The sequence below is a fragment of the Neisseria sp. HMSC065C04 genome, from assembly GCF_001815375.1.
GTDB classification, from domain to species: Bacteria; Pseudomonadota; Gammaproteobacteria; order Burkholderiales; family Neisseriaceae; genus Neisseria; species Neisseria flavescens_D.
Window position 1 is genome coordinate 269,719 of sequence record NZ_KV820422.1, and the last position, 55,863, is coordinate 325,581.

Consider the following 55,863-nt stretch of genomic DNA (forward strand, 5'->3'; position numbering starts at 1 on the left):
AAGGCCGTCTGAAACATCTTTTCAGACGGCCTTTGTGTTGGAAGCCGATTAGAACGGACGTACTTCCAAACCGAACATACGGCGCGCGGTGTTCAGCATTTGGCAGCTGAAGCCCCACTCGTTGTCGTACCATGCGAACACTTTAACCATTTTGCCTGCGGTTACTTTGGTCAGCGTAGAGTCAAATGTGCTGGCTTGGGTAGTGTGGTTGAAGTCCATAGAAACCAGTGGCAGGGTATTGTAGGCCAATACGCCTTTCAGACGGCCTTCTTCGGAAGCGGCTTTCATCAGCGCGTTGATTTCTTCGGCAGAAGTGTCGCGGCCTGCTTGGAAGCTCAGGTCAACCAGGGAAACGTTGACGGTCGGTACGCGGATGGCGAGGCCGTCGAGTTTGCCTTTCAGGTCCGGCAATACCAAACCGACGGCTTTTGCAGCACCGGTTTTGGTCGGAATCATGTTTTCCACGCCGCTACGCGCACGGCGCAGGTCTTTGTGGCGTACGTCGGTTACGGTTTGGTCGTTGGTCAGCGCGTGGATGGTGGTCATCACGCCGTTTACGATGCCGATGTTTTCGTTCAACACTTTGGCTACAGGTGCCAGGCAGTTGGTGGTACAAGATGCGTTGGAGATAACGGTCATGTCGTCGGTAATCACGTCGTCGTTTACGCCGTAAACGATGGTTGCGTCAACGTCATCGCCGCCGGGAGCGGAAATCAGCACTTTTTTCGCGCCGCTTTCTAAGTGGATTTTGGCTTTCTCTTTGCTGGTAAACGCGCCGGTACATTCCATTACCAGGTCAACGCCCAATTCACCCCATGGCAATTCGGCTGGGTTGCGGGTAGAGAAGTAAGGGATTTTTTTACCGTCGATGATGAGGTGTTTCTCATCGTGGGAAACTTCAGAGTTGAAGTGGCCGTGAACAGTGTCGAATTTGGTCAGGTGAGCATTGGTCTCGATGCTGCCGCTGGCATTGATGGCAACGATGTCGAGTTGGTCTTGCAGTTTGTAGTCAAAAATAGCGCGCACTACTTGGCGGCCGATACGGCCGTAGCCGTTGATGGCAACTTTGATACCCATGGCTTTTCCTCTTCTTTTGGGTTTGGGTTATGGAGCGAATGGTGGCAATTATAGCAAAATTGTAGTGCTGTGTAATTAATGTTTTATTGAAATTTTTAGGTTCGATTATTTTTGATTGTAGATGATTAGAGTAGGAATACGGGTTTAAATTGATTGTTACTTTGTATTTTTTGAAATTTTATTTTTTATTAATTCTGTTTTTGGTGTTTTATGCTCGTTTTAAATCATGGCAATGAAGAAAACGGGAAAGGCGGATTGTTTTTGTTTATATTAAACAGAATTTGAGTGTGGCTTTTGATTACAACATACAACAGTGTAATTTTCAGACGGCCCGGGTTTGATGGAGCAAAAGTAAAAGGCCGTCTGAACATTTTTGATGACATGGAATTTAAACGCCTTGGATTCCTGCTTTTCCTTGCCGGATAAGGGGAGGGCGATTTTTAGCAAAGGGGAAATGGTCGGAACAAGGGAGGGAAAAACGGTGGATTGAGCTGTGTTTGAGTGTTATATAAATAAGTGTATGAAGGTTTTAGTCGTAGTGTATGAAGATTTTGCTTGTGATTTAAATTCAATACTGACTTGCCAACAGTGTTAAATTTTTTTACGATAAGGTCAGATTATGTTTGCATGGCCATAAGCGGTGCATCCTCTATACCGGATATTATCCTTGTCCGAATATCTACTTTAACCGACCGGCTTGTCCGGCCTGATTCCTAAATATATACGCGCAAGGCTGAACGGCCTTGGCGACACTCGACTTTTAAGAGGTTCATCGTGTCAAATTCTCAATCCAGCGAACGCGCGACGTTTAGCAGTCGCCGCGCCTTTATGTTTGCTGCCATCGGCTCGGCCGTGGGCTTAGGCAACATTTGGCGATTCCCTTACATCGCTTTCGACAACGGCGGCGGTGCTTTCATCCTCCCTTATTTGGTTGCGCTGTTGACGGCAGGTATTCCGCTGTTGCTGCTCGACTACGCCATCGGCCACCGTTACCGCGGTTCGCCTCCTTTGGCTTTCCGTCGCCTCGGCCGTTTGTTTGAGCCGATGGGTTGGTGGAACTTCCTGACCAACGTCATCATCTGTATCTACTACGCCGTGATTGTCGGCTGGGCGGCAAGCTATGCCTATTATTCTTTGACTTCGGCATGGGGTGCGGATCCGCAGACCTTCTTCTTCAAAGACTTCCTGCAAATGGCCGATGCCAAAGACTTGGGTTTGGATTTTGTCGGCAAAGTTGCCGGCCCGCTGATTGCCGTCTGGGTGTTTACGCTGGCGATTATGGCTTTGGGCGTGCAAAAAGGCGTAGCCGGTGCGTCCACATTCTTCATGCCTTTGTTGGTGGTGATGTTTGTCATCATGGTGGGCATTGCGCTGACTCTGCCGGGTGCGGCAAAAGGTTTGGACGCTTTGTTTACGCCTGACTGGAGCCGTTTGGCAGATCCGAAAGTTTGGGTAGCCGCATATGGCCAGATTTTCTTCTCGCTCTCCATCTGCTTCGGCATTATGATTACTTATTCTTCTTACCTGAAGAAAAAAACCGACTTGGGCGGCACAGGCTTGGTTGTCGGCTTTGCCAACAGCAGCTTTGAGTTGCTCGCCGGTATCGGCGTATTCGCAGCATTGGGCTTTATGGCGCACGCGGCAGGCAAGGAAGTCAGCGAAGTGGCATCCAGCGGTATCGGCTTGGCGTTTATCGCGTTCCCGACCATCATCAACCAAGCCCCTATGGGCGCGTTGATCGGCGTGTTGTTCTTTGGCTCGCTGGTGTTTGCCGGTGTAACTTCCATGATTTCCATCGTTGAAGTGATTGTGGCTGCAATTCAAGACAAAATGAACATCGGCCGTGTCAGCGCAACGCTGATTGCAGGCGTGCCAATGGCGATTATTTCCACCTTGCTGTTCGGTACGACCACCGGCCTGCCTGTGTTGGACGTATTGGACAAATTCATCAATACTTATGGCATTGTGGCTTCCGGTTTTGTTTACGTTTTGGCGATTGTCTTGTTGAACAAGCTGCCGGAACTGCGCAACCACTTAAACGCGCTGTCTTCCATCCGTGTCGGCAAAGTGTGGACAGCCAGCGTGGTAGTTACCGTCGCCATGCTCGGCTATATGCTTTATCAGGATACTGCCGGCCTCTTAAAAGAGAATTACAGCGGCTATCCTGACAGCTTCCTCAATATCTTCGGCTGGGGCATGGTGGGCGCCATCCTCGTATTGTCGGTCTTGCTGTCATTCTTGCCGTGGAAACACGGTCAGGGCTTCAACGTCAAAGACGAACATGAACACGAACGTGAAGGAGACGAATAATGAGTACTTCAGCGATTATTATGATGCTTGTCGCATTGATCGTCATTTGGGGCGGATTCATCGTCTCCGTCCTGCGCCTGCCTAAAGAATAAGGTTTGAGCAAATGAAAGGGGGCCGTCTGAAAGTCATTTTTCAGACGGCCTTTTGTTACATAGCAAGGGGATGGAAGAGGGGAAATCATCTTGGTGGACGGCATGGGCAAGATTTTTAATTATGGATGACCGGGTATGATGTATAAATTATATCTATTTGTTTTAAAAAGATTTAAATCCAATTATCGTGTTAATAAACCGTTGTTCCCTTCAATATTTGCCCACTGTTTTCTTTGTTCTAGAATAGAGTCCGCAATGCCTTTTATGAGGCATTAGGTACAGTATCCGTTTATTTGTTAAGGAGAATTTCATGGCTAAAGTACATCAACCAAGTAAAGAAAGTGATTCTGAAGATTTTGTTATCCGACTCGATCCGCGCGAGTGGGACGGTACTTTTTCAGGAGAAGGCAAAGGTCCTAATGACGGCTATGATGATGACCATATCATCCGCCTTGATCCGCGTGAGTGGGAAGGTTTTGAGCCTGCACAACCGGCCGCGAAGCCGATATTGGAATCCAAAGCTTTCGATGGCGATGAACTTTTGAGCCGTGCCTTTGGTGAGGCTGATCCTCTTGATTCTTCTGCCGGTCTTTCCTCAGACAATGCGACCTATTCAAGCAATGGTACAGGTTCATCTGCGTTGGATACCATTCATGATTTAGCAGAGGCTTCTATTTTCAAACTGTAATCGTTCCATAATATAAAAGGCCGTCTGAAACCGATATGTGTTTCAGACGGCCTTTTTGTGTATGGTCATCGGGACGAAGCCTAACTCATCATCCAAACCACCAAATGCACCATGGTCGGGCCAAACAATACCATAAACAGTCCGGCCAAAATCATGGTCAGACTCGCCATGACGCCTTCGGTTTCATGGCGTTGTCCGGCGCGCGATGTGCCGAAGCCGTGGGCGGCATTGCCGAATGCTACACCGTTGGCGGTATGGAAACGGATGCGGGTAAAGGCCAAAAAAAGGTCGCCAAATATCATGCCGACAAAGCCGGTGATGATGGTGAACAGGGAAACGAGCGAGGCTGAACCGTGGATTTCGCTGGCGAGGACGACGGCAAACGGCGTGGAGATGGAACGCGCCATCAGGCTGTTGGTCACTTCGTTGTTGAAGTGGAACATATGGCTCATGAGGAATGCGCTGACTACGCCGACAAACATGCCCACCATAATGGCGATGGAGAGGATGGGCAGCTGGCGGCGGATGACTTCGCGGTTTTCATAAATGGGGACGGCAAAGGCAACGGTAACCGGAGTAAGCAGGAAGACGATGCCTTGGGTATATTTGTGGTAGGTGTCGTAATTGACGCCGAATGCCAGCAGCAGGAGGATGGTGCTGACGGAGACGGTAACGACGGGGGAGAAAATCATTAAGGGTTTTTTGCGGTGGATTTTTTTGGCAACGACATAGGCAAAGCAAGTCCAGATGAAGCAGGCGAGGGCGGTGTAGTCCATTTTTATTCTCTATTTTTAGGAGTGGAGTTTTTTGTAGAGGCGGCGTTTCCAGCGGTAGCAGAAATCGAGGGTCAGGGCGGTGCTGATCATCACGAGCGCGGTGCCGACGGCGATGGTCAAAATCAGCTGCCAACCTTCGGACATCAGCAGGTCTTGATATTGCAAGACGGAAACCATGATGGGGATGAAGAAAAAGACGAGTTCGCCCAATGCCCATTTTGCGCCGCGGTCAACCATGCCCGGGCGGATAATGCCGAGCCCCAAAAGGGCGAGCATGAGGAACAAGCCCAATACGCCTGAAGAAATAGGCAGATGCGTGAAGCGGACGATAAGGTCGGAGACGCCCCATACTGCGCCGATGATAGCAAGCTGCAAGGCCGTCTGAAAAAATCTGTTGAGAGAGTCCATGATATGGGTGTGTGTTGAATGAAAGGCTTGATTATAGAAACCTTGTTTCTGCATAATATGAATTATTAAACGAATAATCATGCCTTAGAGGAATAATGGACTTCAAAAGCCTGTATTGTTTTGCCGAACTCATCCGCCTGCAAAGTTTTTCGGCCACGGCTTCCGCGTTGAATTTGACGCAGCCGACGGTCAGCAAAATCATTCAGGCTTTGGAAGAAGAATTGGGCGTGCCGCTTTTGTGCAAAGAAAACGGACGCAAAAAGCGGCAGGTGCAGCCGACCGCAATCGGCGAAGAAGTCTATCGCCACGCGTTAAACCTTTTACACGAACGCGATTTGCTGCTGGCCCGCATTGACGATTACCGCCATGTCAAAAGCGGGACGCTACGTTTGGGTTTAGCTTTGTTTGGCAGCGATTTGCTCAGTCATGCGCTGTTTGATTTCCACCAAAAATGGCCGGACATCGAATTGTCGTTTTTGGAACAAGGCTCGCTCGCCATCGAGCAATCCTTGCGTAACAACGAACTCGATGCCGGACAGCTGCTCGCGCCGGTTCACGAAGACTTCGACAGCATTACCTTGTGCGACTATCCGCTGGTGGTCTTGATGCCGAAAAGTCGGGCGAGACACGCTGCGCTGACGCTCAAAAGCCTGCAACACGAGCCCTTCATTCTGTTCGGCGCCGGCTTTTCCCTCAACGAAACCATTCAGACGGCCTGCCGCAATCAAGGTTTTACGCCCAATGTTGTCTGCCGTACCGGACAATGGAATTTGGTTGCCGACATGGTGGCGCACAATATGGGCATTGCCTTGTTACCCGAATACTATGCCCGAAAAATCAATCCCGATGTCTTTGCCGCCATTCCTTTGGTCGAACCCGAAATCCGCTGGCAGCTCACCATGGCATGGAAAAAACACCAACGCCCGACGCCGGCCTTAAGGGCTTGGTTGGACGTGGTCAGGGAAGCGTTCGGCAGGCGAAACAAATAAAATCAAATCATCAGGCCGTCTGAAAAAAAGGGTGTCGCTATCACCTGGTTTCAGACGGCCTTTCCCGTTAAAAATGGTAAAACGGCCTAAAAAAGAGTAGAATATGCACCGTTTACAACTCTGCGCCTCTCAGCAGGCTCGAATTATGGACCTTCCCAGTTCGCCTTTGAACTTCCCATCAGACACACAACAACCATAATCATCCCGCCGAAATGCCTCCCCGCGTCCGGCGGGCGGAGCATTTATGAGCATCGAACAAACCCCTCCGAATCTCGACCATACCCCCGACAATGAAGCGGTGGAAGACCGCATTTCTGACGATCGCATCTCTGACGATATCGACCGCATCCACGCCTTATGCGAAATCCTCGAGCCGTCCTTTGAACAAATCGAAGCAGGTGTGCTGATTGAAGACGCAAGCCTGCGCGACAAGTTCACCGAGCTGACCGTCCTCTTGGCCGAGTTGCACCCTGCCGACGTGGCCGCCGTCTTGGAATCCCTGCCGCCGCGCGAGCGTAACATCGTTTGGCTTTTGGTCGCCCCTGAAGACGACGGCGAAGTCTTGCTGGAAGTATCCGACTCCGTGCGCGAAATGCTGATCGAGTCCATGGACAAAGACGAGTTGTTGGCCGCCGTCGATGATTTGGACGCAGACGAATTGGCAGAACTGGCAGACGACTTGCCGCACCAAGTGGTGTATGAAGCGCTGCAAACGCGTGATGAAGAAGAGCGCGAGCAGGTCAAAGCGGCGATGTCTTACGAAGACAACCAAGTCGGCGCGATTATGGACTTTGAATTGGTCAGCATCCGCGCCGATGTGACGTGTGAGGTCGTGTTGCGCTACTTGCGCCGTTTCGACAGCCTGCCCGACCATACCGACAAGATTTTCGTGGTCGATGAAAACGACGTGTTGCAAGGCGTGTTGCCCATCCGCAAACTCTTAGTCGCCGACCCTGAAGACATGGTGGCAGACGTGATGGCCACCGAAGTCGTGCGCTTCCGTCCGGAAGACGACGTGGAAGAAGCGGCGCAGGCGTTTGAACGCTATGACTTGGTAACTGCGCCGGTTGTCGATGAAAACAAAAAGCTGATCGGCAGGATCACCATTGACGAAATGGTGGACGTGATCCGCGAAGAATCGGAAGCGGATATGTTGAACATGGCGGGTTTGCAGGAAGAGGAAGACTTGTTCGCGCCCGTTTGGGATTCGGTGAAAAACCGCTGGATGTGGCTCGCCATCAACCTGTGTACCGCCTTTATCGCCAGCCGCGTAATTGGCGCATTTGAAGGCAGTATCGAGAAAATCGTCGCGCTGGCCGCACTGATGCCCATCGTCGCCGGTATCGGCGGCAACTCCGGCAACCAAACCATCACCATGATCGTCCGCGCCATGGCGATGGGGCAAATGACCAGCACACAGGCAGGCCGCCTGTTGAAAAAAGAAATCGGCGTCGCCCTCGTCAACGGCATTATTTGGGGCACGGTCATGGGCGTGATTTCATGGCTGCTCTATGGCAACATCGGCATCGGTTTGGTCATGGTGGCCGCGATGACCTTAAACCTTCTGCTTGCCGCGACCGTCGGCGTCCTTATCCCCGTCATGATGGACAAAGCCGGACGCGACCCGGCATTGGGCAGCTCGGTGCTGATTACCGCGGTTACCGATTCCGGCGGCTTCCTGATTTTCTTGGGATTGGCAACCATATTCCTGTTGTAATAGGAAAAAAGGACGTGTTCGATACGTCCTTTTTCAAACTGTTTAAAAGGCCGTCTGTAACTTCAATTTTCAGACGGCCTTTGCTGTTTTTAAAGCTTTACATCATTAGGGCATTTAGTTTTGGGGCTGACGTAGATTAGCCCCTTGTTTAAAGCGAAGTCAGAAAAGTCAGAAATCCCAATATCACGCCGACTGCGTTGGGTATAATCAGAATCCAGTCTTTCCGGGGTTCTTTGCTCCAACCGTACAAAACCCAAATCAGACAGGATACTGCTGCAAACAGGGGTTGCCACGGCTGCGCCTTTGCCCCTTGCATATTGGCGATAATTTGGGGGATATAGGCGACAAATACGAAAATACCTATTGCCGCTCCTATGCTGCCGACAACGGTATTGAATTTTGCTTTGCTTATCATGCTGGTAAGTCTCCTTTTAATATGAAAATCGAGGCGGTAGATAATATGGGCAGGCTGACTCAGCCGAGGGAACAGCCGCAGCCGCAATGATGTTCGTGGCCTTGGCCATGTTCGTCCGAATCTTCGGCAAGCAGGGCTTCGTAGTCGCCGCTTTCAATCAGGCTGACCAGTTCTGCCGGACTTTCCGCGCCTTCTACCTAGTCGCAGGATAAATAACTCTATTCTACCGCAAAATATGTATGTCATCAACCATCATTTGGCCTTGGCTGCCGATGAGGTTTTCGAGGGCTCTGTCGAGCTGGACGAAAGCTATTTCGGCGGACAGCGTAAAGGCAGACGTGGTCGAGGTGCGGCAGGAAAAGTGGTTGTCTTCGGCATTCTGAAACGCAACGGACGGGTCTATACCGTTGTGGTGGATAATGCCAAGTCTGAAACGTTATTCCCTGTCATCAAAAAGAAAATCATGCCGGACAGCATTGTTTACACGGATAGCCTGAGCAGCTATGATAAGTTGGACGTGAGCGGTTTTATCCATTACCGCATCAACCATTCCAAGGAATTTGTCGACCGTCAGAACCACATTAACGGCATTGAGAATTTTTGGAATCAGGCAAAACGTGTCTTACGCAAATACAACGGAATCGATCGCAAATCTTTCCCGCTGTTCTTGAAAGAATGCGAATTTCGATTTAACTTCGGCACACCGTCTCAACAGCTTAAAATCCTGCGAGATTGGTGTGGAATTTAGGGCTAATCTACGTCAGCCCCTTAGTTTTTGATGACGTTTACGGCGTAATGGGCAGTAGTGTTACGGCGGGCTTGGGCGCGCATCATATAGACCTGCACTTTATATTTGCCCGATTGGGTAGCGATACCGTCAAATTTATCGCCTTGTGCCGAACCGTTAAATACGGCTTCATCGTCTTTGGGTGCCCATACGTTGAAATAGGCGTTAGGGCTGCCGGTTTTACTGATGCGCAGGCGGTCGCCCTTGCGTACGGAGAACAAATGCTCGGCGGTTTGATAGCCGGTGATTTTGCCGGAAAAACGCTGCTTGGTTTGTTTGTGTGCCGAAGCTGGTTTTGAAGCTTCCGCTTTAGGCGTGGCGGCATTTGAATAAGTGGTAAACAGTAAGGGAAGGGCGGCTAACAAGAGAAATTTTTTTCATGGGTTGGGTCTCCGAATGTGGGGCGCCAATATGGCACTCATTTTGATAACCCATCAGTATGTTCATATTTTTATAAAGCCAAAGCCGAATAGGGCAATATTCATTTTTTCAATCAGGCCGTCTGAAAACAAATATTATTCAGACGGCCTTTTCTGATAATATAACAACGAATTATTCCTTTCGGAGCCGTTATGACCTTCCCGCCACTCAAATCTCCCCTGAAATTTTACGCCGTTGTTCCCACTGCTGACTGGGTCGAGCGCATGGTCAAAGCAGGTGCCGACACGGTGCAACTGCGCTGTAAAATCCTGCATGGCGACGAGTTGAAACGCGAAATCGAACGTTGCGTCGTAGCCTGTCAAAACAGTGCAACCCAGCTTTTCATCAACGACCACTGGCGCGAAGCGATTGCCGCAGGTGCATACGGCGTGCATCTCGGGCAGGAAGACATGGACACTGCCGACCTAGCCGCGATTGAAGCTGCCGGTTTGCGCTTGGGCTTGAGTACGCACTCTGTTGCCGAACTCGATCGCGCCTTGTCCGTACAACCTAGCTACGTCGCCAGCGGCGCGATTTTTCCGACCACGACCAAACAAATGCCCACCGCCCCGCAAGGCTTGGAGAAACTGCGCGAATATGTGAAACAGGCTCGCGGCATACCCGTCGTCGCCATCGGCGGCATCGATTTGAACAACGCTGAAGATGTACTTGCCACCGGCGTTTCCTCCCTCGCCGTCGTCCGCGCCGTTACCGAAGCGGAAAATCCCGAAGCGGTAGTTAAAGCGTTTCAGGCTTTGTGGAATGAATAAGGCCGTCTGAACAATCATAAAGTCCCCAAGAGAAGCAGCATTATGAAGATTATATTGAACAATGAAGCCATCACATTAAACGGCACAACCGTTGCCGACCTCATCGCCCAAACTGCGCCGCAAAAGCCTTTTGCCGTCGCCGTGAATACCGGATTTGTCGCCAAAGGCGCGTATGCGGAAACGGTTTTGAACGAAAACGACAAAGTCGATATCGTGCGGCCGGTAGTCGGCGGCTAGGCGGTTTGCAATCAACAGGTCGGGTATTTGCGCCCGACTTTTGCCTGTTTGAATATCGGGCAGGATTGCCCGATTGCCTTATGCTTAAAATCTAAAAAATATTACAAAGGAATCCATCATGTTTACCCTATATGGAGAAACTTTCCCTTCACGGCTGCTGCTTGGTACGGCTGCTTATCCGACGCCGGAAATCCTCAAGCAGTCTGTTCAAATCGCGCAACCGGCGATGATTACCGTTTCATTGCGCCGCGCCGGCAGCGGCGGCGAAGCGCACGGGCAGGGTTTTTGGTCGTTGTTGGAAGAAATGGGTGTGCCTGTGTTGCCCAATACCGCAGGCTGTCAAAGCGTACAGGAAGCTGTGACCACTGCGCAAATGGCGCGCGAAGTGTTTGATACCGATTGGATTAAGCTCGAACTTATCGGCGATGATGACACGTTGCAGCCCGACGTGTTCCAACTGGTCGAGGCGGCGGAAATCCTGATTAAAGACGGCTTCAAAGTACTGCCTTATTGCACCGAAGACCTGATTGCCTGCCGCCGACTGCTCGACGCAGGCTGTCAGGCGTTGATGCCGTGGGCGGCGCCGATTGGCACGGGACTGGGCACGGTTCATGCTTATGCGCTGAAAGTCCTGCGCGAACGTCTGCCCAACACGCCGTTGATTATCGATGCGGGGTTGGGTTTGCCTTCGCAGGCGGCGCAAGTGATGGAATGGGGTTTTGACGGCGTGTTATTGAATACCGCCGTTTCCCGAAGTGGCGATCCGGTCAATATGGCACGCGCTTTTGCGCTTGCGGTCGAGTCGGGCCGTCTGGCTTATGAGGCGGAACCTGTGGAGGCGCGTGAGAAAGCGCGCGCCAGTACGCCGACGGTGGGTCAGCCTTTCTGGCATTCGGCGGAATATTGAAAAACATTAGGGCGTGTCGAACACGCCCTTTTTTGTTGGTGAAAAACCTGATTTCAGGTTGAACAGAATGTTCAGACGGCCTTGGCCAAAAGCTGTTTCAATGGCTTTAAGATTTGCCATGCCTGCGCTTTGAGTTGCGGCTGCATCAGCAGGCGGGCGGGGTGGGGAATGACGAAATGCGGCCGCTCTGCGCACAATTCGTTCATCAGCCCGATCATGTCGGGGCTGTCGAAGATTTTGCCGAGGAACAATACTGCGCGCGCTTGCGAAGCGGTCAGCTCGTTTTGCATTTCGGCAAGCTCGGAGCGGATGTGTTCGGCATCGGGCAGGGCAGTGAATACGGGCGCGGTTTTGACCCATGCGGTTTTGTGCGCCTGCTCGGGCTTGAGGCCGATGGCGGCGAGGATGTTGTCGAGAAGCGTGCCGACATCGCCGCTAAACAGTGTACCGTGCAGGCCGTCTTCGGTGGACGGGCAAATGCTGACCACCATGATTTCAGACGGCCTGATGGTTACGTCAAGGCGGGGCAGATTGTCTGAATGCGCGGCTTTTTCTGTTTTTGTCGGTGTTTCGGCAATGGCTTTGGGTGCTGCTTCGGGAGCGCGGACAGCCGGTTTGGCCGCTTGCGCAGTAGCGATGGCGGCAGTGCGTGCCTGATGGGCACCTGCGGATAAAGTGCGCACGGTTTGCGCGGTATCGGCAGCAATGGTTTTGGGGCGGACGGGTGCGGCTGATGTTGCGGCTTGAGGCGCGGCATGGATGATTTTGGCGTTTCGGTTCAGCCACATCGGGCCCAAGCCCAAGGCTTCGTGCAGGTGCAGATAGCGGCTGCTTAACATGATTTCTCCATCAATACGGCATCTTCGCTGCCACCGTCGGGCAGGGCGTAGTAGTTTTTGCGGCGACCGCAGGTTTGGAAGCCGTGTTTGCGGTAGAGCTGTTGCGCGGTTTCATTGCTTGCGCGGACTTCGAGCAGCAATCGGGTTGCGTCTTGCTGTTGCACTGCGTTTTGCCAGTGTTGTAGCAGGGCGGATGCAATGCCTTGTCGGCGGTATTCTGGCGCAACGGCAATCAGGTGCAGCTCGGATTCGTCAAACACGGTTTGCCACACGATAAAGCCGGTAATTTGGTGGTTGGTCTGGCTGAGCCAAACGCTGTCGGGATGGTGTTGAACCGCCGACTCAAACTGTTGCGCCGTCCACGACGAGGGATTGCCTTGTGCGTCGATGGCGGCAAGGGTGGGGCAGTCGGCAAGTACGGCTGGGCGCAGGTTCACGGTTTGGCCTTTTGTTGGGCTTGCTCTTGCGCGGTCAGGGCAATTTTGTTGCGGACGTAGAGCAACTCGGCGTGTGCCGCGTCAGTAGCAATATAGCGGCCGCTGCGGGCAAGTTTAAGATAGTCGGCGGCGGTCGGCATATCGGCTTGACCGTCAAAAGGCGGTTTGTCGGCGAGGGCAAAGGCATTGCCGATGCCGCCGGTAGGCGTTTTGCCTTCGGGCGCAGTAATGGCGGCGGCTTTGCCAACCGTGTAATCGCTCAAGCGGACGTGGTTTTGCGTATCAAACCATGCGTAAAACACTTCTCCCATGCGCGCATCGGTGGCCGCCAGTACGCAGCTTGATGGCGGCAGCAACGAAGCCGTGGCATCGAGGCAGGGAATGCCGATCATGGGCGTATCAAACGGCGTGGCCAAACCTTGTGCAACCGCTGCGCCGATACGCAGGCCGGTAAATGCGCCAGGGCCTTGTGCATAGACGATGCAGCCCAAATCGGCGGCCGTGATGCCCGCTTCTTTAAAGAGACGTTCGATTTGCGGCAGGATTTGTTCGGATTGCTTGGTGCCGACGTTTTCGTGAAACAGGCGGATTTCGCCTTGATGTTCCAATGCGATGGACAGAAAGGATGTGCTGGTGTCGATGGCAAGAGTCGGGCGGTTGTCGGTTGGCATGATGTTATTTTTTAGAAGGATATGGGTTGCCATTATAGTGGAACGTCGAGGGGGAACAAAGCATTCGGGCGGAGCGTTGGTAAAAACGCCGTTTACGGCAAAGCTATTTGATAAGTGAACCAAGGTTTCAGGCCGTCTGAAAACGTTTCAGACGGCCTTGTTTTATTTGTCGAGTTTCAATAAAGGCGAACCTGCTTTTTCAACGGCGCGGCGGTAGGCTTCATGCGCTTCGATGCGTTGCAAATAAGCGCGGATATTGGGGTAGTCGGTAAAATCGAAGCGGTCGGCCGCGGCTTGCAGCGGATAGCTCATCATGATGTCGGCACCGCTGAGGCTGTTGCCGACCAACCATTCGCGGTTTTCCAACTCGCTGTCGATATGGGCAAAATGCAGGGCGGCTTGCGGATGGATAAAGCTGCTTTTGACGCTGCCGCTGATTTTGCGGGCAATCGGTTTGACGAAAAACGGCATGGGCGCGCTTTCAATCCGGCGGAACACCAGTCCGAGCAGCAATAACGGCATTAGCGAACCTTCGGCATAATGCAGCCAGCGTTGATATTGCCAGTATTCGCGACTGCCGCGTTCGGGCATCAGACGGCCGTCGCCGTAGGTTTGAATCAGGTAGTCGGTAATCGCGCCGCTTTCCGCCAAGATAAAGCCGTCATCATCCAACAAGGGCGATTTGCCCAAGGGATGGATGGCTTTGAGTTCGTCAGGAGCGAGCAAAGTGTCGGGATGACGACGGTAGGTTTGCAGGCGGTAGGGCGTACCGAGGATTTCAAGCAGCCAAACAATGCGCAGGGCGCGGGATTGGTCGAGCGAATGCAGGGTAATCATGAGGGACTTTAAATATCGGTTTGTTTGAGGCCGTCTATGCTGATTTGGCAGGCATCGGCGTATTTTTGCAGGGTTTTGGCCGGTAGTTTGGCGAACACTTCGGGACGGAAATGCCGACGCAGCTGCCATTTCCATACGCCTGCCGCCATGGCCAAGCCGGTTTCATCATAACGGCAGCGGAACATATGGTAGTACAGCGGCGAATATTCGCCTTTTTCGACAGCTTCGCGTGCGGCCTGCGTTTGGGCATCGAGTTCGCATACCGCCATTTCGGTGGCGTAGGCTTCGTCCTGCCAACCGTTGCTGGTGGCCGCTTCGTAGTGGCCGTCTCGGGTGCCGTAGATGACTTTGCGGTGGCCGTGGTAGCTGGCACTGTTGTCTTGAGGGATGTCGTCAATTTTCATTCAGACGGCCTTTACTGCTTCCAAAAGCATGAAACATGTTGAAAAGCGTCCGCTTTCCGGAACGTAACACAGGATTTTTTGGCCGTGTTCGATGGGGAAAGTGCGCATAAATTCTTCAAGGATGATGTAAATCGAGGCCGAACCCGTGTTGCCCTTGCTGTTCAGATTGGTAAACCATTTTTCCTGCGGAATGTCGAAGCCGATGTTTTTCAGGCCGTCTGAAAGGCGGTCGCGGAAAAAGCCGGAAGAGTAGTGGGGCAGGAACCAATCGATTTCTTCGGCGCGGATGCCGTGTTTGGCGGCGATTTGGGAGAGGGGTTTTTCCACTGTATAGCGGACGATGTTTTCGTTCAGCAGTTTGACGTCCTGCTTGACCGCCATCAGGCTGTGGCGGCGGCCGTAATCGGCATCGGCGTGTTTCCAGCCTTCAAATACGCCGTCGCGGAATTCTGCGCCGGCATACATGCAGGGCGGCATTTCGTTAGCGTAGGAAAGCAGGTCTATCCAATGGATTTTCAGGCTGAAGCCGTCTGAATTGGGGCGGTCGGACAGATACACCGCGCCTGCGCCGTCAGACAGCATCCAGCGCAAAAAGTCTTTTTCAAACCCGATTTCGGGGGAAGCGTTTTCCAGTTTTTTATGGTCGGTTTCGCTTTGAAATACTTCGCCGCGCATGACCGCCGAGGCGTTTTCGGAAGCAACGGAAACTGCATGTGCGTGTTCGCCGGTGCGCACGGCGTTGTAGGCGTGTTTCATTGCCGCCATACCTGCCGCGCATACGCCTGCCATGCTGAACACTTCGCAAGGAGGCATATCTAGCAAGCCGTGCACCATCACGCCGTGTCCGGGCATGGTTTGGTCGGGATAGGAAGTGGCGCAGGCCAGGCTGCCGATGGCTTCTGCTGGAACGCCTTGGTCAAACAGGCTGTTGACCGCTTCGGCGGCCAACTCGGCATTGGTGTGCGTCGTGCGGCGGCTTTCGGGGTCGATGGCGTAATGGCGCGACAAAATGCCGTTGGAACGCAAAATCATACGGCGCACGCGTGACGGTACATCGCCTGCCATGCCGAGGACGGCTTCCATTTCGTCATTGCCGACAGGGGCATTGGGCAAAAAGGCAGAAACGCGGTTGAGATAAACGTCTTTGAGAGTATTATTCGATGTCATGATGTGTTTGTCAAAATAATCAACCGATAAACCGCGCCGCGTAGTCGCAGCTTGCAGTCAACGGGATGTGGTGTGTTTCGGCGTATTCCATCAGCGCGCTCACCAGCAGTTTGGCAATGCCGCGATGACGGAAGTTGGGCGAGACCACGGTATGGTTTACGTCCCAGCCGCCATTATGTTCGGTATAGCTGATATAGCCTGCTTCCAAACCGTCAATGTCGATTTGAAAGCGACGGCGTTCGGGGTAGTGGATAACTTCGGGCATGATGGATTCCTGGTTTGAGGCCGTCTGAAACAGATTATCTGCCTGACGGTTGTTCATAATAGTCCGCCAGCTTTTTCAGACGGCCTTTGAGCAGCGGATGCAGCAGTTTTTTCAAAATTACACTGATGGGTAAAACCACCAAAATCATCGCCAATAAAAAGACGATGTAGAAGCACAACAAGGCACGGCGCAAGAGCGGAGAAATACGGCCTGCCGCCATCAAAAGCTTGCCCCAGATGAAGAAGCTGCGACCGGCGGCGCGTTCGCTGAAAATCAGTTTTTCATTGACTGTCACCGCGCCCATATTTTGAAACAGGGTTTCGTCCAAAGGCTGTTGGTTCAATAGTGTATCGCGCAATTTCGTACCAAACCGCGCCGCATCCGCCAATTCTTCTTCAGCAATGCCGGCGGAGGGCAGGGAGCGGAAATAGCGTTTGTCGCCGGTCAGCATCCATGCGGGCGTGGTAATGAAACTTGCCGCGCTGTTGCAGTCATCGATTTTTACGATGTTGCCGATGAGTTTGGCGCCGTTTTGTTTCAGCAAAGATTTCATTTTTTCCTGCGCGCCCAGCCACATATTGCGGCAGCCGATAAGCGTGATGACCGGTTTGCCGTCTAACAGGCGGCGCGTTTCTTCGCGTTGCAAAAAGGCGGTAATCGGTTGCGAAGGAGAGAGGAACCAAACGGTGTAGGCAATGACCACTACATCGTAATCTTCGGATGGAATTTGCGGCGGCAGAATCGGGGCGGGTTTTAAATGGACGGTTTCAGGAAAGGTATCGAAAAAACACCAAAACGGCCACGGAAACGGAAACGCCTGCTCCGGTACAATATTGACGCAATCGACCTGTATCCCGGCTGTTTGCAACGGCGCGGCAAAATTTCGAGCCAGGCTGGAGAGCTGCCCCGTTTGCGAGTAATGCACAATCAGCACTTTTTTCATTATCTTCCCTGCAATGAGTAAGTTATGGTTGGTTTGGACGGTATTATATAGTAAACCGACCTGCCTTGAACTTTATTCATATTCAGTATGTTCACGAAGGTTTCAACCGATTTGGATGGAAGCGCCGTATTCTGTCGGAATGGAGCGGAGAAGCGGATTTTTATGCCATGCCAACATGAACAACGGCCGTCTGAAATTTTTCAGACGGCCTTGTGTGGAAATCGGGACGCATGGTCTGGAACGGGATTTGCGCTTAAAACATGCGTGCAAATTGTATAGACAAAAAAATAACCGCTTCAAGGCGGTTGGTGGTGGCCAGAGGCGGAATCGAACCGCCGACACACGGATTTTCAATCCGTTGCTCTACCAACTGAGCTATCTGGCCTTCGCGTGTTTCGTTGCGAGATGTGAATTAAACCAAATTTCGTTGCCTTGTGCAAGCGGTTGTAGGCTTTATTTTTGAGGGGGTAAATTAAGATTTTGTTTTGTATTGAATTATTTTTCGTTTTAATTGGCAGTTTTTAGGTTTGCCGGTTTGATTTTCAGACGGCCTAAGATACAATCGGCTTTTTTGCTTTGGATTTATGCCATGCTGTATGTGTTTGTTCGTGATATGTGGGATGTTTTGCGTTTGCGCTATCGTTCGCCGGAGACGTATTTGTATTCGCCTTTGGTGATGGCGGCGGTGTTGCTGCTGTTGGGTGTGGTGAACGCGGCCAGTATGTCGCCTTTGTTTGGCAGTGGCGCGGCGGCGGTGTGCCTGTCGGTGATTTTGGTGATTGTGAAATGGTTGGTGTTGAGCCGCTCGATGCGCAAGGTGCTGCATTATTACGGTGCGCCCCGGCTGCCTTTGTGGGGCTTTATTTTGGTGTCTGAGGCTTTGCTGCTGCCGTTGTTGCTGGTGTTGTATGTGCCGGCGTTGGCTGCGTTTGCGCTGCTGTGGCAGGCTTGGGTGTTTGTGGTGCAGGTGCGCGGTTTGATGTGGATGGGGAATGCGACGGTGGGCCGTGTTTTGGTGGGCTATCTGTTGTATGGTTTCGGCGTGTTGTGTGTGGGTACGGTGATTTTGATGCTGTTTATTGCCGCCGGTTGGTTGGACATGGAAACGTTGAATCAAAACCTGCAGGCGTTGACGTCTGCCCGTAAATAATCAATGAAAATTGGAAGGCCGTCTGAAATGTTCAGACGGCCTTTGTTTTATGTGTTTGTTTCGTGGTCTTGCAGGATTTTTTGATAGACGGGGTCGGGGAGATAGCGGCCTATCATGTCGCGCCAGCCTTGGGGGCCGACCAAGCCTTTGACCATGGTGGAGGACACTTCGGCTATTTCGCGCGGCGGCATTAGGAAGACGGTGGAGATTTCGGGGGCGATGTCGCTGTTGATGTAGCGCATCGAGCGTTCGTATTCGTAGTCGGCGGCGGAACGGATGCCGCGGACGATGAAATTGGCGTTGGCTTCGCGGGCGTAATCGACCAAAAAGCGGTTTTCAAACACGCTGATGCGGACGTTGGGGAAGGGGTAGGTAATGGCATCGAGCATGGCGCGGCGTTCTTCTATGGTGTAGGTGTTGCGCTTTTCGGGGTTGGTGCCGATGGCGACGATGAGTTCGTCAAAGAGGGACTGGGCTTCCTGTATCATCCACAGGTGGCCGAGGGTGGGAGGGTCGAAGCTGCCTGCGTACACGGCACGGCGCGGAGTGGTCGTGGTCATTTTGGGTTGGGAATGGGGTTTGTGTACGTTCAGGATAGGGGAGTTTGCCGGTGATGTCAAAAATCAAAAAGGCCGTCTGAAATTTCAGACGGCCTTTGCGGCTTTATCAGTCGTCACCACTAATAGAGATGAGGATTCTCAAGAGGCTGCTGAAAATGTTGTAGATGGAGATGAAGATGGTCAGCGCCGCGCTGATGTGGCTGTCTTCGCCGCCGTCGATAACGGTACGCACCTGCCACATAATCATCAGGGAACTGAAGACAACGAAGCCGGCCGCGATGGTCAGGCTCAGGGCTGGGATGTTGAGGAAGATGTTGGCCACAACGGCAATCATGAGCACTATCGCACCGGCACCGAGGAAGCTGCCGAGTTTGTTCATGTTCATTGTGGTGCGGCGTGCCATGGCGGACATGGTGAAGAATACACCGGCGGTCATAGCGGCGGCCGTACCGACGATTTGCGCGCCGTTGTTAATCGCCAGGGCGTATTGCAACATAGGGCTGATGGCAAGGCCCATGCCGAAAGTGAAGATCATCAACAGGGCTACGCCGACGTTGCTGTAACGGTTTTTCTCGATCAGGAAGGTCATGCCGTAGAAAAAGCCGAAGAAGGCAGCCAGGGCAACATAGTATGAACCGAACATGGCGAAAATGTTAAAGCCTGTTTTGGCGGAAAAGAATGCGCCGGCAATGGCAGGAATGAAAGACAGGCCGAGCAGGCGGTAGGTTTTTTGCAGGACGGTATTTTTGGCAACCGAGCCTTGCGAGGTATAGTCGTAAACGTCGTTTTGCATGGCGTTTGCTCCAGTGTGGATTGAAATGAATGAAATTTGGATTTTAACAGAGAATCATGGGTTTGTATGATTTATCTGTTCTATTTGTCTAATATGCGGGGCAATCGGGAATTTTAAAGGCCGTCTGAAAATCGGGTTTCAGACGGCCTTGGCTTTTCAATGCTTATTTAGGCTCTTGCGGAACATAGCCTTGTACGGCATCTGCTCCGTCGCCGAAGAAGTATTGTTCCATCTGCTGGGCGAGGTATTCGCGTGCGCGCGGATCGGCAAGGCTTAGGCGGTTTTCGTTGATGAGCATGGTTTGGTGACGGGTCCAAGCCATCCATGCTTCTTGGGAAACGTTTTCAAAAATGCGTTTGCCCAATTCGTTGGGCAGCGGCGGAAATTTCATGCCTTCGGCTTCTTTGCCGAGTTTGACGCAGTGAACCATACGGGTCATGGCGGTTTCCTTATGTAGGGTTGCAAAGGTTGGTATTTTAGCCGATTGCACGGATAGGGGAAAGCGTGGGTTTCAGACGGCCTGAAACCTTGCTATGATGGTCTTTTCTGTTTATTCAGGCAAAGATTATGAACCGCCTCGATACTGCCCGCCGTTATTCCCTTTTTCTCGCCCGCAACCTTGATTCCGGCAAACTCAAGCCCGAAATTTTCCTGCCCATGTTGGACAAGGTGTTGACCGAAGCTGATTTTCAAGCTTTTGCCGATTGGGACAAAATCCGTGCGGAAGAAAATGAGGAAGAATTAGCGCGGCAGTTGCGCGAGTTGCGTCGTTATGTCGTGTCGCAGATTATCGTGCGCGATATCAACCGCATCAGCGATTTGAACGAAGTGACCCGCACGATTACGCTGTTTGCCGATTTTGCCGTCAATACCGCGCTGGATTTCGCCTACGCCTATTATCGGGATATGTACGGCACGCCGATCGGGCGTTATACCAAATCGCCGCAGCATTTGAGCGTGGTGGCGATGGGCAAGGCGGGCGGCTATGAGCTGAACGTGTCTTCCGACATCGATTTGATTTTTATCTACCCCGAATCGGGCGATACCGACGGCAGGCGCGAACGCGGCAATCAAGAGTTTTTCACCAAAGTCGGGCAGAAACTGATTGCATTGTTGAACGACATTACCGCCGACGGGCAGGTGTTCCGCGTTGATATGCGGTTACGGCCGGACGGCGATTCGGGCGCGCTGGTGTTGAGCGAAACCGCGCTGGAGCAATACCTGATTACGCAAGGGCGAGAATGGGAACGCTATGCGTGGTGCAAAGGCCGCGTGGTTACGCCGTATCCGAACGACATCAAAGCGCTGGTGCGCCCCTTTGTGTTCCGCAAATATCTGGATTACAGCGCATATGAAGCAATGCGCAACCTGCACCGCCAAATTCGCAGCGAAGTCAGCAAAAAAGGCATGGCGGACAACATCAAACTCGGCGCGGGCGGCATCCGCGAAGTCGAATTTATCGCCCAGATTTTCCAAATGATACGCGGCGGACAAATGCGCGCGCTGCAACTGAAAGGCACGCAGGAAACGCTGAAGAAACTTGCTGAGCTGGGCATCATGCCGTCTGAAAACGTCGAAACCCTGCTGGCCGCCTACCGATTCCTGCGCGACGTCGAACACCGCCTGCAATACTGGGACGACCAGCAAACCCAAACCCTGCCGACCTCGCCCGAACAGCAACAATTGCTTGCCGAAAGCATGGGTTTCGACAGCTATGCCGCTTTTTCAGACGGCCTCAATGTTCATCGGAACAAAGTCAATCAGTTGTTCAACGAAATCTTGAGCGAACCCGAAGAACAAACTCAAAGCAACAGCGAATGGCAATGGGCATGGCAGGAAAAACCCGACGAAGAAGAACGGCTAGGCCGTCTGAAAGAATATGGGTTTGACGCCGAAACCATCGCCACGCGGCTCAACCAAATCCGCAACGGCCATAAATACCGCCACCTTTCCGCACACGCCCAGCCGCGTTTTGACGCCATTGTGCCGTTGTTGGTACAGGCGGCGGCAGCGCAACCCAACCCGACCGACACATTAATGCGGCTGTTTGACTTCCTCGAAAACATCAGCCGCCGCTCCGCCTATCTCGCCTTCCTCAACGAACATCCGCAAACCTTGGCGCAACTCGCGCAGATTATGAGCCAAAGCTCATGGGTGGCGGCGTATCTGAGCAAATACCCGATTCTGCTGGACGAACTCATCAGCGCGCAGCTTTTGGATACCGCGTTCGACTGGCAAGCCCTCGCCGCCGCCCTTTCAAACGACCTTAAAGCCTGCGGCGGCGACACCGAAGCGCAAATGGACACACTGCGCCATTTCCAACACGCCCAAGTCTTCCGCCTCGCCGTTCAAGACCTTGCCGGATTGTGGACGGTAGAATCACTTTCCGACCAGCTCTCCGCCCTTGCCGATACCATACTCGCTGCCGCCCTGCCGTGCGCGTGGGCGGATATGCCCAAAAAACACTGCGACACGCCGCAATTTGCCATCATCGGCTACGGCAAACTGGGCGGTAAAGAGCTCAGCTATTCCTCCGATCTCGACTTGGTCTATCTTTACGACGACCCGCATCCCGATGCAGGCGACGTGTACAGCCGCCTTGCCCGCCGCCTAACCAACTGGCTTTCCGCCGCCACCGGCGCAGGTAGCCTCTACGAAACCGACCTGCGCCTGCGCCCCAACGGCGACGCCGGCTTCCTCGCCCACAGCATCGCCGCCTTCGAAAAATACCAGCGCGAAAACGCATGGACATGGGAACACCAGTCCCTCACCCGCGCCCGTTTTATCTGCGGTACGCCTGATGTTCAGACGGCCTTCGATCGTATCCGTACTGAGATGCTGACTGCCGAACGCGACCAAACCGTTTTAGCAGGCGAAATCATCGAAATGCGCGAAAAAATGTTCCCCACCCATCCCCCAGCCGACAGCAACGTCAAATACGCGCGCGGCGGCGTGGTCGATGTCGAATTTATCGTCCAATACCTCATCCTTGCCTATGCCCGCCAATATCCGCAACTTCTCGACAACTACGGCAACATCGCCCTGTTGAACATCGCCGCCGACTGCGGCCTCATCGACAAAACCCTTGCAGAACAAAGCCGCACCGCCTACCGCTTCTACCGTCAGCAGCAACACAACACCAAACTGCGCGATGCCAAAAAAACCGAAGTGACGGACGAATTGCTGACCCACTATGGCAATGTGCGAAAACTGTGGCAGGAAGTATTCGGGGCAGAAGTGAAGTTCGGATAAACAGGCGGGCGTATTCAGCGTCAAAAGCCTGCACGGCAACACAATTTACTGCCACGATAAACTCACTCTAAATAGTAGGTTTTATGTAAAGAAGATATTTTTATAAAAGCTGATTGGCAGCTTGAAGCAGTTAACTTCGGGTGTGGAGGGAAGATTTTTGTTTACTTATTACTGATTCAGCCCGAGCAAGATCTGAAAAAACTATTTTCATTTTCTGTTGATATTGTGATACAGCAAAACAAGTTCTAAAATATGTCGCTTATTTATATATTAAAAACAAGGAGAAACTGATGTCTAAGGTTGCAGTACTCGGTGGCGGTCTGTCGGGCCGTCTGATGGCGTTCCAACTGGCAGAGCAGGGCATTTCGGTCGAGTTGTTTGAGAAAGGCGAACGCAACGGCGCGCAAGCCGCCGCTTATGTTGCCGCGGCCATGTTGGCGCCGTCTGCCGAAGCGGTGGAGGCAACGCCCGAAGTCATCCGTTTGGGCAAACAAAGCATTGCACTTTGGCGCGCGATTATCGGCCGTCTGAATACGCCGGTGATGATGCAGGAAAACGGCAGCCTGATTGTCTGGCACACGCAGGACAAGCCGCTTTCTGCCGAGTTTGCCCGTCATTTGAAGCGCGGCGGTGTGGCGGAACATGAAACCATACGTTGGAACGCGGATGAAATTGCGGCCAACGAACCACAACTGGCAGGGCGGTTTTCGGACGGCCTGTATCTGCCGACAGAAGGGCAGTTGGACGGACGGCAGGTATTGAATGTGCTGGCCGATGCTTTGGAATCAATGAATGTAGCGTGTCATTGGTCGTGCGAACGCGAAGTCGAAGATTTGGCGGCGCAATACGATTGGATCATCGACTGCCGCGGTTATGGCGCAAAGAGCGCGTGGAACAGGCCGTCTGAAAGCATTTTGCGCGGCGTTCGTGGCGAAGTGGCGCGCGTTTACGCACCCGAAATCGAGCTGTCCCGCCCCGTGCGTCTGCTGCATCCGCGCTATCCTTTGTATATCGCGCCGAAGGAAAACCATATTTTTGTGATTGGTGCGACCCAAATTGAAAGCGAAAGCCAAGCGCCGGCCAGCGTGCGTTCCGGTTTGGAACTTTTGTCCGCGCTGTACGCCGTGCATCCGGCATTTGGCGAGGCGAACCTTTTGGAACTGGCCACCGGCCTGCGCCCGACTTTAAACCACCACAATCCCGAAATCCGCTTCAACCGCGAACGCCGCCTGATTGAAGTCAACGGCCTGTTCCGCCACGGCTTTATGATTTCTCCAGCCGTTACCGGCGCGGCTGTGCGTTTGGCCGGTGCGCTGTTTGCCGGAAGCGACATTCCCGAATACGACGAAACCAGCGGTTTGCCATATATCCGCGCCGCAAATTGAAGCCGTTGCGGACGAAGTTGCTTGAAAATCGGGCAAATTGTTTGTGAAAGACAGCCACAGGCCGTCTGAAAATGATAAAATCGCCGTCAATTCAATTAACCTTGCGTCTGAAAACCGCATGATGCCGTTTTCAGACGCCAACCAATTTCCTATTTAACGATAAGCACATGACAACCCAAACCCTTTTAATCGAACTTCTCACTGAAGAACTCCCGCCAAAAGCCCTCAATAATCTGGGCAACCATTTTGCCGCTTCCGTTGCCGAAGGCTTGGAAAAAGCGCAACTGATTGACGGCGCAGCTGAATATACTGCCTACGCTTCTCCGCGCCGTTTGGCCGTTCAAGTCAAAAACGTGAAAGCCGTTCAAGCCGATCAAAAAATTGTGAAAAAAGGCCCGGCAGTGGCGAATGCCATGAAAGACGGCGCACCGACTAAGGCTTTGGAAGGTTTTGCGCGCGGTGCGGGTGCGAAAATTGAAGACCTGACCATCATCAACGACGGTAAGCAAGACGTGTACGCCTACGAGTACGTCCAAACCGGCAAACCATTGGGCGAACTTTTGGAAGACATCATCAATGCCGCAGTGAAAAAACTGCCGATTCCTAAAGTCATGCGTTGGGGCAGCAGCACATTTACCTTCGTTCGTCCTGTACACAGCCTGATTGTGCTGCACGGTGGCGACATCGTAAACGTCAGCGTTTTGGGTCTGCAAAGCGGCAACAAAACATTGGGTCACCGCTTCCTCTCCAGTGGCGAAATCGCCATTGAAAATGCCGACAGCTACGCTGTACAAATGCGTGAGCAAGGCAAAGTAGAAGCATCGTTTGCCGAACGCAAAGCCGCCATTCAGACGGCCTTGAACGAGCAGGCAGGCCGTCTGAACGCGACCGTTGCCGCCGATGAAGCATTGCTGGACGAAGTGACCGCATTGGTCGAATGGCCTGTGGTATTGGAAGCCGGTTTTGAAGAACACTTCCTCGCCGTACCGCAAGAATGTTTGATTCTGACCATGCAGCAAAACCAAAAATACTTCCCGCTGCTCGATCAAAACGGCAAGCTGATGAACCGCTTCCTGCTGGTGTCCAACCTGCAAACCGAAGACCCGTCACACATCATCCAAGGCAACGAACGCGTTTTGCGCGCGCGCCTGTCTGATGCCGAGTTCTTCTATAAACAAGACCAAAAAGCGACTTTGGAAAGCCGCTTGCCAAAATTGTCCAGCGTGGTTTACCACAACAAAATTGGTTCTCAAGCCGAACGCATCGAGCGTCTGCAAAGCATTGCCGCACACATCGCCAAAGCTTTGGGTGCGGATGCCGCCGCAGCCGAGCGCGCCGCACGTTTGGCCAAAGCCGACTTGGTAACCGAAATGGTCGGTGAGTTCCCCGAATTGCAAGGCACCATGGGCAAATACTATGCCCGCTTGGACGGCGAAACCGAAGAAATCGCCGAAGCCATCGAGCAACACTACCAACCGCGTTTTGCCGGCGACAACCTGCCGAACGGCAAAGTGGCAACCGCCGTTGCTTTGGCCGACAAACTGGAAACCTTGGTCGGCATTTGGGGCATCGGCCTGATTCCGACCGGCGACAAAGACCCCTACGCCCTGCGCCGCTCTGCATTGGGTATTTTGCGTATGCTGATGCAGTACGGTTTGGACGTAAACGAACTGATTCAGACGGCCTTCAACAGCTTCCCACAAGGTTTACTTAACGAGAAAACGCCGTCTGAAACCGCCGACTTCATGCAGGCGCGTTTGGCCGTGTTGTTGCAAAACGATTATCCGCAAGACATCGTTGCCGCCGTATTGGCGAAACAGCCGCGCCGTTTGGATGACGTAGTGGCGAAACTGCAGGCCGTTGCCGCGTTCAAACAGCTGCCCGAAGCCGCCGCATTGGCCGCAGCCAACAAACGCGTGCAAAACCTGCTGAAAAAAGCAGATGCCGAGTTGGGTGCGGTTAACGAAAGCCTGCTGCAACAGGACGAAGAAAAAGCCCTGTACGCCGCCGCGCAAGGTTTGCAGCCGAAAATCTCCGCCGCCGTTGCCGAAGGCAATTTCCAAACTGCTTTGTCCGAGCTGGCTTCCGTCAAGCCGCAAGTCGATGCATTCTTCGACGGCGTGATGGTGATGGCCGAAGATGCCGCCGTGAAGCAAAATCGTTTGAACCTGTTGAACCGCTTGGCAGAACAAATGAACGCAGTTGCCGACATTGCGCTCTTGAGCGAATAAGGCCGCGTTTCAGTTGCCCCTCTTTTCAGGCTGCCCGATGTTTCAGGCAGCCTGAAGTTTTTCGGGCGTATCCCTTGCATGGTGTTCAAGGGTATAATTTGGCAGATTTGTCGCACGACAAATCGCGCACATAAACAATTTCCCACATTCAAGAGGCAGATTATGAATATCCCAGCCATCCGAACCGCACTCGATGCCGTGTTGATTCCCACCACAATACGCACTTTGGGCAGCGAAAAAGCCGTTTCGCTTCTGGAAGAGCATTCAGACGGCCTGCATATCGGCCTGAAATTCGCGTTTCCAGTTGCCCATATTGCCGCAGACATTGCCAACGCCGTTCAAGAAGCCGTCATTTCGCATACCGGCGATACCCACATTCACTTGAGTATCGATACCGAAATCGGTACGCATAAAGTTCAACCCGGCGTGGCGACCATCAAAGGCGTGAAAAATATTATTGCCGTTGCATCCGGTAAAGGCGGCGTCGGCAAATCAACGACCACTGCCAACCTTGCCACCGCAATGGCCAGAATGGGCGCGCGCGTCGGCGTACTCGATGCCGACCTGTACGGCCCAAGCCAGCCCACCATGCTCGGCGTACAAGACCGTAAACCCGATCAACAAAACAAAAAACTCATTCCCGTTGAAGCCGAAAGCGGCATTCAAGTGATGTCCATCGGTTTCCTGGTCGATCCCGACCAAGCCGTCGTTTGGCGCGGCCCGATGGTCAGCCAAGCCTTGCAACAGCTTATGTTCCAAAGCGAATGGGACAATGTCGATTATCTCTTCATCGACCTGCCGCCCGGTACCGGCGATATCCAATTGACCCTGTCGCAAAAAATCCCCGTAACCGGCTCCGTTGTCGTCACCACGCCGCAAGACATCGCCCTGATTGATGCACGGAAAGCCGTGGATATGTTCAACAAAGTCAATATTCCGATTTTGGGCGTTTTGGAAAACATGTCTGTCCATATTTGCACCAACTGCGGCCATGCCGAAGCAATCTTCGGCGCAGAAGGTGGCAAAAACTTGGCAGAGCGTTTGAATGTACCGTTGCTCGGCCAGCTTCCGTTGAGCCTGCCCGTGCGCGAAGCCATGGACAGCGGCACATCTTTAGCCTTGTTTGAAAACAACCAAACCATCGCCGACATCTACACCGAAGCCGCCTTCCAAATCGCTCTGGCCATTGCCGATAAAGGCAAAGACTTCAGCAGCCGCTTCCCAAAAATCGTCGTCGAATAAAAAAGTTTAAAAAAGGTGTTGACAGCTGTGCGCTCCATCTCTATAATGCACAGCTTATCGGGTCGTTAGCTCAGTCGGTAGAGCAGCGGACTTTTAATCCGTTGGTCGAGCGTTCGAATCGCTCACGACCCACCAAATATAAAAAACCTGCTTTGAAAAAAGCGGGTTTTTTTGCGTTTGGATTTTAGAATTTTGTTGAGTATATTTTGTTATTGAAACAATCCATAGCACATCAAGCATCAGGCCGTCTGAAAGATATTTTCAGACGGCCTGAAGTTTTATAGGAATGGTTTTGAGAAATAAGTTTTCTACTTAGGGCAGACAAACGTTTAAAACCTAACCTGCGTTTGCAACTGCCTACGATAAACCAATACGGCAGCAGTCAGCGTGGCAAAAGAGAATGCTGAAAGTAGGATGAGGTAACGGCCGATTCCGTCCAAGCCGCTGCGGTTGAGCAGCAGTTCTTGAAAAGCCTTTAAGCCCCATGCCATCGGGGAAATCCAAGTGAGTTGCTGCATGGTTTCTGGCATGACGTGTGCAGGCACCATAATGCCGCCGATTGCCGCCATCAGGATGATGCCGCCGCCACCGAGGACGACGGCGTGTTCGGTGGATTTGGCGCAGACGCTGATTAACAGCGCATAGCCGAGTGCGGCGGCGCTGACAGCGGCGGACAGCAGCGCGTAGGGAACAAGGCTGCCGTTGAGTATGAGGGCGGGCACGCCGATTTCGGGCAGCAGGTAGCGGCCGAGCAGCAGCATTCCGACAAACTGAAGTTGGTTAATCAGGAAATAGGGGACGAGTTTGGCGGCAATCAGGCCGGACGCGGAGGCGCGGGCGAGACGCAGGCGGGTGATGGTGTTGGTCTGGCGTTCCAGCGCCATGACGTTCGACAGCGGTATCATGATGAAAAACATACCGAAAATCAGCCATGCGGGTACGCTGTGCTGTACGGCGTTGGGTTTTTCCACCATGCCGCTACCTGCGCTCAGATAGTGTTCTTCCAGCATTTTGTTATCTAAAAAGCTGCGCACGGCGGCGAATTGTTCGTCGTTTTTTTCATCGACTTTTTTCTGGATGTCTTTGCGGATGGAGCGGGGCAATTTTTTATTGTCGATTTTGATGCCGTCGTTGTTGTCGAAATAGGCGTCCAGCCGCGTTTGTGTGTAGTGCTGCTGCAAAACGCCTTTAACCGCCGCCAGCCATGAAGGCTCGGTATCCGGCGGTACATAGATTTGCAAGGCTTTGTTGTCGGTGATTTTGTCGGAAGCGGGGTTCGGGTTATGCAGCACCAGTTGGAAACGCTTGTCATGCAGGCCGTTTTGCGCGTCGGTCAGTTTTTCAGACGGCATCCGCGTAACATGAATCTGCTCTTTTTCCAGCGCGGCGGCCAGCGCGGTATTGACGCTGTCGTCTGCCGCGCCGACCAGCGCGATGCGGCTGTCGGTGTGCGGGTCTTGGTCGCGGCTCAGCGCCAACGACATAATCAGCATGAAGGCGATGGGCATCACAAACAACACGGCCAAACCGTGCAGGTCGCGGCAGAGCAGTTTGAGTTCTTTGAGGAGGGAGGAAGTCGTCATTGTGGGTTTTGCTTATCTGTTGCTGGCTCGTCTTTGCGCAGAAAATCAAGGTAAAACGTTTCCAGCGAACCGTGTCCCTGCTGGAAGTAGCGGATTTGCGCGCCGCTTTGTTGCAGGGCGGCGTAAACGGTGGCGGCATCGTGCGCCGTTTCCATCATGCCGCGGCTGTCTACTTGCTTTGCACCCAAAGCGGCCAGCGTCTGAGGTGGCAGAGGCGGTTCGACGGTAAAGCGCACGACACCGGTTTGCGTGCTTAAAAGCTCGTCCAAACCGCCGTGGTACACCAGCTTGCCGTGTTGCAGTAGCGCAATTTTGCCGCAAAGCTGCTCGATTTCCGACAGATAGTGCGAGGTATAAACCACCGTTACCCCCTGCCGTGTCAAATCCGTCACGCTGTCGAGGATAAAGCGGCGCGACTGCGGGTCGATGCCGACCGTGATTTCGTCGAGGAACACCAGTTGCGGTGTGTTAATCAGGCCGATGGCAAAATTCAGACGACGTTTAAGCCCGCCCGAAAGATGCTTTGCCGCCTTGTTTTTGTGGGTGGTCAGGTCGGTCTGTTCCAACAGCGCATCCAGACGGCCTTTGTCGCGCACTTTGTAAAGCGAGGCGAAAAACAGCAGGTTGTCCCACACCGAAAGCTGCGGATAAAACGCAAAATCCTGCGGCACCAAACCGATTTTCTGCCGCTCGCTGCGGCTTAACAGGCGCAACGGCTTGCCGTCAAACAAAATTTCGCCCTGCCGTACTTCCTGCAAGCCGGCCAAAAGCGACATCAGCGTCGTTTTCCCCGCACCGTTGTGGCCGAGCAGCCCTAAACATTCGCCGTCGGCAATGTCGAACGACACATTGTCCAGCGCGGCGGTTTCGGCTTTGGGATAACGGTGGGAGAGGGATTGGATTTGAATCATGGTTTCAGACGGCCTTTCGAGCGATATTTAAATCGCAGTCCCCCATAAATAACGGCGCTGGAATTTGCCGTCCTTAAATATAAAGCAGACGCCGAAAGGATCGCCGTCCGAACCTTGTCTGCCAAATAGATAAAGCATCTTATCGCCGCGGCGGTAATAGGCTTCCCAGCGTTGATATACATTGCTGCCGCGTGCGGTGGCGGCAAAATCGGGCGAGAACAGTCCTTGCAGTTCGGCAGAGGGAACTGCTTGACCGTTTAGCGTGATGCGTTCAAGCGCGAACACGCTTTTGGGAATGTCGTAGTCTGTACCATAGAAAGGTTTGCCTCGATAGAGACGCGCGGTGTATTTGTCTTTGTTGATGCCCGAGAAGTCGCTGAGTTTTGGATGGATGCGGCGGGCAACGATGTGTACCGTTTGTCCGCTACCGGACAAAGTCAGCGTATCGTCGCGACCGGATTGTTCGCGCAGGCGGACGAAGTTTTTGTCGGAGGCGGGAAATATCAGACGGCTGTAATGGATGAAACCGTAGTCTTCTGCGGCAGGTTGTTGCAGCTGGGCAGTACAGAAACTCAGGCTGCCTTCACCGCCGTCACCCAAACATTCCAACGGTGTGCCGTTGGGAATTTTTGCCAAGACTTTGGCTTTCAAATCGGGGCTTTCGCGTAAGTTGGTGTGTCCGTCGGCATCATGAACCAAGGCAAAGCCGTTCGGCGGCGCGGCATGGGTTAAGGCGGAACACAATAATAAGAGAGTGGCTAAGTAACGCATTTTTTATTTCTTTTAGTTTTCAGACGGCCTGAATGTCAAAATAATTCACGGTAGATTAATCGGGATCGAATAAATCCTGATTATTTCAACAATCCCCGCCACAACGCTTCTTCATCATCCGCAATCTTGCGCAAAAACGCGGCAATGTTGCGGCAGCCGTTTTCAGACGGTTTTTTGCATTGCTTCACGCACATGGCTGCGAATTGACGCCATTGGTCGCCGATGGTGGTCATTTGTTCTGAGGCCGTCTGAAACGCAGGTTCGTTGCAGATATGGGCGGCTTGTTCGAGGAAGTAGGCGTAGATATAGCGGAAACCTGCGCCGCCGGTGCCGATTTCTTCCTGCATCCGCACCAAATGGCCGAGAAACAGTTTTTGGTATTTGTCGTTTTGTTTGGCGGGCAGGGATTCGATTTTTTTGGCCAGCGTGCGGATGCCTTTGACGCCGATGAAAAAGACCGGCGCGAGCATATGTTTGGCGTTTTTGTGTATGGCTTTGCGGATAATGGCGGGCAAGTCTACCATGATTTGTTCAGACGGCCTGTTGTCTTCCAAGGTGTACATCATGCCTTTTGCCGCCAATACGCCTTTGGCAAAGCGCGCCCGTTGCAAATCTTCGGCGGCGCAGCGTTGTACGGTTTCAAATACGGGGTCGCTGATGAGGTAGTCGTTGCCGTCTTTTCCGTACACTAAAAGATTGTGTGCGTTGAAATGGAAGCGCATTTGCGGCGGGAAGTAGGGCAGCCAGAAGACGGAGGTTTGCAAACCGGCCAGTTTGCCTGAAGACAGCGCGGCATCCAATGCGGCTTGTCCGCTTTGTGCGTCGGAAAATTTGCGGATGGATAATTTCAGCCCCAATGCTTTGCAGGTATTTTTGATGATGCTGCGCGGCGCGGTACGGTAGGAAACCAGCGGCATGCCGTTTAATTTGATCAGCGGCATCCAGACAAACGTCAGCGCGTGGGCAATGCCGAAAATCATGGCTTCGTCTAAATTGTGGCCATGGTATTTGAGCAGGGTGGACATCACACCGCTTTCGCAATGGGCGGTATGCTGGTGTGGAAATTCTTGTGTGGTCATAAAGTTATTGGTTTTCGTGCAATGTTTTCAGACGGCCTGAAGCGGTCGGAATGGGTTTGTTGTTTTGGAAATCAGCGCGCTTCTTTGGCCGCTTCCTGTTCGGCTTTGTAGCGGCGCAGAAATTCGATGGCGGCGGCTTTTTCGGCTTCGTTGCCGTATTTGGCATCACGTTGGGCGCGACGCAGTTCGGCGCGTTCTTTGGCTTCTTCGATTTGGCGCGCTTTGAAGTCTTCGCGGTTGTCGGAGGAGATGAGTTTGTCCTGTTGTGATTGCGCTTTGGCCATGGCTTTGGCAATCAAACCCATAGGGTTGAATGCGGCGCTTGTTGCGGCTGTTTGGGTTTGTGCCTGTGCGGCCTGTTTGGCTTTGACGGCGGCTTCGCGTTGCGCCAGCAGGACTTTACGTTCGGCATCGTCGCGCTGTTTGCGCGCGGTATGGCGTTCAAAACGGCTTTGCGCGTGTTCGGCGGCGGCAAAGCGCGGTTCGGCAGAGGTGCTGAAACGGCGTGCGGACGGCAGGAAGGGCTGCGATACGGGAACCATGTCGATGCAGTCGACGGGACATGGGGTAACGCACAAGCCGCAGCCGGTGCATTCGTCGCTGATGACGGTGTGCATCAGTTTGGACGCGCCCATAATCGCATCGACAGGGCAGGCGCGGATGCAGGCGGTACAGCCGATGCAGACGGCCTCGTCAATCAGGGCTACGGCTTTGATTTGTGTTTTTGCCGGGGCGAGGTAGGGCTTGCCCAATAGGTCGGCAATGTCTTTCATGACGGTTTCCCCACCCGGCGCGCACAGGTTCACCGGCGCTTCTCCTGCCGACAGGGCGCGCGCATAGGGTAGGCAACCTTCATAGCCGCACTCACGACATTGGGTTTGCGGCAACAGGCGGCTGATGCTTTGGATGGGAATGGTCATTATGGATAGTCAAAATCGAAAAGGCGCATTATATCAGATTGTTGCGTTTATTTTGGCAAAACCCGCTTTGCTCGTTTTAGCGAAACTCGCTACACTCGTTTTCAGACGGCCTGAGTCAGGTTTGCGTTATAATTTTGAAATGGATTTATTCGGGTAATTAGAAATGACGGCTACACTTTGCCCCTGTCAGTCGGGGCGTGTTTATACGGAATGTTGCGCACCGTTTCATGCGTGTGAGGTGGCGGCCTTGACGGCGGAAGAGTTGATGCGTTCGCGTTACAGTGCGTATGTTTTGCAGGAAATCGACTATATCGTGGACACGACTGTCCCTGCGCAGCAGAATTTGTTGGACAAGCAGGATTTGGAGTTGTGGAGTAAGCAGACGCAGTGGTCTGGATTGAAGGTTATCCGTCATGTGCCGTTTGGCAAGCTGCATGCTTTGGTCGAGTTTGAGGCGTATTTTGAGGAGAACGGGCAAACCGAGTGCCATCATGAGTTGTCGGCGTTTGTGAAAATAGACGGGCGTTGGTATTTTATTGATCTGACCGTTGCTTTGCCGACGATGAAACAGTCTTGTTTGTGCGGTTCTGGCAAAAAGTTTAAGGCATGTTGCGGACAGTTTTTCAAATAGTAATGTAAACAGGCCGTCTGAAAGTTCAGACGGCCTGAGCTGTTTTTTCAGATAAAAAAAACCATTCATACTAAGGGAGAAGTATGAATGGCCAATACATTGCGGGAAAACGTCTTACTTGCTGCACCGCCCAAAAGGGATGAAAGAGCGGTGTTGTTTCAGCGATTGATATTTTACCGTTTTTAGTATTAAATGCTGTTAAGAAGTGAAATAATTTCAATAAGTTGCAAGATAATCGTGATTTTTTGAAGATAAACGGTATTTTTACTGATTTTCTCGAATCCATTTCACCCATTGCTGAAACAGCTCGGGTTGCAATGCGGCGATGACGGAACGCTTGAATACATGTTCGCCGCTCCAAAAATCGTCGCCTTCCAAAGTGGTCAGGCAGCCGCCGGCTTCTTCAAAAATTAATGCGCCGGCAGCGTAGTCCCACAGCTTTTGTCCGCCGTGGATGTAAATATCGTAGCGGCCGCTGGCGAGGTAGCACCAGTCGAGCGTGCTGCTGCCCATGCTGCGTATCGTGCCGAATGGGGCAAGGGTATTCATGCGGCTGGCGAGTTTACCCGAACGCAGGTATTTGATTTCCACGCCGGCAATGGATTCGTTGAGTTTTTTGTTTTCCGAACGCAGCGGCAGCGGCGTACCGTTGAGGAATGCGCCTTTGCCGCGTTCGGCGTAGAAACATTCGCCGCTGACTGGATTGTAAATCACGCCCAATTCGGCGTGGCCGTTTTTAACCAGTGCGACGGATACGGCAAAATGCGGCAAACCGTTGACGAAGTTGTTTGTGCCGTCGATAGGGTCGACAATCCACAGGCCGTCTGAATGTTCGTTCCACAAACGGGTTTGTTCCTGAACGCTCATTTCCTCGCCCAACATCGGACAATCCTCCAATAAGGGAAGGGCGGCAGCAAAAGCGGTTTGCGCGGCCAAATCTGCTTCACTCAAAACCGAGCCGTCTTCCTTGCGTCGTGACGGCGTGTTCAGAAAACGCGGCATGACTTCGGTTTGGGCGATGTGGCGGACGACTTTCTGTAAACGGTATAGCACGGCGTATCCTTGTTTTTTGCAGTTTTGCGTGACAGTGGATTAAAATTCGGGAAGTTTTAAATTATAGTGGATGAAATCGAAATCAGGCAGGAGTATGTCGCCGTGTTTCAACTTCATTCATGAAATTTTAAATTTAAATTATATACATTAAATTATATACATGAATAAAGCAGGAAACCATGCCCCGATTTTATGTTGATTTTGCCTTAAGCCCCGACAGCGTGGTCGAATTACCCGATGATGTGGTTCGCCATTTGAATGTATTGCGCGTGAAAAACACGGAAGAAATCGTGTTGTTCAACGGCAATGGCAAGGCATATCCGGCTTTGCCCGAAGTTTTGGAAAAACGCCGCGCCAGCGTGCGGATTCTGCGTGAAGAGGCAACGGACAACGAATCGCCGCTGAACATTACGTTGGTACAGGCGGTATCCGCCGCCGAGCGCATGGATTTCACTTTGCAGAAAAGCGTGGAATTGGGCGTGGCAGAAATTCGCCCGGTCATCAGCGAACGTTGTGTCGTCCGCTTGAGCGGCGAGCGCGCTGAAAAGCGGGTGGCGCGTTGGCAGGAAATCGTTGTTTCTGCGTGTGAACAAAGCGGCCGCAATATTGTGCCGAAGGTTTTGCCGCTGACGACTTATGCACAGGCTCTGCAACAGTTGCCGCAGGAAACGACCAAACTGTTGATGAGCCTGAACCGCGCACAAAAACTGAGTGATGTTCAGCCGCAATCCGGCAAGGTCGTGTTTATGGTCGGCCCGGAAGGCGGCTGGACGGAGAAGGAAGAGCAGCAGGCATTTGATGCCGGTTTTCAATCCGTTACGCTTGGCAAACGGGTGTTGCGTACCGAAACCGCCTCACTTGCGGCCATCGCCGCCATGCAGACGCTTTGGGGCGATTTTGCATAAAGTTCAGGCCGTCTGAAAACGAGCGTAGCGAGTTTCGCTAAAACAAGCTGTTGTGTCATGAGATAAAAATGGGAGTTTAAAAAATGTCTTACACCTTTACACTGGCCGAGCACGAGCTGGAGGCGGAATTGAAAAAGTTAATCGTGCAAGAAGCCGACAAGGCCGACGATGTGGATATGGATGATTTCACCGACGATGCACTTTTGTTTGGTGATGACAGTCCGGTTGGTTTGGATTCGCTTGATGCGCTGCAAATCAGCGTTGCTTTGCAACAGTATTTCCAAGTGCGCCTGCAGGGCGATCGGATGGTGCGAAAACATATGATGTGCGTACGCGATTTGGCGGCGTTTATCCGTGCGGAGCATGGCGCGTGAGTTGGGTTTGCGGTACGGCGGCCACGTCTGCCTTGAATCCGCAAACGGATTTCAGACGGCCTGATGCGGTGTCTTATACGTTTTTAAACCAGCCGCAGCAGGCTGCTTATTTTCGTGCATTTGCCGGTGACAGTTTGGGGCGGAAGGAATTTGCGGATATTGCCGAACAACATTTGCGACAAGCTGCCGAAAATGCAGGCTGGCCGTCTGAAAGCTGGCATGATGCGCCGGTGTTTATCGGTTCAAGTTCCTATTCCATCTCCGAATATGAAAACTGCTATTTTGCGGGCAATAGGGCGGTAGAAGAACACAATCTGCTTTATCTCGCCGAAGATTTGCGCCGGCGCAGCGGCAATCAGCAGATTTTCAGTTTCGCTACTGCCTGCACTTCATCTGCCCATGCGCTGATTCAGGCGGATAATTGTTTGTGCGGCGGGGCGGAGCGCGCCTTTGTGCTTGGTATTGAAAACCTCAACCGGCTGACTTTGCTGCATTTTCACAGTTTGGGTTTGCTGGCCGAACACTATCAGCCTTTTGGCGGAAACGGTTTGATTTTAGGCGAAGGTGTTGCCGCGCTTGCCTTATCTTCCGCTGCTCCTGAATCTTCTTCAGGCCGTCTGAAACTTATCGGACACGCCGCCAATACAGGTAATGACCTGATTCAAAGTGATGGCCAAGCGCAGGAGCAAGTGATGCGATGCGCTTTGGATGTTGCAGGCATCGCTCCTGAAAGCATTGCAGCTGTTAAAACACACGGCATCGGCACGGCTGACAGCGATGCCGCCGAATTGGCCGCACTGGAAAATATATTCGGTACACTGCCGCCTTTGATGGCGTTCAAGCCGCAAATCGGACACACGCTTGGCGCAACGGCAGCACTTGAAACAGCCCTGCTTTTATCCGCTTTAAAACAAGGTGGAAGCAGCGATTATCAGGGGCGAGAAATTCGTTTTTCCGAGTGCGCAGCTTCACAAAAAGGTGGCTTTTTCTGTTTGGCCAATCAGTTTGGTTTTGGCGGCAGCAACACATCTTTGGTATGGCAATGGCAACCGTAAATCCTAATATCCGTATTACCGCCACCGTGCGTTTTGATACTGACGCCGGTACCGGCGGTAAAATCCTCAAACAAACCTTAAAGCAGCAAAGCAGTATAGACACTCGCCGTCTTAGCCGCTTGAGTTTGATTGCCGCGCTTGGCGCAGGGCAACTGAAGGAACAAAGCGAAATCCGCCCTGATTGCACCGTTTTTCTCGGTACGCCGTTTTCTTCGCCATCCGTGTTTGAAAAAATGGCAGACAATGTGCTGAACCATCACGCCGCGATGCCGTTTGACTTCATTGCCAACCTGCACAACTCCCCCGTTTTTCATGCCGCGCAAGCGTTAGGCACGCATGGTGCAACTTTGGTCGTAGCTGCTGACAACAATGTGGATACCTGCTTTCATCCATTATCTCTGGCGATGCAGTCTTTGCAAAATGGCGGACAAGCTGCGGTTGGCTGGGCATATGAACATCAAGCAGCCCATACCGATACCCATGAGGGTAGTATTTGGATTTTGCTTGAAGCTGGTGTAGAACAGGGCGTTCCCGTTATATTGAATTATGAAGGGGTGCAGGCTGATAGGACGTCTGAAAAGCCGCGATATTATTGGCAAAGTATCGCTGATTGGATAGAAGAAGTAATGGCGCACGAGGGTGGGGTTGTAAAGAAATGTACTTTGGCGTGATCGGCAAATGATTTTAGAGAAAGTATTTGTCTTTTGAATAAATAAGGTTTGCACCATTAAAAAGGCCGTCTGAAATATTTTCAGACGGCCTTTTTGTATCCAAAACCAATCAACGAGACATCTCGCCTTGAATAGCGCGGATATTTGCTTTACGGGCGTTGATGGTGCGGGTCAGCTGTTGGATTTTAATTTGGTCGCCTTTTTGTTTGGCCGCATTCAGCTGGGTTTGAAGGCGGGTAATAGCGGCCTGTTCGTTGCGTACTTCGGTCTGCAATATTTGTTTGCGGGTTTCCTTAGGACTTGGCTTAGGTGCCGGCGTAACCACAGGGGTGGTGCGGATCACAGGGGCTTTGTATTTGCTGTATGAAGAACTGCGTGATTTGTTCTGCCGGTTGCGCAGGGTAATATTGATGCGCGGATTGGCAGCTTCAGCTGTGTTGGTTACGCTTGTAATCGGTACATTTGGCAGGATTTTGATATCGCTGTCGCTATTTCCTTTATCCAGCAAAATATCGGCTGCCGGTTTGTATGCTTGTGGAAAAGGTGTTGGGACAGTGGTTTTGCCATGCTCTACCGGAGTGGCAGTTGCCGGCGTGCTTGGTTCGGTTGAAGCGGTGGCAATAGGTTTGGCTGCTTGTTCCTCAGATGCGCGGACAACGGCAGACTTATCGGTTTTGCTACGGCTAAACTTAGCTTTGCGTCGAGAAGATGTTTTGGCATAAGTTTTGCCTTTGCGCTTAGTCTCAGCTTTGGCTGGTGTTTTATCGAGCGCTTCATCTTGAGTTGTTACTGCATGGCTATTTTGGCTAGTTGAAGTTTGCGGCTGAGCTGTCGAGTTCTGAATAATCTCTTGTGGGATTTGGATTGCAGGCACAACAGGTTGAACAGCTGGTGTTTCATTAATAATAGCAAGGCCGTCTGAAACTGTTTTCTCGGTAGAAGCAGTAGGTTGGGCTTGTGCGGCAAGCATGACAGGAACAATACTGTTTTCTGTTTGGGTTGCACTAGACTGAGTTTGTACAACAGGAGTTGTATTGCGGACAGTAGTATCGGCAACATAGTCTTCAGCTTTTATTGCGGGCGGCACTTCCAGAGTAGGCGTATTGTTGGGAACGATTACGCTGTCTGCAATGGCTTTGTTGGCCGCAATGGTAGGTTGGGTTTGTGCGGCGAGCATTGGAGGAACAATAGTGTTGTCCTCTTGAACGGCAGTCGTCTGCGTTTGTACGACAGGAGTTGTGTTGTGGACAGCAGTATCGACAACATAGTTTTCAGGTTTTGCAACGGGTGATGTTTCCAAAGCAGGCGTATTGTTGGAAACGATTGCGCTGTCTGCAATGGTTTTATTTGCAGGCACAGCTTGTCGAGTTTGTGCCATCGGAATGGAAATAGGTGCCGGAATACCGTATTCATTTCGAGCAACAACGACTGGGGTTTGTACCGCAGGCATTGCTTGAGAAGCATGAATGTAGTCAGTGGCAGATGCTTTAAATTCTGTTGTTTGTACCGTTTTTAAAACCGGAGTGTCGCCTGGAATCGCAACGACGCTGTTTTCTGTTACATTGTTTGTTTTAACTATGCGACAGTCGTCATTGATCTGGTATGAAGCATAAACAGTAATGCCTTCAACATTGCAGACATACTCGGCAGCGTTGGCGGCGGCGGGGAGGGTCAGGCTGATGGCAATGGCGGTTTTGCAGAAAAACGGTTTCATAAAGGCAATAGAATCAGGTTGTTTGTTCAAAGTGTAATTATACTATGTACACTGTCAGCATCCGCCAACTTATTTTTAGGCGGTGTAAAACTGTGGCTGAAAGGTTGAAAATTAGAATAAAAGGTCTTAGGCCGTCTGAAACTTGTCATACTAAAGTTTCAGACGGCCTTTGCTGTCATAGCGTATTAAGCGTTTAACAGGCTTTCGTCCAATGTCAGCTCTTCGTTTTTATTGACGGCTACTTTGCGTGCCAAAACGTTTTGGGCGATTTCGTGTGCTTCGGCAAGTGAGTGCATCATATAGGTACCGCATTGGTATTCGTTCAGCTCGGGGATTTTGCTTTGGTCTTGAACGGTCAAAACATCCTGCATCGAAGCGAGCCATGCATCGGCGACCTGCTGCTCGTCGGGCGTGCCGATGAGGCTCATGTAGAAACCGGTGCGGCAACCCATCGGGGAAATGTCGATGATTTCAACGCCGTTGCCGTTTAAGTGGTCGCGCATAAAGCCTGCGAACAGGTGTTCCAGCGTGTGAATGCCTTTTTCAGGCAGGATTTCTTTGTTGGGAATGCAAAAACGCAGGTCAAACACGGTAATAGTGTCGCCTTTGGGCGTGGTCATGGTTTTTGCCACGCGTACGGCAGGGGCGTGCATACGGGTGTGGTCGACTTTGAAACTGTCTAGTAGAGGCATTTGGGTGTCCTTTGAGGTAAATAGATTTTTAGCTAGGGATATTTGAAGACTGAATCACAATTCCGCAATCTCAACTGCTTCGCCCGAAGCCTCACTCAGTGCTTCGTTTAAAACGTCGTAGAAATCGCGGCTGTCGCGTGTTGCCAGCCATTTGCCGTTTTGCTCGGCGAAATGGTAGCCGCCGCTTTTGGCAGCAATCCACAATTCTTGGTTGGGCGTGTGGCGGTTAACGATGATTTGCGTGCCGTCTTCGGCTTCGATGGTCAGCACGTTTCCAGCAAACTGGCAGTCGAAATCCCAGCCGTTTTCATCGATTTGATCTTCAATGTGTTCAAACAATTCTTCGCTCAGGCGGATGAATTCGCTTTCGGTCATCATGGCTTTTTGTGTGGTTTTTGTTTAAGATACCGAATCTTGCCACATTCGTAATGATGAAGAAAGTTTTACTGATGAAATACGGCGTATTTTTTGCAGCGGCAACGGTTCTGCTGCTTTCTGCCTGCGGCTACAAAGGCGACCTCTATCTGCCCAAAGAAGGCGACAAGGCGCGCTTCGGCGTGATTCAGACCGGCTTGAAATTCGATACGGCTAAAGAGCCGACCACTCAAACCAACGATTAAAAAAAGATTTCACAAACATGACCTTATTCTGCGAACAACTACCTTATACACACCTTGCTGAAGAGTTTGGTACGCCGCTTTATGTGTACAGCAAATCTGTGCTGACCGAGGCATTTGAAAACTACCAAACCGCGTTTTCCGCTTTAAATCCGCTTGTCTGCTACGCGGTTAAAGCGAATGGCAACCTGAGCATCATCAAACACTTTGCTTCTTTGGGGAGCGGTTTTGACATTGTGTCCGGCGGCGAGTTGGCGCGTGTTTTGGCGGCCGGCGGCGATGCGGCGAAAACGATTTTTTCTGGTGTGGGCAAGAGTGAGGCAGAAATTGAATTTGCGCTGAATGCAGGCGTGAAATGCTTCAATATGGAAAGCATTCCCGAAATCGACCGTATTCAGAAAGTTGCCGCGCGCTTGGGTAAAGTCGCTCCGGTTTCCCTGCGCGTCAATCCTGATGTCGATGCCAAAACCCATCCTTATATCTCCACCGGCCTGAAAGCAAACAAATTTGGTATTGCCTATGCCGATGCGCTTGAGGCCTATCGTCATGCTTCCCGACAAAGCCATTTGAAAATCGTCGGTATCGACTGCCATATCGGCTCGCAACTGACCGACCTCAGCCCGCTTGTCGAAGCCTGCGAACGTATTTTGGCCTTGGTTGACCAACTGGCAGACGAAGGCATTGTGTTGGAACACTTGGACTTGGGCGGCGGTGTCGGCATTGTTTATCAAGACGAAAATGTGCCTGATTTGGGCGCGTATGCTCAAGCCGTTCAAAAACTGATGGGTACACGCCATCTGAAATTGGTTCTCGAGCCAGGCCGCAGTTTGGTCGGCAATGCAGGTGCGTTGTTGACGCGCGTTGAATTTGTCAAACATGGCGAAGAGAAAAACTTTGTGATGGTCGATGCGGCGATGAACGATTTGATGCGTCCGGCGCTTTATGATGCCTATCATCACATCGAAGCGGTCGAAACCAAAGACATTGAGCCTCTGACGGCCAATATCGTCGGCCCGATTTGCGAAACCGGCGACTTCCTCGGCAAAGACCGCACCATCGCCTGCGAAGAAGGGGATTTGCTGCTTATCCGCAGCGCCGGTGCGTATGGCTCAAGCATGGCGAGTAACTACAACACGCGCAACCGTGCGGCGGAAGTATTGGTTGACGGCAGCGGATACAAACTTATCCGCCAACGTGAAACCGTCGAGCAGCAAATGGCCAACGAATTGGCTTGTTTGTAAGGTTTGATTGTTTAAAAGGCCGTCTGAAAGCTTGATTGACTTTCAGACGGCCTTTGCTATGAAAGAAAAGGGCATGTATCAAACATGCCCTTTTTTAGTTTATCAATAATGCGGCGGAATCTCGTCGCGCAGGCTGTACGGTTCGCGTTCGCCGTTTGCGCCTTTGTCCTGCATCCGTTGATACAGAAGCCGCAACTGACCTTGTTGCAAATCCAAAGCCTGTTGCATCTTGGCGATGGTGTCGTTCAGGCTGCCGATTAAATCTTCCTGCAAGGCCGTCTGAATTTCCAGCTCGGTGACGCGGTGTTCCAATTCCTGAATATCGCTCATATTACAGCACCATCGCGGCAATCCAGCCTGCAACCATCAGCGGGATATTGTAGTGGATAAAGGTCGGGATAACCGAATCGCGGATGTGGTCGTGCTGACCGTCGGCATTCAAACCCATGGTCGGACCGAGTGTCGAGTCGGAAGCGGGGGAACCCGCATCGCCCAGCGCGCCTGCCGTGCCGACGATGGCCACGGTAGCCATTGGGGAGAAGCCCAAGCTGATGCACAAAGGCACATAAATCGCGGTAATAATCGGCAAGGTGGAGAAAGACGAGCCGATGCCCATGGTTACCAGCAGGCCGACAAACAGCATGGTAAAGGCGGCCATGCCTTTATTGCTTCCGAACAAAGCCATGCTGTGTTCGACCAAAGGCTGAATCTCGCCGGTCGCGTTCATGACGGCGGCAAAACCTTGCGCCGCAATCATAATAAAGCCGACCATCGCCATCATTTTGATGCCTTCGCCGAACACATCGCTGGCGGCGGAGCGGTTCATCACGCCCAACATCATAAACACGGCAAAGCCCAACATCGCGCCCAATACCAGCGAACCATCGTACGAAAGCTGAATGGCAAAACACACGGCAATCGCCACGGCCGCCACCAAGCTGCGATAGGTTGAAGGCTCTTGTTGTTGCACTGCTGCGCGGTTGTCTTCCGTGTCAGTGGTATTGTTTTGATAAATGCGCGGCTTGCGGTAGTGCAAAAAGGCCAGCAGCAAGCCGGACACCATGCCCAAAGCCGGAATCGCCATTGCATGCATCACATTGATGCCGCTGGTGTCCATGCCTGCCGAGCGGATATTGCCCAACATGATGTCGTTCAAGAAGATGGCGCCAAAACCGTAAGGCAGAAACATATAAGTCGTTACCAAACCAAACGTAATCACGCAGGCCACCAAGCGGCGGTCGAGTTTCAAACGGTTGAATACCAACAGCAGCGGCGGAATAATCATCGGGATAAACGCGATATGAATCGGCACAACGTTTTGGCTCATCACGCCCATGCACAAAATAATCGCCAGCAGCAGCCATTTGACCGCGCCTTCGCCTTTCGCATTGCCTTCACCGCCGTTGAGTTTGCGGATAATCACGCCGGCGAGCTGTTGCGGCAGGCCGGAATGCGTGATGGCCATGGCAAACGCGCCGAGCATGGCATAAGACAGCGCGATTTGCGCCCCGCCTTTCAGGCCTTCGTTAAAAACAGGAATAATCCCTTGCTGCACCACATCGCCGGCCGCGTTGGTTACATTTTCCAAAGGCATACCGGCCACCAAGCCGCCGACAAACGCGCCGACAGCCAAGCTGAGCACCACATGCACGCGCGATAAAGACAGCACAAGCATGATGATGACCGCAATTACAACCGCATTCATATCGTTCTCCGTTGTTTCAGACGGCCTGTTATGTAAAAACAGGCAATCATCTGTTTACATATTACAAATAAACATCATAACCCAAGCATGAAGCCTTTGCAAAAAACGGCAGGCCGTCTGAAACCCGGAGCATCGGTTTCAGACGGCCTGCCGTTAACCCTTATTCAGAGTTTTAATAGGGCGTGCGGTTCTGGCGATAAAAATATCTAAAAAACACGCGCTTCCTATTCTTTGCATATGGTACCAATGTTAAAATCGATACAATGTCTTGGTTTTAGGTTTGTTACTGAAATTAAAGCATTTATTGATAAAACCCAATTCAATAATACGCAAACAAAGGAAAGAAACTATGGATATTCTGACACGGCTGCACAATCTGCCGCCTTCCCGATTTCATTACAAACTTCTGGTCTTGGTCGGCATAGGTTGGCTGTTTGATGCCATGGATACAGGCTTGGTGTCGTTTGTATTGCCTGCTTTGGGCAAAGATTGGGCGTTGGCTCCGGCGCAGTTAGGCTGGATTGTCAGCATTGCCTTTGTCGGCATGGCTTTGGGCGCGGTATTTAGCGGCTGGCTGGCGGACAGGTTCGGACGGAAAACCGTTTTTGCCGGCACGATGGTGGTGTACAGCATTGCCACAGGTTTGTGCGCGCTTGCGCCTGATTTGACGGTTTTGCTGGTGTGCCGCTTTTTTGTCGGCGTCGGCTTGGGAGGTCAACTGCCCGTCGCCGTGTCGCTGGTCAGCGAATATGCGCCGCCGAAAGTACGCGGCCGTTTTATTGTTTTGCTGGAAAGCTTTTGGGGCTTGGGCTGGCTCTTGGCCGCGCTGGTATCTTATTTCTTTATTCCGCAAACCGGCTGGCATAGCGCGTTTTTATTCGGCGCCTTGCCCCTGTTTTATGTGCCGTTGGTGTTGAAATTTGTTCCCGAATCCGTGCCTTACCTGCTTTCCCGCGGCAAAACCGATGAAGCTCATCATTTGGTATCCGCGCTGGAAATCCAATCAGGCATAACGCCGCCGACAGAAGCCATTGCCGCACCGGCCGTCCCGCGCGAACGCATCCGCTTCTTCCAACTTTGGCAACATCCGTTTGCACGGCGCACGCTGATGTTGTGGCTGGTTTGGTTCGGCATCGTGTTTTCGTATTACGGCATTTTCACTTGGTTGCCCAAACTGCTGGTCGAGCAGGGCAATACCGTGGTCAAAACTTTTGAATATGTGCTGGTGATGATTGTTGCACAACTGCCCGGCTATATTGCCGCCGCGGCTTTGGTGGAGAGAATCGGCCGCAAAGCAACGCTGGCAGGCTTTTTGGCCGCTTGCGCCGTGTGCGCATGGTTTTTCGGGCAAAGCACCACTGCAGCCGAAGTCATGGTTTGGGGCAGCCTGATGTCCTTCTTCAACTTGGGCGCATGGGGCGTTTTGTACACCTACACCCCCGAACTCTACCCCTTGCGCTTCCGTGCCTTCGCATCCGGCTGGGCAGGCGCCATCGGCCGCGTCGGCGGCATACTCGCGCCCATGGTAGTGGCGGCGATGGTGGGCAACAGCGGTGGCTTCGGCAATATCTTTATGATGTTTGCGCTGGTTATGCTGCTGATTGTGGCGGTAATCTTGGTATTGGGTGAAGAAACCAAAGGCCGTACGCTGGAAGACATCAGCCAATAAAAGGCATATATAAACAAAGGCCGTCTGAAAAAATATTTTCAGACGGCCTTTTTCATTTACGTTTGTAATTTTAATACATCGATTTTCTGTTTTTATCTTAATTATCGAGGAAAGCGACGAAGAATAACCGTCTTTGTTTTTGTGTAGATAAAAATATTATACTTCAAAGAATTAAAATGAATAAACGATAAAATGGCCGTCTGAAAAGTTCAATCATGGTTTGTGATGTAGGTCAAAGCAAAATGTAACTAAATTACCTATAGTTATCGTAGTGAAAATTTATTGACCTTATTGCCACCTTTTATTAAGGAGATACACCATGAATGCATCAGCCGACAACGTCGTCAGCCCAGCCGTAGCCGAGGTAAACAGCCTGGTTGAAAAGGGTTTGCGCGCGTTGGATGAGTTTCTTAAGTTGGATCAGGAGCAGATTGATTTTATTGTAGCCAAAGCCTCTATCGCTGCGCTGGACAAACATGGTGTACTCGCCATGCACGCGGTGGAAGAAACAGGACGCGGCGTGTTCGAGGATAAGGCGACGAAAAACCTGTTTGCCTGCGAAAACGTTGTGCGCCGCCTGCGTGATTTGAAAACCGTGGGCGTCATCAGCGAAAACGATGTAACCGGTATTACTGAAATTGCCGATCCGGTCGGCGTGGTTTGCGGTATTGTGCCGACAACCAATCCGACTTCCACCACCATTTTCAAATCCCTCATTGCGCTGAAAACCCGCAATCCGATTATTTTCTCGTTCCACCCGTCCGCCCAGCAGTGTTCCGCCCATGCAGCGCGTATTGTGCGCGATGCGGCGATTGCGGCCGGTGCGCCGGAAAACTGTATCCAGTGGATTGAAAAGCCGTCTATGGAAGGCACTTCCGCGCTGATGAAGCATCCGGGCGTGGCAACGATTTTGGCGACCGGCGGCAATGCGATGGTGGAAGCCGCGTATTCTTGTGGCAAACCTGCGCTCGGCGTCGGGGCGGGCAACGTACCTGCTTATGTTGAAAAAACGGCGGACATCAAACAGGTGGCACACGATATTGTGATGTCGAAATCTTTTGACAACGGCATGGTGTGCGCCAGCGAGCAAGCGGTGATTGCCGATAAAGAGATTTACAAAGAGTTGGCCGAAGAATTCAAATCTTACGGCGTGTACTTTGCCAACAAAAAAGAAAAAGCCATGCTCGAAGAGTTTATCTTCGGCGTAACGGCGAATTGCGCCAGCTGCGGCGGTGCGAAACTCAATTCTGCGGTAGTGGGCAAACCGGCGGCATGGATTGCCGAGCAGGCTGGGTTTAAAGTACCTGAAAAAACCAACATCATCATCGCCGAATGCCGCGAAGTCGGCCCGAATGAGCCGCTGACCCGCGAAAAACTTTCGCCTGTTTTGGCCATGATTAAGGCGGATTCGACCGAACAAGGTTTGAAGTTTGCCGAAGAAATGGTTGCCTTTGACGGCTTGGGACACTCCGCCGCCATCCATACCGCCGACGAAGAATTGGTCAAAACGTTCGGCTCACGCGTCAAAGCCCTGCGCGTGATTTGGAATTCGCCTTCCACCTTCGGCGGCATCGGCGACGTGTACAACGCCTTCCTGCCTTCTCTGACCCTCGGTTGCGGCTCTTACGGTAAAAACGCCGTCGGCGGCAACGTCAGCGCAGTCAATCTGTTAAACATCAAAAAAGTAGGCCGTCGGAGAAACAACATGCAATGGTTCAAAGTGCCCGCCAAAATCTATTTTGAACGCGATTCCATTCAATATCTGCAAGACATGAAAGACTGCGAAAAAGTCATGATTGTGACCGACCGTTCGATGGTTGATCTGGGCTTTGTCGATAAAATCACCCACCAACTGCATCAACGCAAAAACAAAGTGACCATCCAGCTGTTTACCGATGTCGAAGCCGATCCGAGCGTCCAAACCGTCTATAAAGGCACCGATTTGATGCGCAGCTTCCAGCCGGACACCATTATCGCACTGGGTGGCGGCTCGCCGATGGACGCGGCCAAAGCCATGTGGCTCTTCTACGAGCAGCCGCAAGTCGATTTTGAAGACTTGGTGCAAAAATTCATGGATATCCGCAAACGCGCATTCCGTTTCCCTGAATTGGGCCGCAAAGCCAAATTTATCGGCATTCCTACCACGTCGGGTACAGGCTCCGAAGTGACGCCGTTTACCGTCATTAGCGACGGCGACAAAAAATATCCGATTGCCGACTACTCACTGACACCGACCATTTCGATTGTCGATCCTGCTTTTACCATGACAGTTCCGGCAGGCGTAACCGCCGATACCGGTTTGGACGTATTGACCCATGCCGTAGAAGCATACGTTTCCGTACTGGCGAACGACTTTACAGACGGACTCGCCCTGCAAGCCATCAAGCTCGTGTTCCAATACCTCGAACGCTCCTACAAACACGGTGCGGCCGATCCAGAAGCGCGCGAGCATATGCACAATGCCTCCACCATCGCAGGCATGGCGTTTGCCAATGCGTTCTTGGGCATCAACCACTCGATGGCACACAAAATCGGCGGCAAATATCACGTTCCGCACGGTCGTGCCAACGCCATCCTGCTGCCGCACGTCATCCGCTACAACGGCACGCGTCCGCAGAAAACCGCTACTTGGCCGAAGTACAACTACTACAAAGCCGACCTGAAATATCAGGAAATCGCCCGTACCTTAGGTCTGCCGTGCAGCACACCGGCAGAAGGCGTCGAATCCTTCGCCCGCGCCTGCCATGAGCTGGCAGTCAACGTCGGCATCAAAATGTCGTTGAAAGAGCAGGGCATCGATGAGAAAACCTTCCTCGACGGCAGAAAAGAGCTGGCCATGATGTCTTTTGAAGATCAATGCACCCCGGCCAACCCACGCCTCGCTATGGTGGCCGATATGGAAGAAATCCTGACCAAAGCCTATTACGGCGAATAAAATCGGGCAGTTAAAAAGGCCGTCTGAAACCTGAATATAGGGTTTCAGACGGCCTTTCGTATTAGAACTAAAGTTGATACTTATTGTATGTGGAATTTAATTTGCAAACATTAAGAATAGTCATCATGAAATCAGAAATTTTAAAACAATTTGGCAAGCATGTTCGTCATTTAAGACAACTCCAGGATTTAAGTCAGGAAGCATTGGCTGAGAAAGTGAATATGCACCGGACTTATATCGGAATGATAGAACGTGGAGAGCGTAACCCCGCCCTATTAAATCTTATTCGTTTGGCTAGCGCATTAGATATTTCTTTGCCTGAACTTTTAAGGGCTATGTTAATGACGGGAACTGTGATAATGAATCTAACTGATTCGTATGGTTTTTTGGGTCTTCGGAATATATAGTGGAATTACTTTCTTAATAGTTTAAAAACAACTGGTGTTTAAATCGGATTTTCTGGTGGGATGTTAGGATAATCAATAGTATTATATAAAAGTATCAATCACATACGAGTGATACTTTGGGAAAAAAATAAAATAGTCCAATTTACTTGACCGTGTACTATGGTACATGGTTTATAATATTCAGGGGGTGAAATAAGATGATTTATCGCATTAGTGAGTTTGCAGATAAATGTGGAGTTAATAAAGAAACGATCAGATATTACGAGCGAAAAAATTTATTACAAGAACCTCACCGAACGGAAGCTGGTTATCGGATATATTCATATGATGACGTTAAGCGTGTTGGGTTTATTAAACGAATACAGGAACTTGGTTTCTCTTTAAGCGAGATTTATAAATTACTTGGTGTTGTAGATAAAGATGAAGTTCGTTGTCAAGATATGTTCGAATTTGTTTCTAAAAAACAAAAGGAAGTGCAAAAACAAATAGAGGATTTAAAACGAATTGAAACTATGTTAGACGACTTAAAACAACGATGTCCAGATGAAAAGCAATTACATTCGTGTCCAATAATAGAAACATTAACATGAGAGATTAATTAACGAAAGGAGCTTTTTTATGAATAAATTTAAGGTAAACATTTCAGGAATGACATGTACGGGTTGTGAAAAACACGTAGAATCAGCACTTGAAAAGATAGGTGCTAAAAATATTGAGTCTAGTTATCGTCGTGGTAAAGCAGTATTTGAACTGCCCGATGATATTGAGGTTGAAAGTGCAATAAAGGCGATTGATGAAGCAAATTACCAAGCCGGAGAAATTGAAGAAGTATCATCACTAGAAAACGTGGCGTTAATTAATGAAGACAATTATGACCTTCTTATTATTGGTTCTGGTGCTGCTGCCTTTTCTTCGGCAATTAAAGCTATAGAATACGGTGCAAAAGTTGGAATGATTGAGCGTGGAACGGTTGGGGGAACCTGTGTGAATATTGGCTGTGTTCCGTCAAAAACTCTTCTTAGGGCAGGGGAAATCAATCATTTATCAAAAGACAATCCGTTTATAGGTTTACAAACATCCGCTGGAGAAGTGGATTTAGCTAGTTTAATCACGCAAAAGGATAAATTGGTGAGCGAACTTCGGAATCAAAAATATATGGATTTAATTGATGAATATAATTTTGATTTAATTAAAGGTGAAGCAAAATTCGTTGATGCTAGTACGGTTGAGGTCAATGGGGCAAAGTTATCTGCAAAACGCTTTTTAATTGCAACAGGTGCATCGCCTTCGTTGCCCCAAATTTCAGGACTTGAAAAAATGGACTATTTAACTAGTACAACACTTCTTGAGTTAAAGAAAATACCAAAACGATTAACTGTAATTGGTTCAGGATACATTGGAATGGAGCTTGGACAACTATTTCATCATTTAGGTTCAGAAATAACGCTTATGCAAAGAAGTGAGCGACTTTTAAAGGAGTATGATCCTGAGATTTCAGAGTCAGTTGAAAAAGCGTTAATTGAACAGGGTATAAACCTTGTCAAAGGGGCAACTTTTGAGCGTGTTGAACAAAGTGGAGAGATAAAAAGGGTTTACGTAACAGTAAATGGCAGTAGAGAAGTCATTGAATCAGATCAGTTACTTGTTGCCACTGGAAGAAAACCAAATACGGATTCTTTAAATTTAAGTGCAGCAGGTGTTGAAACTGGAAAAAATAATGAAATCCTGATCAATGATTTTGGTCAAACAAGTAATGAAAAGATTTATGCAGCAGGAGATGTGACTTTAGGACCACAATTTGTATATGTAGCAGCCTATGAAGGTGGAATTATTACTGATAATGCTATTGGTGGATTAAACAAAAAAATAGATTTATCGGTAGTTCCTGCTGTTACGTTTACGAATCCGACGGTTGCAACGGTTGGTTTAACAGAAGAACAAGCAAAAGAGAAAGGGTATGATGTGAAGACATCTGTATTACCTTTAGATGCTGTTCCAAGAGCAATTGTAAACCGTGAAACAACCGGTGTATTTAAACTAGTAGCAGATGCAGAAACACTAAAAGTATTAGGGGTTCATATTGTATCTGAAAATGCAGGAGATGTCATCTATGCAGCATCATTAGCTGTTAAATTTGGCTTAACGATAGAAGATTTAACAGAAACCCTAGCACCATATTTAACAATGGCTGAAGGGCTAAAATTAGTTGCACTTACGTTCGATAAAGATATTTCGAAATTATCTTGTTGTGCAGGCTAAGGGAACTTTTTTAGGATTTTGAGATTTAAGTTATTTGAGGTCTGTAATGTAGACAACTCTATCTACCTTAAAAAAGTCGTCTGAAAACCCTGTTCCCAAGTTTTCAGACGACCTTTCTTATTACAGCAATCAATGCCGAATCAGACTTTACACCACGATGTTCACCAGTCTGCCAGGCACCACGATGATTTTCTTCGCAGGCTTGCCTTCCATGAATTTTACTGCACCTTCGTTGGCAAGGGCGGCGGCTTCGAGGTCGGCTTTGGATGCGTCGGCGGCGACGGTGATTTTGCCGCGCAGTTTGCCGTTGACTTGAACCATCACTTCGATTTCGGATTTAACCAAGGCGGTTTCGTCGACTGTTGGCCAGCCTGCTTCCCACAGTTTCACGCCGTTCAATTCGCTCCACAGGGTTTCGCAGATGTGCGGCACGATGGGCCACAACAGGCGTACGGCGGCTTCCAATACTTCTTGGGCAACGGCGCGGCCTTGTTCGCTGCCGGTGTCGGTTTTGTCGTATTGGTTGAGCAGTTCCATCACGGCGGCGATGGCGGTGTTGAACTGCTGACGGCGACCGTAGTCGTCGCTGACTTTGGCGATGGTGGAATGCAGTTTGTGGCGCAGGTCTTTGAGTTCTTTAGACAAACCGTCTTGACTGCCTGCAAACGCTTTGACTGCTTCGCCTTGCTTCAAGTATTCGTAAACGGTACGCCACAGACGACGCAGGAAGCGGTGTGCGCCTTCGACGCCGCTGTCGCTCCATTCGAGGGACTGTTCGGGCGGTGCGGCGAACATCATGAACAGGCGGGCAGTGTCCGCGCCGTAGGCGTTAATCAGCTCTTGCGGATCGACGCCGTTGTTTTTGGACTTGGACATTTTTTCCGTGCCGCTGATGACAACGGGCAGACCATCGGCTTTGAGAACGGCGGAAACGGGGCGGCCTTTGTCGTCAAAAGTCAGCTCGACATCGGCAGGGTTGATCCAGTCTTTGCCGCCGTTGGCGTTTTCGCGGTAGTAGGTTTCGCAGACGACCATGCCTTGCGTGAGCAGGCGTTCAAATGGTTCGTCAACATTGACCAAGCCTTCGTCGCGCATCAGTTTGGTGAAGAAACGCGCGTACAAGAGGTGCAGAATTGCGTGTTCGATACCGCCAATGTATTGATCAACCGCACCCCAGTATTTCGCGGCTTCAGCCGATACCATGCCTTCTGCGAACTTGGGCGACATGTAGCGGAAGAAATACCAGCTTGATTCCATGAAGGTGTCCATGGTATCGGTTTCGCGTTTCGCCGCGCCGCCGCAGCATGGGCAGGTGGTTTCGTAAAACTCGGGCATTTTTGCCAGCGGCGAACCCATGCCGTCGGGTACGACGTTTTCAGGCAAGACGACGGGCAGTTGGTCGGCAGGGACGGGTACGTCGCCGCATTTTTCGCAATGGACGATGGGAATCGGGCAGCCCCAGTAGCGTTGGCGCGAAATGCCCCAGTCGCGCAGGCGGTATTGGGTTTTCGGTTCGCCTGCGTCTTGGCTTTGCAGCTTGGCGGCGATGGCGTCGAAGGCCGTCTGAAAATTCATGCCGTTCAAGTCGCCGCTATTGACCAATACGCCGTTTTCTTTGTCGCCGTACCATTCTTGCCATTGGTTTGCGTCGAATGCGTTGTCGCCGACGGCAATCACTTGTTTTTTCGGCAGATTGTATTTGGTGGCGAACTCAAAATCGCGTTCGTCATGCGCCGGAACAGCCATCACTGCGCCGTCGCCGTAGCCCCACAATACATAGTTGGCAATCCACACTTCCAGCTTGTTGCCGTTGAGCGGATTGACGACGTAGCGGCCGGTCGGCACGCCTTTTTTCTCCATCGTCGCCATATCGGCTTCGGCAACCGAGCCGGCTTTACATTCGGCGATAAATGCCTGCAATTCGGGTTTGTCGGCGGCTGCGGCGGTTGCCAGCGGATGCTCGGCAGCAACGGCAACATAAGTCGCGCCCATCAGCGTGTCGGGACGGGTGGTATAAACTTGCAGGAATTTCGCGTAATCGCCTTCCAAGCCTTGTTTGCTGTCGTCTGAAACGGCGAAGCGCACGGTCATGCCGCGAGATTTGCCGATCCAGTTGCGTTGCATGGTTTTGACTTGTTCTGGCCAGTGTTCCAGCTTGTCCAAATCGTTGAGCAGCTCTTCGGCGTAATCCGTGATTTTGAAGTAATACATCGGGATTTCGCGTTTTTCGATCAACGCGCCGGAACGCCAGCCGCGTCCGTCGATAACTTGCTCGTTGGCAAGCACGGTTTGGTCGACGGGGTCCCAGTTTACCGTGCCGTTTTTGCGATAGACGATGCCTTTTTCAAACAGCTTGGTAAACAGCCATTGTTCCCAGCGGTAGTATTCGGGTTTGCAGGTGGCGACTTCGCGTTCCCAGTCAATCGCAAAACCCAGGCTTTTGAGCTGGGTTTTCATGTATTCGATGTTGTCGTAAGTCCATGCGGCAGGGGCGACGTTGTTTTTCATCGCTGCGTTTTCCGCCGGCATGCCGAACGCGTCCCAACCCATAGGCTGCATGACGTTGAAGCCGTTTAAGAGTTTGAAGCGGCTTAATACGTCGCCGATGGTGTAGTTGCGCACATGCCCCATGTGCAGCTTGCCGCTGGGATAGGGGAACATGGACAGGCAGTAGTATTTGGGTTTGGAAGCGTCTTCGGAGACGTTGAAAATACGGGCGTCGTCCCATTTTTTCTGCGCCGCAGGCTCGATGGCGGCGGGTTGGTAATGTTCTTGCATGGTCATTCTGTTTTTCGCTTGAAAACGTTGGAAAAAATAAAGATGGGATTATAGCAGGTTGTCGGGCCTGTCGGTTTGACAAAGGCCGTCTGAATGTTTGGATGTCGGAAAAGCACAATTTCAGACGGCCTTGAAAATACTGACTTGAGTTTTTGATACTCGCCCACATATCCCACCCAGTTTGAATTCATTCTTAACACTATCAAAATTATGAGCAATAAAGATTTTTACGAAACCCTTGGTGTTGCCCGCAGCGCTAGCGATGATGAAATCAAAAAAGCCTACCGTAAGCTGGCAATGAAATACCATCCCGACCGCAATCCTGACAATAAAGAAGCGGAAGAAAAATTCAAAGAAGTCCAAAAAGCGTATGACACCTTGTCTGATAAGGAAAAACGTACCATGTACGACCAATACGGCCATGCCGCGTTTGAACAGGGCGCAGGTGCGGGCGGATTCGGTGGCTTTGGCGGTTTCGGCGGCCAAGGCGGATTCGGTGGTGCGCAAGGCTTCGATTTTTCCGATATTTTCAGCCAAATGTTCGGCGGTGGCGGCAGCGCAGGCAGCCGTCAGCCGGATTACAGCGGCGCGGACTTGCAGGTCGGCATAGAGATTTCGCTTGAAGAAGCCGCCAAAGGCGTGAAAAAACGCATCAACATTCCGACTTACGAAGAATGTGATGTCTGCCACGGCTCAGGTGCCAAACCGGGCACATCTGCATCGACTTGTTCGACCTGTCACGGCACAGGTACGGTACACGTCCGCCAAGCCATTTTCCAAATGCAGCAGACTTGTCCGACTTGTCACGGTACAGGCAAAGAAATCAAAGATCCTTGCGTCAAATGCCGTGGCGAAGGCCGCACCAAAACCAGCAAAACGGTTGAAGTCAACATTCCGGCAGGCATCGACGACGGTCAACGCATCCGCTTGAGCGGCGAGGGCGAGCCGGGTCAACACGGCGCACCGGCAGGCGATTTGTATGTTAATGTCCGCGTGAGACAGCACAAAATCTTCGAGCGCAACGACTTGGACTTGCATTGCGAGTTGCCGATCAGCTTTGCCATTGCTGCATTGGGCGGCGAAGTCGAAGTGCCGACTTTGGACGGCAAAGTCAAACTGCACATTCCGAAAGAAACGCAAACCGGCCGCCGTATGCGCGTGAAAGGTAAAGGCATCAAGTCTCTGCGTTCCAGCTCGACCGGCGATTTGTACTGCCACATTTTGGTTGAAACACCGGTTAACCTGACTGACCGTCAGAAAGAGTTGCTGGAAGAATTTGAAAAAATTTCCTCCGGCCTCAATCTCAGCCAAACCCCGCGCAAAAAATCGTTTTGGGAAAAAGTAGGCGAAAAAGTAGGCGATTTGTTCTCCGATAATTAATCGTTGTGAAAAAGGCCGTCTGAAACCTGTTTACATTGAGTTTCAGACGGCCTTTTTTATATTTTTCAGACTTTTATCATCTTTTGTTGTTTCAATATAATTTTCTGTGCCATTTCCAAAAACAGTTTCTGCTCGTCTGCAGACAGATCAGCCAAGGATTCTTGGTTGATGGCTTTGGCAATTTCGGTGGAGCTTGATTGTAAAGCACGCGCGTGTTCTGTCAGCATAATCAAACGGCTGCGTGCATCTTCAGGATTAGGCTCCCGTGTAATCAATCCGTCTCGCTCCATCCGTGCCAGAGTGTTGGCAATCGTTGCCTGCTTCAAATCGGCACGCTCAACTAATTCCTGTTGGCTCAAGCCGTCCTTATTCCATAGCTCGATCAAAATTGGAAATTGTGCAGGCGCAATCCCCAGTGGTTTTAGGCCTTCGCTCAATAAAATGGCAAATTGGCGGGCAATATGGTTCATCAAATAGCCGGCTGATTGGTCTTTGAATGAGTCGTTCACTTTGTTTCCTTTTAAAACAGATCTTTATGAATTATAGCGCAAGTATAGCTTGCTATATTAATCAATAGCAAGCTATACTTATTTTAACTTAATAGCTTGCTATATAAATTTCAGACGGCCTATCTTAAACATTCAAAGGAAATATTATGAACCGCGATACTTTACGCAAAATCCATGCTGCGGCAGGAGCAGGTGCATGTTTATTCATCGCCTCATTTTGGATCAGTACCGTATT

56 protein-coding genes, 2 tRNA genes and 1 pseudogene (1 of these 59 only partly in view) are annotated in these 55,863 nt (G+C 51.3%); 29 read left to right on the forward strand and 30 right to left on the reverse strand.

Features of this window, described 5'->3' with window-relative positions; genetic code table 11:
- Nucleotides 1-48: 48 nt before the first annotated feature.
- On the reverse strand, nt 49-1,077 hold the full coding sequence (gene gap, locus HMPREF3022_RS10185; protein WP_070765579.1) for a type I glyceraldehyde-3-phosphate dehydrogenase: 1,029 nt from the start codon (nt 1,075-1,077) through the stop codon (nt 49-51).
- Between the two features lie 774 nt (nt 1,078-1,851).
- On the opposite strand from gap, the gene HMPREF3022_RS10190 reads away from it, so the two are divergent.
- The 3 genes from HMPREF3022_RS10190 (at nt 1,852) to HMPREF3022_RS10195 (ending at nt 4,167) form a co-directional block, all read left to right on the forward strand.
- Nucleotides 1,852-3,387: a sodium-dependent transporter gene (locus HMPREF3022_RS10190; RefSeq protein WP_083315841.1), complete on the forward strand. Its 1,536-nt coding sequence runs from the start codon at nt 1,852-1,854 to the stop codon at nt 3,385-3,387.
- Nucleotides 3,387-3,479, forward strand: a complete 93-nt coding sequence (locus HMPREF3022_RS11460; RefSeq protein ID WP_036472778.1) for a methionine/alanine import family NSS transporter small subunit — start codon at nt 3,387-3,389, stop codon at nt 3,477-3,479. The genes HMPREF3022_RS10190 and HMPREF3022_RS11460 overlap by 1 nt, the downstream gene beginning before the upstream one ends.
- Before the next feature lie 310 nt (nt 3,480-3,789).
- The gene (locus tag HMPREF3022_RS10195; RefSeq protein ID WP_070765581.1) at nt 3,790-4,167 is read left to right on the forward strand and encodes a hypothetical protein; all 378 of its coding nucleotides are present in this window, start codon (nt 3,790-3,792) and stop codon (nt 4,165-4,167) included.
- 80 nt (nt 4,168-4,247) lie between these two features.
- Here HMPREF3022_RS10195 and HMPREF3022_RS10200 read toward each other — a convergent pair whose 3' ends face one another.
- Both HMPREF3022_RS10200 and HMPREF3022_RS10205 read right to left on the reverse strand, forming a co-directional pair.
- On the reverse strand, nt 4,248-4,943 hold the full coding sequence (locus HMPREF3022_RS10200) for an LrgB family protein (protein ID WP_070765582.1): 696 nt from the start codon (nt 4,941-4,943) through the stop codon (nt 4,248-4,250).
- A gap of 15 nt (nt 4,944-4,958) precedes the next feature.
- Nucleotides 4,959-5,432: a CidA/LrgA family protein gene (locus tag HMPREF3022_RS10205; protein WP_070765583.1), complete on the reverse strand. Its 474-nt coding sequence runs from the start codon at nt 5,430-5,432 to the stop codon at nt 4,959-4,961.
- A 14-nt stretch (nt 5,433-5,446) separates the two neighbouring features.
- Between HMPREF3022_RS10205 and HMPREF3022_RS10210 the strand changes: the two genes are divergently transcribed.
- Both HMPREF3022_RS10210 and mgtE read left to right on the forward strand, forming a co-directional pair.
- Entirely contained in the window at nt 5,447-6,340 is an 894-nt protein-coding gene (locus HMPREF3022_RS10210) for a LysR family transcriptional regulator (RefSeq protein WP_063076795.1), read from the forward strand.
- 244 nt (nt 6,341-6,584) lie between these two features.
- A complete protein-coding gene (gene mgtE / locus HMPREF3022_RS10215; protein WP_070765584.1) occupies nt 6,585-8,057 on the forward strand; it encodes a magnesium transporter in 1,473 nt (490 codons plus the stop codon).
- A gap of 148 nt (nt 8,058-8,205) precedes the next feature.
- Here mgtE and HMPREF3022_RS10220 read toward each other — a convergent pair whose 3' ends face one another.
- Nucleotides 8,206-8,472 (reverse strand): SemiSWEET family transporter, encoded by a 267-nt coding sequence (locus HMPREF3022_RS10220; RefSeq protein WP_004518970.1) that lies wholly within the window; start codon nt 8,470-8,472, stop codon nt 8,206-8,208.
- Nucleotides 8,473-8,690: 218 nt separating this feature from the next.
- On the opposite strand from HMPREF3022_RS10220, the pseudogene HMPREF3022_RS10225 reads away from it, so the two are divergent.
- A pseudogene (locus HMPREF3022_RS10225) lies at nt 8,691-9,220 on the forward strand (IS1595 family transposase); the annotation flags it as partial.
- Between the two features lie 20 nt (nt 9,221-9,240).
- Here the strand turns inward: HMPREF3022_RS10225 and HMPREF3022_RS10230 are convergent.
- Nucleotides 9,241-9,624, reverse strand: coding sequence for a hypothetical protein (locus HMPREF3022_RS10230; protein ID WP_004518967.1), 384 nt, complete (start codon nt 9,622-9,624; stop codon nt 9,241-9,243).
- Between the two features lie 207 nt (nt 9,625-9,831).
- Here HMPREF3022_RS10230 and thiE point away from each other — a divergent pair, with 207 nt between their 5' ends.
- The 3 genes from thiE (at nt 9,832) to HMPREF3022_RS10245 (ending at nt 11,593) form a co-directional block, all read left to right on the forward strand.
- Entirely contained in the window at nt 9,832-10,449 is a 618-nt protein-coding gene (gene thiE, locus HMPREF3022_RS10235; RefSeq protein ID WP_070765585.1) for a thiamine phosphate synthase, read from the forward strand.
- Nucleotides 10,450-10,491: 42 nt separating this feature from the next.
- Nucleotides 10,492-10,686: a sulfur carrier protein ThiS gene (thiS, locus tag HMPREF3022_RS10240; protein ID WP_070765586.1), complete on the forward strand. Its 195-nt coding sequence runs from the start codon at nt 10,492-10,494 to the stop codon at nt 10,684-10,686.
- 118 nt (nt 10,687-10,804) lie between these two features.
- A complete protein-coding gene (locus HMPREF3022_RS10245) occupies nt 10,805-11,593 on the forward strand; it encodes a thiazole synthase (protein ID WP_004518963.1) in 789 nt (262 codons plus the stop codon).
- A gap of 71 nt (nt 11,594-11,664) precedes the next feature.
- On the opposite strand, the gene HMPREF3022_RS10250 is transcribed toward HMPREF3022_RS10245, so the two are convergent.
- The 9 genes from HMPREF3022_RS10250 to HMPREF3022_RS10290 form a co-directional block, all read right to left on the reverse strand.
- Nucleotides 11,665-12,432: a uracil-DNA glycosylase family protein gene (locus tag HMPREF3022_RS10250; RefSeq protein WP_070765587.1), complete on the reverse strand. Its 768-nt coding sequence runs from the start codon at nt 12,430-12,432 to the stop codon at nt 11,665-11,667.
- Nucleotides 12,426-12,869, reverse strand: a complete 444-nt coding sequence (rimI, locus tag HMPREF3022_RS10255; protein ID WP_004518961.1) for a ribosomal protein S18-alanine N-acetyltransferase — start codon at nt 12,867-12,869, stop codon at nt 12,426-12,428. Before rimI ends, HMPREF3022_RS10250 begins: the two co-directional genes overlap by 7 nt.
- Entirely contained in the window at nt 12,866-13,540 is a 675-nt protein-coding gene (gene tsaB / locus HMPREF3022_RS10260; protein WP_070765588.1) for a tRNA (adenosine(37)-N6)-threonylcarbamoyltransferase complex dimerization subunit type 1 TsaB, read from the reverse strand. Before tsaB ends, rimI begins: the two co-directional genes overlap by 4 nt.
- A 162-nt stretch (nt 13,541-13,702) precedes the next feature.
- The gene (locus HMPREF3022_RS10265; protein WP_049332229.1) at nt 13,703-14,377 is read right to left on the reverse strand and encodes a glutathione S-transferase family protein; all 675 of its coding nucleotides are present in this window, start codon (nt 14,375-14,377) and stop codon (nt 13,703-13,705) included.
- 8 nt (nt 14,378-14,385) lie between these two features.
- Nucleotides 14,386-14,781, reverse strand: coding sequence for a DarG family dialkylresorcinol biosynthesis protein (locus tag HMPREF3022_RS10270; RefSeq protein ID WP_049332227.1), 396 nt, complete (start codon nt 14,779-14,781; stop codon nt 14,386-14,388).
- Nucleotides 14,782-15,948, reverse strand: a complete 1,167-nt coding sequence (locus HMPREF3022_RS10275; RefSeq protein WP_070765589.1) for a beta-ketoacyl-ACP synthase III — start codon at nt 15,946-15,948, stop codon at nt 14,782-14,784. It lies immediately after the preceding gene.
- 19 nt (nt 15,949-15,967) lie between these two features.
- The gene (locus HMPREF3022_RS10280) at nt 15,968-16,270 is read right to left on the reverse strand and encodes a GNAT family N-acetyltransferase (RefSeq protein WP_219089325.1); all 303 of its coding nucleotides are present in this window, start codon (nt 16,268-16,270) and stop codon (nt 15,968-15,970) included.
- A complete protein-coding gene (locus HMPREF3022_RS10285) occupies nt 16,248-17,156 on the reverse strand; it encodes a hypothetical protein (protein ID WP_070765590.1) in 909 nt (302 codons plus the stop codon). The genes HMPREF3022_RS10280 and HMPREF3022_RS10285 overlap by 23 nt, the downstream gene beginning before the upstream one ends.
- A 309-nt stretch (nt 17,157-17,465) precedes the next feature.
- Nucleotides 17,466-17,541, reverse strand: a tRNA-Phe gene (locus HMPREF3022_RS10290).
- A gap of 204 nt (nt 17,542-17,745) precedes the next feature.
- Between HMPREF3022_RS10290 and HMPREF3022_RS10295 the strand changes: the two genes are divergently transcribed.
- Complete coding sequence (locus HMPREF3022_RS10295) at nt 17,746-18,306, forward strand: hypothetical protein (RefSeq protein ID WP_070765591.1); 561 nt, start codon at nt 17,746-17,748, stop codon at nt 18,304-18,306.
- A gap of 47 nt (nt 18,307-18,353) precedes the next feature.
- Here the strand turns inward: HMPREF3022_RS10295 and coaD are convergent, their stop codons facing one another.
- The 3 genes from coaD to HMPREF3022_RS10310 form a co-directional block, all read right to left on the reverse strand.
- Nucleotides 18,354-18,866 (reverse strand): pantetheine-phosphate adenylyltransferase, encoded by a 513-nt coding sequence (coaD, locus tag HMPREF3022_RS10300; protein ID WP_070765592.1) that lies wholly within the window; start codon nt 18,864-18,866, stop codon nt 18,354-18,356.
- 106 nt (nt 18,867-18,972) lie between these two features.
- Nucleotides 18,973-19,659, reverse strand: coding sequence for a Bax inhibitor-1 family protein (locus HMPREF3022_RS10305; protein WP_063076810.1), 687 nt, complete (start codon nt 19,657-19,659; stop codon nt 18,973-18,975).
- A gap of 163 nt (nt 19,660-19,822) precedes the next feature.
- A complete protein-coding gene (locus tag HMPREF3022_RS10310) occupies nt 19,823-20,098 on the reverse strand; it encodes an oxidative damage protection protein (protein ID WP_003682648.1) in 276 nt (91 codons plus the stop codon).
- A gap of 128 nt (nt 20,099-20,226) precedes the next feature.
- On the opposite strand from HMPREF3022_RS10310, the gene glnE reads away from it, so the two are divergent.
- The 5 genes from glnE to HMPREF3022_RS10335 all read left to right on the forward strand — a co-directional run bounded on the left by glnE (nt 20,227) and on the right by HMPREF3022_RS10335 (nt 27,904).
- Nucleotides 20,227-22,911 carry a bifunctional [glutamate--ammonia ligase]-adenylyl-L-tyrosine phosphorylase/[glutamate--ammonia-ligase] adenylyltransferase gene (gene glnE, locus HMPREF3022_RS10315; protein ID WP_070765593.1) on the forward strand — a complete coding sequence of 895 codons (2,685 nt, stop codon included), beginning with the start codon at nt 20,227-20,229 and terminating at the stop codon, nt 22,909-22,911.
- Between the two features lie 290 nt (nt 22,912-23,201).
- Entirely contained in the window at nt 23,202-24,296 is a 1,095-nt protein-coding gene (locus HMPREF3022_RS10320; protein WP_070765594.1) for an FAD-dependent oxidoreductase, read from the forward strand.
- A 167-nt stretch (nt 24,297-24,463) separates the two neighbouring features.
- Complete coding sequence (gene glyS / locus HMPREF3022_RS10325; protein WP_070765595.1) at nt 24,464-26,527, forward strand: glycine--tRNA ligase subunit beta; 2,064 nt, start codon at nt 24,464-24,466, stop codon at nt 26,525-26,527.
- 162 nt (nt 26,528-26,689) lie between these two features.
- Complete coding sequence (apbC, locus tag HMPREF3022_RS10330) at nt 26,690-27,769, forward strand: iron-sulfur cluster carrier protein ApbC (RefSeq protein WP_070765596.1); 1,080 nt, start codon at nt 26,690-26,692, stop codon at nt 27,767-27,769.
- Nucleotides 27,770-27,828: 59 nt separating this feature from the next.
- Nucleotides 27,829-27,904: transfer RNA gene (locus HMPREF3022_RS10335), tRNA-Lys, on the forward strand.
- 194 nt (nt 27,905-28,098) lie between these two features.
- Here HMPREF3022_RS10335 and HMPREF3022_RS10340 read toward each other — a convergent pair.
- The 5 genes from HMPREF3022_RS10340 to HMPREF3022_RS10360 form a co-directional block, all read right to left on the reverse strand.
- Nucleotides 28,099-29,352, reverse strand: coding sequence for an ABC transporter permease (locus tag HMPREF3022_RS10340; RefSeq protein WP_070765597.1), 1,254 nt, complete (start codon nt 29,350-29,352; stop codon nt 28,099-28,101).
- A complete protein-coding gene (locus HMPREF3022_RS10345; protein ID WP_070765598.1) occupies nt 29,349-30,263 on the reverse strand; it encodes an ABC transporter ATP-binding protein in 915 nt (304 codons plus the stop codon). The genes HMPREF3022_RS10340 and HMPREF3022_RS10345 overlap by 4 nt, the downstream gene beginning before the upstream one ends.
- Nucleotides 30,264-30,290: 27 nt before the next feature.
- A complete protein-coding gene (locus HMPREF3022_RS10350) occupies nt 30,291-31,034 on the reverse strand; it encodes an SH3 domain-containing protein (protein ID WP_070765599.1) in 744 nt (247 codons plus the stop codon).
- An 80-nt stretch (nt 31,035-31,114) separates the two neighbouring features.
- Nucleotides 31,115-32,113, reverse strand: coding sequence for a BtrH-related acyltransferase DarH (locus tag HMPREF3022_RS10355; protein WP_070765600.1), 999 nt, complete (start codon nt 32,111-32,113; stop codon nt 31,115-31,117).
- Between the two features lie 71 nt (nt 32,114-32,184).
- Complete coding sequence (locus HMPREF3022_RS10360) at nt 32,185-33,033, reverse strand: RnfABCDGE type electron transport complex subunit B (RefSeq protein WP_070765601.1); 849 nt, start codon at nt 33,031-33,033, stop codon at nt 32,185-32,187.
- Between the two features lie 163 nt (nt 33,034-33,196).
- On the opposite strand from HMPREF3022_RS10360, the gene HMPREF3022_RS10370 reads away from it, so the two are divergent.
- A complete protein-coding gene (locus HMPREF3022_RS10370) occupies nt 33,197-33,664 on the forward strand; it encodes a YchJ family protein (RefSeq protein WP_070765603.1) in 468 nt (155 codons plus the stop codon).
- Nucleotides 33,665-33,928: 264 nt separating this feature from the next.
- On the opposite strand, the gene HMPREF3022_RS10375 is transcribed toward HMPREF3022_RS10370, so the two are convergent.
- Nucleotides 33,929-34,717, reverse strand: a complete 789-nt coding sequence (locus HMPREF3022_RS10375; RefSeq protein ID WP_003684681.1) for an inositol monophosphatase family protein — start codon at nt 34,715-34,717, stop codon at nt 33,929-33,931.
- Between the two features lie 179 nt (nt 34,718-34,896).
- On the opposite strand from HMPREF3022_RS10375, the gene HMPREF3022_RS10380 reads away from it, so the two are divergent.
- From HMPREF3022_RS10380 to HMPREF3022_RS10395, 4 genes are all read left to right on the forward strand, one after another.
- Nucleotides 34,897-35,622 (forward strand): 16S rRNA (uracil(1498)-N(3))-methyltransferase, encoded by a 726-nt coding sequence (locus HMPREF3022_RS10380; RefSeq protein ID WP_049331988.1) that lies wholly within the window; start codon nt 34,897-34,899, stop codon nt 35,620-35,622.
- 83 nt (nt 35,623-35,705) lie between these two features.
- Nucleotides 35,706-35,996: an acyl carrier protein gene (locus tag HMPREF3022_RS10385; RefSeq protein WP_003748215.1), complete on the forward strand. Its 291-nt coding sequence runs from the start codon at nt 35,706-35,708 to the stop codon at nt 35,994-35,996.
- Nucleotides 35,993-37,051, forward strand: a complete 1,059-nt coding sequence (locus HMPREF3022_RS10390) for a beta-ketoacyl synthase N-terminal-like domain-containing protein (protein ID WP_049331986.1) — start codon at nt 35,993-35,995, stop codon at nt 37,049-37,051. The genes HMPREF3022_RS10385 and HMPREF3022_RS10390 overlap by 4 nt, the downstream gene beginning before the upstream one ends.
- Complete coding sequence (locus tag HMPREF3022_RS10395) at nt 37,033-37,722, forward strand: hypothetical protein (RefSeq protein ID WP_070765604.1); 690 nt, start codon at nt 37,033-37,035, stop codon at nt 37,720-37,722. The genes HMPREF3022_RS10390 and HMPREF3022_RS10395 overlap by 19 nt, the downstream gene beginning before the upstream one ends.
- Before the next feature lie 109 nt (nt 37,723-37,831).
- Here the strand turns inward: HMPREF3022_RS10395 and HMPREF3022_RS10400 are convergent, their stop codons facing one another.
- The 3 genes from HMPREF3022_RS10400 to cyaY all read right to left on the reverse strand — a co-directional run bounded on the left by HMPREF3022_RS10400 (nt 37,832) and on the right by cyaY (nt 40,506).
- Nucleotides 37,832-39,466, reverse strand: coding sequence for a hypothetical protein (locus HMPREF3022_RS10400; protein WP_283119074.1), 1,635 nt, complete (start codon nt 39,464-39,466; stop codon nt 37,832-37,834).
- Between the two features lie 155 nt (nt 39,467-39,621).
- Nucleotides 39,622-40,128, reverse strand: a complete 507-nt coding sequence (luxS, locus tag HMPREF3022_RS10405; protein WP_049331982.1) for an S-ribosylhomocysteine lyase — start codon at nt 40,126-40,128, stop codon at nt 39,622-39,624.
- A 54-nt stretch (nt 40,129-40,182) separates the two neighbouring features.
- Complete coding sequence (gene cyaY, locus HMPREF3022_RS10410; RefSeq protein ID WP_049331980.1) at nt 40,183-40,506, reverse strand: iron donor protein CyaY; 324 nt, start codon at nt 40,504-40,506, stop codon at nt 40,183-40,185.
- 71 nt (nt 40,507-40,577) lie between these two features.
- Between cyaY and HMPREF3022_RS10415 the strand changes: the two genes are divergently transcribed.
- Nucleotides 40,578-40,748, forward strand: a complete 171-nt coding sequence (locus tag HMPREF3022_RS10415) for an LPS translocon maturation chaperone LptM (RefSeq protein ID WP_070585219.1) — start codon at nt 40,578-40,580, stop codon at nt 40,746-40,748.
- 17 nt (nt 40,749-40,765) lie between these two features.
- Complete coding sequence (lysA, locus tag HMPREF3022_RS10420) at nt 40,766-41,986, forward strand: diaminopimelate decarboxylase (protein WP_070765605.1); 1,221 nt, start codon at nt 40,766-40,768, stop codon at nt 41,984-41,986.
- Nucleotides 41,987-42,088: 102 nt separating this feature from the next.
- On the opposite strand, the gene HMPREF3022_RS10425 is transcribed toward lysA, so the two are convergent.
- Entirely contained in the window at nt 42,089-42,316 is a 228-nt protein-coding gene (locus HMPREF3022_RS10425; protein ID WP_004518924.1) for a SlyX family protein, read from the reverse strand.
- Between the two features lies 1 nt (nt 42,317).
- A complete protein-coding gene (locus HMPREF3022_RS10430) occupies nt 42,318-43,691 on the reverse strand; it encodes a Na+/H+ antiporter family protein (protein ID WP_049335972.1) in 1,374 nt (457 codons plus the stop codon).
- A 349-nt stretch (nt 43,692-44,040) separates the two neighbouring features.
- Here HMPREF3022_RS10430 and HMPREF3022_RS10435 point away from each other — a divergent pair, with 349 nt between their 5' ends.
- The 5 genes from HMPREF3022_RS10435 to merA all read left to right on the forward strand — a co-directional run bounded on the left by HMPREF3022_RS10435 (nt 44,041) and on the right by merA (nt 50,961).
- A complete protein-coding gene (locus HMPREF3022_RS10435) occupies nt 44,041-45,360 on the forward strand; it encodes an MFS transporter (protein WP_070765606.1) in 1,320 nt (439 codons plus the stop codon).
- A 319-nt stretch (nt 45,361-45,679) separates the two neighbouring features.
- Nucleotides 45,680-48,295, forward strand: coding sequence for a bifunctional acetaldehyde-CoA/alcohol dehydrogenase (gene adhE / locus HMPREF3022_RS10440; RefSeq protein WP_070587983.1), 2,616 nt, complete (start codon nt 45,680-45,682; stop codon nt 48,293-48,295).
- A gap of 125 nt (nt 48,296-48,420) precedes the next feature.
- Nucleotides 48,421-48,702 (forward strand): helix-turn-helix domain-containing protein, encoded by a 282-nt coding sequence (locus HMPREF3022_RS10445; protein ID WP_070765607.1) that lies wholly within the window; start codon nt 48,421-48,423, stop codon nt 48,700-48,702.
- A 197-nt stretch (nt 48,703-48,899) separates the two neighbouring features.
- Nucleotides 48,900-49,292: an Hg(II)-responsive transcriptional regulator gene (gene merR / locus HMPREF3022_RS10450; protein ID WP_001863748.1), complete on the forward strand. Its 393-nt coding sequence runs from the start codon at nt 48,900-48,902 to the stop codon at nt 49,290-49,292.
- Between the two features lie 28 nt (nt 49,293-49,320).
- Entirely contained in the window at nt 49,321-50,961 is a 1,641-nt protein-coding gene (gene merA, locus HMPREF3022_RS10455) for a mercury(II) reductase (protein ID WP_070765608.1), read from the forward strand.
- A 147-nt stretch (nt 50,962-51,108) separates the two neighbouring features.
- Here the strand turns inward: merA and leuS are convergent, their stop codons facing one another.
- Nucleotides 51,109-53,739, reverse strand: coding sequence for a leucine--tRNA ligase (leuS, locus tag HMPREF3022_RS10460; RefSeq protein ID WP_070765609.1), 2,631 nt, complete (start codon nt 53,737-53,739; stop codon nt 51,109-51,111).
- A 210-nt stretch (nt 53,740-53,949) separates the two neighbouring features.
- Between leuS and dnaJ the strand changes: the two genes are divergently transcribed.
- Nucleotides 53,950-55,119: a molecular chaperone DnaJ gene (gene dnaJ, locus HMPREF3022_RS10465; protein ID WP_070765610.1), complete on the forward strand. Its 1,170-nt coding sequence runs from the start codon at nt 53,950-53,952 to the stop codon at nt 55,117-55,119.
- A 65-nt stretch (nt 55,120-55,184) separates the two neighbouring features.
- Here the strand turns inward: dnaJ and HMPREF3022_RS10470 are convergent, their stop codons facing one another.
- Complete coding sequence (locus tag HMPREF3022_RS10470; RefSeq protein ID WP_049332004.1) at nt 55,185-55,589, reverse strand: MarR family winged helix-turn-helix transcriptional regulator; 405 nt, start codon at nt 55,587-55,589, stop codon at nt 55,185-55,187.
- A 185-nt stretch (nt 55,590-55,774) separates the two neighbouring features.
- Here HMPREF3022_RS10470 and HMPREF3022_RS10475 point away from each other — a divergent pair, with 185 nt between their 5' ends.
- Nucleotides 55,775-55,863, forward strand: partial view of a hypothetical protein gene (locus HMPREF3022_RS10475; RefSeq protein WP_049331964.1) — the beginning only. Its footprint extends 367 nt past the window's final position; only the first 89 of its 456 coding nucleotides appear in the window; it begins with the start codon at nt 55,775-55,777; its stop codon lies beyond the right edge, outside the window.

Coding starts and splice junctions, on each gene's coding strand:
- HMPREF3022_RS10395 (WP_070765604.1), top strand. CDS start 37,033: ATGGCAATGGCAACCGTAAATCCTAATATCCGTATTACCGCCACCGTG.
- HMPREF3022_RS10320 (WP_070765594.1), top strand. CDS start 23,202: ATGTCTAAGGTTGCAGTACTCGGTGGCGGTCTGTCGGGCCGTCTGATG.
- lysA (WP_070765605.1), top strand. CDS start 40,766: ATGACCTTATTCTGCGAACAACTACCTTATACACACCTTGCTGAAGAG.
- HMPREF3022_RS10195 (WP_070765581.1), top strand. CDS start 3,790: ATGGCTAAAGTACATCAACCAAGTAAAGAAAGTGATTCTGAAGATTTT.
- apbC (WP_070765596.1), top strand. CDS start 26,690: ATGAATATCCCAGCCATCCGAACCGCACTCGATGCCGTGTTGATTCCC.
- HMPREF3022_RS10220 (WP_004518970.1), bottom strand. CDS start 8,472: ATGATAAGCAAAGCAAAATTCAATACCGTTGTCGGCAGCATAGGAGCG.
- HMPREF3022_RS10425 (WP_004518924.1), bottom strand. CDS start 42,316: ATGAGCGATATTCAGGAATTGGAACACCGCGTCACCGAGCTGGAAATT.
- HMPREF3022_RS10205 (WP_070765583.1), bottom strand. CDS start 5,432: ATGATTATTCGTTTAATAATTCATATTATGCAGAAACAAGGTTTCTAT.
- coaD (WP_070765592.1), bottom strand. CDS start 18,866: ATGACCACGACCACTCCGCGCCGTGCCGTGTACGCAGGCAGCTTCGAC.
- HMPREF3022_RS10360 (WP_070765601.1), bottom strand. CDS start 33,033: ATGACCATTCCCATCCAAAGCATCAGCCGCCTGTTGCCGCAAACCCAA.
- HMPREF3022_RS10245 (WP_004518963.1), top strand. CDS start 10,805: ATGTTTACCCTATATGGAGAAACTTTCCCTTCACGGCTGCTGCTTGGT.
- HMPREF3022_RS10445 (WP_070765607.1), top strand. CDS start 48,421: ATGAAATCAGAAATTTTAAAACAATTTGGCAAGCATGTTCGTCATTTA.
- HMPREF3022_RS10270 (WP_049332227.1), bottom strand. CDS start 14,781: ATGAAAATTGACGACATCCCTCAAGACAACAGTGCCAGCTACCACGGC.
- HMPREF3022_RS10250 (WP_070765587.1), bottom strand. CDS start 12,432: ATGTTAAGCAGCCGCTATCTGCACCTGCACGAAGCCTTGGGCTTGGGC.
- merA (WP_070765608.1), top strand. CDS start 49,321: ATGAATAAATTTAAGGTAAACATTTCAGGAATGACATGTACGGGTTGT.
- mgtE (WP_070765584.1), top strand. CDS start 6,585: ATGAGCATCGAACAAACCCCTCCGAATCTCGACCATACCCCCGACAAT.
- HMPREF3022_RS10370 (WP_070765603.1), top strand. CDS start 33,197: ATGACGGCTACACTTTGCCCCTGTCAGTCGGGGCGTGTTTATACGGAA.
- HMPREF3022_RS10200 (WP_070765582.1), bottom strand. CDS start 4,943: ATGGACTACACCGCCCTCGCCTGCTTCATCTGGACTTGCTTTGCCTAT.
- HMPREF3022_RS10295 (WP_070765591.1), top strand. CDS start 17,746: ATGCTGTATGTGTTTGTTCGTGATATGTGGGATGTTTTGCGTTTGCGC.
- dnaJ (WP_070765610.1), top strand. CDS start 53,950: ATGAGCAATAAAGATTTTTACGAAACCCTTGGTGTTGCCCGCAGCGCT.
- leuS (WP_070765609.1), bottom strand. CDS start 53,739: ATGCAAGAACATTACCAACCCGCCGCCATCGAGCCTGCGGCGCAGAAA.
- gap (WP_070765579.1), bottom strand. CDS start 1,077: ATGGGTATCAAAGTTGCCATCAACGGCTACGGCCGTATCGGCCGCCAA.
- glyS (WP_070765595.1), top strand. CDS start 24,464: ATGACAACCCAAACCCTTTTAATCGAACTTCTCACTGAAGAACTCCCG.
- HMPREF3022_RS10275 (WP_070765589.1), bottom strand. CDS start 15,948: ATGACATCGAATAATACTCTCAAAGACGTTTATCTCAACCGCGTTTCT.
- HMPREF3022_RS10380 (WP_049331988.1), top strand. CDS start 34,897: ATGCCCCGATTTTATGTTGATTTTGCCTTAAGCCCCGACAGCGTGGTC.
- adhE (WP_070587983.1), top strand. CDS start 45,680: ATGAATGCATCAGCCGACAACGTCGTCAGCCCAGCCGTAGCCGAGGTA.
- HMPREF3022_RS10285 (WP_070765590.1), bottom strand. CDS start 17,156: ATGAAAAAAGTGCTGATTGTGCATTACTCGCAAACGGGGCAGCTCTCC.
- thiE (WP_070765585.1), top strand. CDS start 9,832: ATGACCTTCCCGCCACTCAAATCTCCCCTGAAATTTTACGCCGTTGTT.
- glnE (WP_070765593.1), top strand. CDS start 20,227: ATGAACCGCCTCGATACTGCCCGCCGTTATTCCCTTTTTCTCGCCCGC.
- HMPREF3022_RS10210 (WP_063076795.1), top strand. CDS start 5,447: ATGGACTTCAAAAGCCTGTATTGTTTTGCCGAACTCATCCGCCTGCAA.
- HMPREF3022_RS10350 (WP_070765599.1), bottom strand. CDS start 31,034: ATGCGTTACTTAGCCACTCTCTTATTATTGTGTTCCGCCTTAACCCAT.
- HMPREF3022_RS10305 (WP_063076810.1), bottom strand. CDS start 19,659: ATGCAAAACGACGTTTACGACTATACCTCGCAAGGCTCGGTTGCCAAA.
- tsaB (WP_070765588.1), bottom strand. CDS start 13,540: ATGCCAACCGACAACCGCCCGACTCTTGCCATCGACACCAGCACATCC.
- HMPREF3022_RS10310 (WP_003682648.1), bottom strand. CDS start 20,098: ATGACCCGTATGGTTCACTGCGTCAAACTCGGCAAAGAAGCCGAAGGC.
- HMPREF3022_RS11460 (WP_036472778.1), top strand. CDS start 3,387: ATGAGTACTTCAGCGATTATTATGATGCTTGTCGCATTGATCGTCATT.
- HMPREF3022_RS10265 (WP_049332229.1), bottom strand. CDS start 14,377: ATGATTACCCTGCATTCGCTCGACCAATCCCGCGCCCTGCGCATTGTT.
- HMPREF3022_RS10430 (WP_049335972.1), bottom strand. CDS start 43,691: ATGAATGCGGTTGTAATTGCGGTCATCATCATGCTTGTGCTGTCTTTA.
- HMPREF3022_RS10470 (WP_049332004.1), bottom strand. CDS start 55,589: ATGAACCATATTGCCCGCCAATTTGCCATTTTATTGAGCGAAGGCCTA.
- thiS (WP_070765586.1), top strand. CDS start 10,492: ATGAAGATTATATTGAACAATGAAGCCATCACATTAAACGGCACAACC.
- HMPREF3022_RS10280 (WP_219089325.1), bottom strand. CDS start 16,270: ATGAACAACCGTCAGGCAGATAATCTGTTTCAGACGGCCTCAAACCAG.
- luxS (WP_049331982.1), bottom strand. CDS start 40,128: ATGCCTCTACTAGACAGTTTCAAAGTCGACCACACCCGTATGCACGCC.
- HMPREF3022_RS10345 (WP_070765598.1), bottom strand. CDS start 30,263: ATGATTCAAATCCAATCCCTCTCCCACCGTTATCCCAAAGCCGAAACC.
- HMPREF3022_RS10355 (WP_070765600.1), bottom strand. CDS start 32,113: ATGACCACACAAGAATTTCCACACCAGCATACCGCCCATTGCGAAAGC.
- merR (WP_001863748.1), top strand. CDS start 48,900: ATGATTTATCGCATTAGTGAGTTTGCAGATAAATGTGGAGTTAATAAA.
- cyaY (WP_049331980.1), bottom strand. CDS start 40,506: ATGATGACCGAAAGCGAATTCATCCGCCTGAGCGAAGAATTGTTTGAA.
- HMPREF3022_RS10340 (WP_070765597.1), bottom strand. CDS start 29,352: ATGACGACTTCCTCCCTCCTCAAAGAACTCAAACTGCTCTGCCGCGAC.
- HMPREF3022_RS10435 (WP_070765606.1), top strand. CDS start 44,041: ATGGATATTCTGACACGGCTGCACAATCTGCCGCCTTCCCGATTTCAT.
- HMPREF3022_RS10415 (WP_070585219.1), top strand. CDS start 40,578: ATGAAATACGGCGTATTTTTTGCAGCGGCAACGGTTCTGCTGCTTTCT.
- HMPREF3022_RS10385 (WP_003748215.1), top strand. CDS start 35,706: ATGTCTTACACCTTTACACTGGCCGAGCACGAGCTGGAGGCGGAATTG.